Origin of the sequence: Xenophilus azovorans DSM 13620 (assembly GCF_000745855.1) — a bacterium.
GTDB lineage: Bacteria > Pseudomonadota > Gammaproteobacteria > Burkholderiales > Burkholderiaceae_C > Xenophilus > Xenophilus azovorans.
Genome location: NZ_JQKD01000012.1, coordinates 55,574 through 110,862 on the forward strand (window position 1 = coordinate 55,574; position 55,289 = coordinate 110,862).

Below are 55,289 nucleotides of genomic sequence, written 5' to 3' on the forward strand. Positions count from 1 at the left end.
AAGGGCGTCTTCACCACCTACCTCGACGACGACACCGGCGAAGGCGCCATCAACCGCTCGGGCATCTTCCAGGTGCTCAACCGCGGCAAGCGCTCGATCGTGATCGACATGTCGCGCCCCGAAGGGCAGGACCTGTTCCGCCGGCTCGTGGCCTGCAGCGACATCGTGCTGGAGAACTACACGCCGCGCGTGATGAAGGCATGGAAGCTCGGCTACGACGAGCTGCGCCGCATCCGGCCGTCGCTGGTCATGCTGTCGAACACCGGCTACGGCGGCACCGGCCCATGGTGCAACTTCCCGAGCCAGGGCACCACGCTCGAAGCCACCATGGGCATCGCCGCGTACACCGGCTACCGCGGCGACAAGCCCTGGAAGGCCGGCCAGTCCTACCCCGACTTCCTGGCCTGCTGGACGGGGCTGGGCGCGATCCTGGCCGCGCTGCACCATGTGCGCCGCACCGGCGAGGGCCAGCACATCGACCTGGGCATGTACCAGGTGGGTGCGGCGCTGATCCCCGAGCCGCTGCTGCAGGTGCAGCTCGACGGCAGCCAGCCCGGGCGCATCGGCAACGAGCACCCTGAGCACGTGCCGAGCAACGTCTATCCGGCGCGCGGCGAGGACCGCTGGGTGGCCCTGAGCGTGGAGAGCGATGCGCAGTGGCAGGCGCTCGCGGCGCTGATGGCGGCGGACGGCGCGCCGGTGGACGAGGGCCTGGCGGACGCAGCGGCCCGCCGCGCCGCGCGCGAGGCGGTGAACGCGGCGGTCGGGCGGTGGACGCGCGGGCAGGACGCGCACGCGCTCATGCGCCGGCTGCAGGCGCTGGGCATCGCCTGCGGCCCGGTGCTGAACAACCGCGACCTGCTGCTCGACCCCCACCTGGCCGCGCGCGGCTTCCACGAGCGGGTGCGCCATCCGGCGCCGATGGGGTGGCGCCCCCTCATGGGCCGGCCGTGGCGGCTCGCGCAGCGCGAACTGCGCATCCGCAAGCCTGCGCCGGCCTACGGCGAGGACAACCGATGGGTCCTGCGCGAACTGCTCGGCATGGACGCCGCCGAGGCCGAGGCGCTGATCGCCGCGCGCGTGGTCTGCGACACGCCGCACGGCAGCAAGCCGATCGACGCGATGGGGCTGGCGGCCCTGCAGCGCCAGAAGAGCGTCCACGAGGTGGATGTCGACTACCGGTGCCGGCTCGGCATCGCGCCCTGAAGAAGCGGCATCAGCCCCAGACTTCTTCCGGCACCGGCAACCCGCGCAGGTCCTCGGCCGTGAGCGGCCGGTCGGGTGCGGTGCCGCCGCTTTCCAGCATCAGGGCCAGCTGGCGCGTGTGCTGCGCGGCATGCCACACGGTGCGCTCCAGCATGTCGTGCATCTCCGGGTGCCCGTAGTAGGTGGGCACCTTGCGCTTCAGGTCGCGCTGCGGATCGGCGGCCCACCAGGCCAGCGCGCGCTCGCGCACCTTCAGCCCCCAGTGCGCGATCTCCTCGCCGCCCCAGTCCGCCGGCGGCTGGTCGTTGAAGTTCTCGACGTTCATGCCCCGGCCGTCCGCGGCGTCCAGGCCCATCTCCACCACGCGGAAGATGTGGAAGGCGAGCGCGCCCTGGGTGCGGTTGCGGTTGCGAAAGGTCTGCCTGAGCTGCGCCGGCGGGAACTGCCGCGTGATGCGCGCCGCCGTCGCGAGGATGGTGTCCAGCTTGGCGAACAGCTGCGACCCCGGCAGCGGGTCGGCCAGCCGCATCCGCAGGTCCAGGAAGCGCAGCACCTCGCCGAACGACTGGCACAGGGTGAAGCGCTGGCCGAGCGAGATCACCGGCAGGCCGCGCGCGCCCAGCGCCCTCAGCTCCGCCAGCGCCTCCGGGTTGTCCTCCGCGTTCACCGAGACGAATTCGATGCCCTGCCGGGTGAGGAATTCCTTGGTGCGCAGACACGAGGAACAGCCGGGCTTCCAGAACAGCTTGATGCGGGCGGGGGCGGGGGTGTTCATGTTCGATCCTTGGCGTTGGAAATGTGAGGGGCGTTGCGGCCTCAGCCGGCGGGCGGCTCGAAGGGGTAGGGCAGCGCAGGTCCGCCGCGCAGCGGCAGCGCCACCGTGGCGCTGCCCGGCGTCGATTCGACGCCGTGCTCGTTGACGATGCCGAGCTCCAGCGCCACCAGGCCGAAGGAGGCCGCCTCGCGCTTGTGCGCGACCCGGGCCCAGACCTCGAGCGTCTCGCCGACCTTGTTCATCGCGCGGAACTGGAAGCCCACCTTCCAGACCCAGCCGCCGCGGCCGGCCCAGTCCTTGAGGAGCTGCACCACGAACTGCTGCTTGAACGAGCCGTTGATCAGCAGGTCGGGCAGCTTGTCGTGCTCCACCGCGAACGGGCGGTCGTAGTGGATGCGGTGCCAGTTCTCCATGGCGGCCGACCAGCGCATCAGGTGCATCGTGGTCAGCGGCCCCTTGCGCAGCCGCGGCAGCTCCTCGCCGATCGCCACGTCCTCGTAGAAGCGCGTGCCGGTGGCCTTCACGGGGCCCTCCGGATCAGCGTGCGGCGGGCGCGCAGCAGCAGGTCGCCCGCGCCGGTGTGCAGCTCGGTCTCGATCACCACCAGGATCATCGTGCCCTTGCCGGTCTGCTTCTCGTGGATGTCGGCGTAGCGCTGCCGCACCGTGACCGTCTCGCCGAAGCGCGCATACCGGAAGAACTCGAACTCCGAGCCGCCGTTGAGCACCGGCAGATGCGCCAGGGGCCGGATCACGGGCAGCCCCTGGCCGGGCACCGCGCCGTCGAAGCCGGGGTCCGCCGCGTGCTCCTGGATCGGATCGGGCGTGCCGAAGGGCCGCCGCATCATGTGGTTGGGAAACAGCGGCGGCGCCACCGGGCCGCCGTAGCGGCCGCCGGCATCGGCGTCCGGCCCGTAGTCGGGGTCGTCGTCCATGATGGCCTGCGCGAAGCGCCGCACCGCGCCCTGCTCGACCGGATCGCAGGCGATCTCCACCTCGCTCCAGGGGCCGATATACGCTCTGACGTCGTCGGTGATCATCCCAAGCACCTTCCAATGCGGCATGCCGCCGCCTCAGGGTTCCGGTGGGTCCGCCCGGATTCAGTTAGCGCTATCATAAACGCAAGCGTGCGTGCATGCGCGCCGCCTGCTCCACAGCGAAGGACCCTCCCATGAACCAGACCGGCGCACCCGCCGCCTCTTCCTCGAACCGCGGCACGGCCGTCGTGACCGGCGGTGCGCGCGGCATCGGTGCGGCCGCGGCGCGCCGCTTCGCCGCCGAGGGCCGCGCCGTGGCCGTGCTCGACGTGAACCGCGCGCAGGGCGAGGCGCTGGCGGCCGCCCTGGAGGGCACGGGCGGCGCGCCGGCGCGCTTCTACGACTGCGACGTGGCCGATGCCGACGCAGTGGCGGCGGTGGCGCTGCGGGTGGAACGCGAGCTGGGACGCGCCGGCGTGCTCGTCACCTCCGCCGCGCTGATCCCCAACACCGAGTCGCTGATGGAGATGGACCTCGCCGCGCACGACCGCATGTGGCGCGTCAACTACCACGGCACCCTGCACGCCTGCCGCAGCTTCGGCCGGCAACTGGTCGCGGCGGGCGGCGGTGCGATCGTCACCGTGGGGTCGATCAACAGCCTGCTGCCGCTGCCGCTGCCGGCCTACAACCCCGGCAAGGTGGCGCTCGCGCGGCTCACGCAACTGCTGGCGGCGGAGCTCGGCCGGCACCGCGTGCGCGTGAACAGCGTGGCGCCCACCTACGTCATGACGCCCGAACTGCAGGCGCGCATCGACGCGGGCCAGCGCGACCTCGGCAAGATCATGTCGGTGCATGCGCTCGATACGCTCCCCACGCCCGCCGACGTGGCCGACGCGATCGCCTTCCTCTGCTCGCCGCAGGCGCGCACCATCACCGGCGTGCTGCTGCCGGTGGATGCGGGGTGGAGCGGGAGCGTGAGCTACATGACCTATGCGGGCGGGGTGCCGTGGGACCGGGAGGCGCCCGCGGGCGCCCCGTCGGCCTGAACCTGCCTTGTGACCCCACAGCAACCCACGCAGGGAAGCCCCATGAAGCGCCTCTTCCTCAAGTCCCTGGCCATGCTCGCGGCAACCGGCCTGGCCGCGCCGCTCGCGTTCGCGCAGGGCAGCTATCCCGAGCGCCCCATCCGCGTGATCGTCCCCTTCCCGCCCGGCGGTTCGGTGGACCCGATCATGCGCATCGTCGCGCCCAGGCTGGGCGAGCTGCTGGGGCAGCCCGTCGTGATCGACAACCGCGCGGGCGCCAATTCGGCCATCGGCGCCGGCATGGTCGCCAAGGCCGCACCGGACGGCTACACACTGCTGTTCACGGCCGGCAGCACGCACGTGATCGTTCCGCTGCAGGCGCCGCAGTCCTCCGACTTCCTCAAGGACTTCGCGCCGGTGGCGGGCGTCTCGCGCTCCAGCTATATCCTGGCCGTGCACAACTCGGTGCCCGCCCGCACGCTGCCCGAGTTCATCGCGTACGCGAAAGCCAATCCCGGCAAGCTGAACTACGCCAGTTCCGGCGTGGGCAACCTGAACCACCTCGCGGCCGAGCTGTTCAACCTGCGCGCCGGCACGAAGGTCGTGCACGTGCCGTACAAGGGCGGCGGCCCCGCGGTGCAGGACTTCCTGGCCGGCCGCGTGCAGATGATGATCACCAACGTGCCGACGCTCCAGCCGCACGTGGACGCCGGCGCGCTGCGCGCCCTGGCCTACACCACCGCACGCCCGGGCGGGCCGCAGGTTCCCACCTTCTCGCAGTACGGGCTCTCCGAACTGGAGTCCATCGAGCCGTACCTGGTCCTGCTCGCTCCGGCGCGCACGCCGGAGCCCGTGATCGCGAAGCTCACGGCGGCGATGCAGAAGCTGCTCGCGATGCCCGATGTCACCAAGGCCATCGACACCCAGTTGCAGTCTCCGTACTACCTGACACCGCAGCAGCTGGGCCGGCGGCTGCAGCAGGACAACGCGCGCGTCAAGGAAGTGATCGAGAAGGCGCACATCGTCCTCACGCCCTGAGGCCCCGCACCGCCATGAACATGTCCGACCCGACAACGACCCCGCCGAAGCGGCCGACGGCCGAGGAGACGGTCGTGCGCAACCTCATCGACCGCCATGCCCTGGAACGCGGCGACCAGGTCTTCGCGCTCTTCGAGGACGGCACGCGCTGGACCTTTTCCGGGCTGAAGACCCAGGTGGCCGCCGCCGCCGCCTTCCTTGCCGGCCAGGGCGTGGCGCAGGACGACATCGTCGCGGTATGGATGCCCAACGGCCCCGATGCGCTGCGCATGATGCTGGCCATCAACTACCTCGGTGCCGTCTGCGCACCGCTGGGCCTGGCCTCGCGCGGCGGCTTCCTCGAACACATCCTGAACAACAGCGAAGCCCGGCTGATGGTCGTCGACGCGCGCCTGGTGGGGCGGCTGGCCGAGGTCCAGGCCCGCTTCCTGCGCAAGCTGGTCGTTGCCGGGGCGGGCGGCGATCCGGCGCCGGCACCGGACGGCGTCGAGATCGTCGAGCACGCGCCGGACACCGGCGCACCCACCGCGCTGCCGCCGCTCACGCGGCCGATCCGGCCCTGGGACACCCAGTTCGTCCTCTACACCTCGGGCACGACCGGGCCCTCCAAGGGCGTGCTGACCTCCTACATGCAGCGGCATGCGCATGCCTTCTCGGCGCGGCACATTTCCGCGGCGGACCGCCGGCTGATCCATGCGCCGCTGTCGCACACGGGCGGCATCGGGAACATCTACGGAATGCTGGCCCGCGGGGGCTCCATCGCACTGGTCGAATCGTTCAAGACCGACCGCTTCTGGAGCGACGTGCGGCGCTTCGGCATCACGACGACGTCGCTGCTCGGCGTCACGCTGCCGTACCTGCTGCAACAGCCGGAGAGCGCACAGGATCGTTCGCATCCGTTGAAGACCATCCAGATCGCGCCGGTCGATGCGAGCGCCGCGGCCTTCTCCCGGCGCTTCGGTGTCGACGTGTACGGCGTCTACAACATGACGGAGATCTCCGCGCCGTTCCACGGCGAGCCGAATCCCGGGGTACGGGGCGTGTGCGGCAGACCGCGCCCGGGGGTCGAGGCGAGGATCGTCGACGAGAACGACCTTCCGCTCGAGGACGGCCAGGTCGGCGAGCTGGTCATCCGCTCGGCCGAGCCGTGGACGATGATGAACGGCTACCTCCGGGAGCCGCAGGCCACCGCCGACGTCTGGCGCAACGGCTGGTTCCACACCGGCGACGCCTTCCGCAGGACGGCACAGGGCGAATTCGTCTTCGTCGACCGGCTCAAGGACGCGGTCCGGCGGCGCGGCGAGAACATCTCGTCCTTCGAGGTCGAGAGCGAGATCGCGCGCCACCCGCAGGTGCGCGAGGTGGCCGTGGTCGCGGCAAAGAGCGAATTGTCGGAGGACGAGGTGCTCGCCGTCGTGTCGCCGGTGGCGGGCGGCTCGGTCGAGCCCGAAGCGCTGATCGAGTTCCTGCGCACCCACCTGCCGTACTTCATGATCCCCCGGTACATCCGCGTCATGCCGGCGCTCCCCCGGACCGCGACGCAGAAGATCGTCAAGCACCAGCTGCGCGCGGAGGGCGTGACGGCCGACACCTGGGACCGGGAAAAGGCAGGCGTCGTCGTGAAGCGCGACCGCCTGTGACGACCCGCCTTCCTGCCGAACGAGGACAACAACGATGCCATCTCCCAGCGGTCCGCTCCAGGGCCTGAAAGTCGTCGAATTCGCTGGGCTCGGGCCGGCACCGTTCTGCGGCATGCTGCTGTCCGATCTCGGCGCCGACGTGATCCGCATCGACCGCAAGGGCGCGCGTCCCTACCTGAAGACCTCCGTCACCTCGCGCGGGCGGCGGTCGGTGGCCGTGGACCTCAAGCACCCCCGCGCGGCCGACCTCTGCCTGCGCCTCATCGACCAGGCCGATGTCCTGATCGAGGGCTTCCGTCCCGGCGTGATGGAGCGGCTGGGCCTGGGTCCCGACGTCGTGCTCGCCCGCAGGCCGGCACTGGTCTACGGCCGGATGACCGGATGGGGACAGCAGGGGCCCAACGCGCACAAGGCCGGCCACGACATCAACTACATCGCGCTGTCGGGCGCCCTGCACGCCATCGGAACGGAGAAAGAGCCGGTGATCCCGATCAACCTGCTGGGCGATTTCGGCGGCGGTTCGCTCTACCTGGCCTTCGGCATCATGGCCGCACTGCACCACGCGCGGGCGACCGGCCAGGGGCAGGTGGTGGATTGCGCGATGGTCGACGGCGCGAGTTCGCTGATGGGCATGATCTACGGCTACCTCGACTCGGGCTACTGGAAGGACCGGCGCCAGGCCAACTCGATCGACGGCGGATCGCACTACTACAACGTCTACCAGTGCCATGACGGTGAGTGGATCGCGCTGGGCGCCTCCGAGCCGCAGTTCTACGCCAACCTGCTGCGCAAGCTGGGGCTCGACGGCCCGGACTTCCATCCGCAGCGCGACCGCACGAAGTGGCCGGCGCTGAAGAAGCGCTTCGCCGAGACGATCCGCCGCAAGACGCGGGCCGAATGGCTCGCGATCATGGAAGACAGCGACTGCTGCGTCACGCCGGTGCTGTCGCTGGCCGAGGCGCCGCGCCATCCGCACAACGTCGCGCGGTCGACCTTCGTGGAGATCGACGGCGTGGTGCAGCCGGGCCCGGCGCCACGCTTCTCGGCGACGCCGGGCGCGGTGCGCAACCCGCCCGTCGCCATCGGTGCCGACAACGTCTCGGGCCTGGTCGCCTGGGGATTCGATGCGCAGGATGTCGAGCGGCTCGTGCGCGAGGGAGCGGTCCAGGACTGCCGCGAGGCGGCGGCCGCCGGGTGAGCGCGGCCGCCGCCGCTATTCCATCGTGATGTTCGCGGCGCGGATGATGCGGCCGAACTTCTCGCGGTCGCTGCGCATCAGCGCCGTGAACTGCGCGGGGTCCTGATAGAAGGGCACCTGCCCCTGCGCGTCCAGGTGCGCCTTCACGTCGGGCATCGCGAGGATGCGTCCGATCTCGGCCGTCAGCTTGGCGACCACGGGCGCGGGCGTGCCGGCCGGCGCCAGGATGCCGGTCCACGACTTCATGTCGAACGAGGGCAGCCCCGCCTGTGCGAAGGTCGGCACCTCGGGCAGCGCCGCCAGAGGGGTGTCGCCGGTGTAGGCGAGCGCGCGCAGCTTGCCGGTCTTGACGTGGCCGATCACGGACACGGGCACCGAGAACATCGCCTGCACCTGCCCGCCCAGCAGGTCGTTGATGGCCGGGCCGCCGCCCTTGTAGGGCACGGCGGTCAGCTTCACGCCGGCCTCCATGTTGAACAGCTCGCCCGCGAGCTGGTTGGCGTTGCCGGCGCCCGAGATCGCATAGTTGATCCGGCCCGGCTGCGCCTTCGCCTGCGCGATCAGCTCCTGCAGCGTGCGCGCCGGCAGCGAGGGATGGGTCACGAGCAGGAACTCGCTGCGGTACAGCGTGGCGACCGGCGCGAAGTCCTTCTCGCTGTCGTAGGGCAGCTTCGGCATCAGCAGCGCGTTGATCACGTGCGTGCTGGCCGTCAGCAGCAGCGTGTAGCCGTCGGCCGGCGCCTTGGCCAGCGCCTGGGTGCCGATGACGGTGTTGCCCCCGGGCCGGTTGTCGACGACCACCGGCTGGCCCCAGGCCTCGTTGAGCTTCTGGGCGATCAGGCGTGCGACCGGGTCGGTGCTGCCGCCTGCCGGGAAGGGAATCAGCAGGCGGATGGGCCGGTCGGGGAAAGAGGAGGAGGGCGCTGCATCGCCGGCTGCCGGCGCCGCGCCCGCGCAAAGGCCGAGCAGCGCGACCGACGCGGCCTGCGCGAGGCCGCGCAGGACCCGGCGCCTCGGCGGCTGAGAAACAGGCTGCGTGTTCTGGCGGGTTGTCGTCTCTTTCTGGTCTTTCATGTGTCTCCGTTCACCGCACGGAGGTTGGCGCGGCGCTGAATCTGATAGCGGTAACATTCAAGTCTAGGTGCAGCGCCACGGGATTGTCAAGAAAGAGGAAGGGAAGACCTTTCCAGCGGCACGGCGCATGCCTCGATCCAAGGGAAAACCGGGATGGGAAAAGCCCTTCGGTCGTTTGACAAGCGCTGTTGGCGGTGCCTACAGTCCAAGCCTCCCCCCTCGTTTTTCTCAATCCGTCCGCTTCCGCGCATCCATAAATGTTATCGCTAACTAAACTCAAGGAATCCCAGAAGACGAGCGCCGCCGAGCAGCCGCTGCTCGTGGTCGACGTGCTGGCGCAGCGGCTCGCCGCGCGCGGCGTCAGGCGCATCTTCGGCGTGCCGGGCGGCGACTGCAGCCTGGACCTGATCGGCGCCTGTGCGAAGATCGGCATCGACTTCATCCTCGCGCGCACCGAATCGGCCGCGGGCATGATGGCCAGCATCACGGGCGAGCTCACGGGTGCGCCGGGCGTGCTGATGGTCACGCGCGGGCCGGGTCTGGCGCACGGCATGAATGGCGTGGCCTACGCGGCGCTCGACCGCGCGCCGCTGCTGGTGCTGGCCGACGGCTACGACAGCCCCCGCATGGACCACGTGGCGCACCAGCGCTACGACCAGCACGCGATGATCGCGCCGCTGTCCAAGGGCAGTTGTGGCCTGGCCGGCAGCGACCCGGGGCGCGACATCGATGCGCTGCTCGATCTCGCGAGCGCCGATCCGCCCGGGCCGGTGTACATCGAGATGCGCGGCGGGGAGATCCGGCGCGAGATCGGCGCGGAAGGCGGCCCCGGGCGCCCGGCCGCGCGCACCGGCACCACCGCGCCGGCGCCGCGCGCGGCGCTGCCCGAGCGCGCCAAGGCGCTGCTCGCGGGTGCCCGCCATCCGGTCATCGTCGCGGGGCTGCAGGCCTGCGATGCGGCGGCCTCGGCCGCGCTGCGCAAGCTGGCGGCGGGCTGGAACTGCCCGGTGCTCGAGAGCTACAAGGCCCTGGGCACGATGTCGGCGGACGATCCGCAGGCGGTGGGCTGCTACACCGGCGGCGCCTCCGACGCGGTCCTGCTGTCGCAGGCCGACCTGGTGGTGCTCTACGGTCTGGACGCGATCGAATTCCCGGCGCACAAGTGGCTGTTCGCCGGCCCGGTCGTGGAGTTCACCACGCACGACTTCCCGCGCAACATCGTGCAGCCCGAAGTCAGCATGACAGGCCCGCTCGCCGGCTTCGCCGAGGCCGCGCTCCCGGTGGTCGGGAAAAGCGCCTGGACGGCCGACGCGCTCGCCGCGGCGCGCGCCGAACTCAAGCGCCGCGCCCGCGCCGACCAGGGCGAGGGGCCGATCACGCCGCAGGCGGTGGTCGATGCCGTGTGCGCCGCGGCGCCGCCGCAGGCGCGCATCGCGCTCGATGCCGGGGCCCACATGCTGCCGGTGCTGCACGCCTGGCATGCGACCGAGCCGCGCCAGTCGCTGATCTCGCGCGGCCTGGCCACCATGGCCTTCGCGCTGCCGGCGGCCATCGGCTCGGCGCTGGCCGAACCGGACCGCCCCGTGATCGCCTTCACCGGGGACGGCGGCCTGATGATGTGCCCGGGCGAGCTCGGCACCGCGGTGCAGTACGGCTGCAGGCTGGTGGTGGTGGTGTTCAACGACGAGAGCCTGACGCTGATCGAGGTCAAGCAGCGCCAGCGCGGCTTCGAGCGGCGCGGGCTGGACTTCTCGCCCGCCGACTTCGCCAAGGTGGCCGAGGGCTTCGGCTGCCTCGGCCTGCGCGTGGAAAAGCCCGAGGAACTGGCGCCCGCGATGCGGCGCGCCTTCGCGCACGACGGCCCGGTGGTCATCGACGCCGTGGTCAACCCCCACGCCTACACCGCGCAGCTCGCCGCCCTGCGCGGCTGAGCGGACGCACGCAACCCAAGGAGACAAGCAATGGCATTGAAAGTGCGCCCCCTGGCGCCGGCGATCGGCGCGGAGATCGTGGACTTCGACCTGGCGACGGACCTGGACGACGACAGCTTCGCGCAGATCGAGTCGGTGTTCAACGACCGCGGGCTGCTGCTCTTTCGCAAGCAGCGGCTGAGCGAGCAGCAGCACATCGACGTCAGCCGCCGCTTCGGCCCGCTGCAGGACCACGTGCTCAAGCCCTATCTCATCCCCGGCTATCCGCAGATCCTGCGCATCACCAACCTGCTCGACAAGGACGGCCAGCCGATGGGCATCGGCGATGCGGGCCTGTTCTGGCATTCCGACACCTCGTACAGGAGGGACCCATGCCGCTGCTCGCTGCTCTACGCGATCGAGGTGCCGGCGCGCGACGGCGAGCGCAGCTACGGCGACACCCTGTTCGCCAGCCTCACCGAGGCCTACGACGCACTCGACGAAGGCACGCGCCGGCAGATCGACGGGCTGTCGGCCGAGCACTCCTACGGCAAGCACTACGCGCGCATGCAGGCGGCGGGCTCCAAGCGGCCCGACCTGACCGACGAACAGAAGCGCGAGGTGCCGAAGGTGATGCACCCGGTGGCCCGGCCGCATCCGATCACTAGGCGCAAGGCGCTGTACGTGAACGACGGCTACACCACGCACATCCAGGGCATGGCACCGGCCGAGAGCGACGCGCTGCTGGAGCGGCTGGTGGCGCAGACCATCCGCCCGGAGTTCAGCTACCGCCACCGCTGGAACGAGGGCGACCTGCTGATCTGGGACAACTCCTCCACGCAGCATCTGGCGATCGCCGACTACGCGCTGCCGCAGCGCCGCCTGATGCACCGCACCACGGTGCTGGCGGCCTGAGGCCATGGCGCACGATTTCGACTTCGGCGGCATGACGGCCGCCGTCACCGGCGCCGGCCGCGGCATGGGCCGCGAGATCGCGCTGGCGCTCGGCGCGCGCGGCGCGCGGGTGATCGCGGCCGACATCCGGCCCGAGGCCTGCGCGGACACGGCCGAGGCGATCGTTCGCGCGGGCGGCAGCGCGCGCGCGCAGGTGCTGGACATCGCCGACGTGCCGGCCCTGCGCGCCTTCTTCCGCGGCCTGGACGAGGCGCTCGACATCGTCGTGTGCGCCGCCGCCATCCTCAAGGTCAAGCCCTTCCTCGAACACGAGGAGGAAGACTGGGACGCACTGGCGCGGGTGAACCTGAAGGGCACCTTCTTCACCGTGCAGGAAGCGGCGCGCCACATGGCGCCGCGCCGCAAGGGCACGATCGTGACCTTCTCGTCGACCTCCGCCTTCGTGGCATCGCGCGTGCCCGAGATCGCCTACGACGTGACCAAGGGCGGCATCCGCCAGCTCACCGTGTCGGCCGCGGTGGAGCTCGCGCCGCTGGGCATCCGGGTCAACGGCCTGGCCCCGGGCACGATCCTGACCGACTTCAACCGCGCCACGCTGGACACGCCCGAGCGCCTGCAGGCTGCCGCCAACGGCCTGCCGCTCGGCCGCGTGGGCACGCCGGACGACGTGATCGGCGCCGCGCTCTACCTGTGTTCGCCGATGTCCTCGTACGTCACGGGGCAACTGCTCGTCGTGGATGGCGGGCGGCTGTGCCGCTCCGGCTAGGTCCGGCGGACCGAGCGGCCCCCGAATGAGAAGGAGACAAGCATGCAATCCCACGATCCCACCCTCACGCGCCGCGAGGCCCTCGCCTCGCTGGCGCTCGCGGCCGCCGGCGGCGGCCTGCTCGCCGCGGGCGGCCACGCCGCTGCCGCCGACGCGCCGTGGCCGACGCGGCCGATCCGCTGGGTGATTCCCTACGCGGCCGGCGGCACCTCGGACATCATCGTGCGCGCGGCCGCCGTGAAGCTCGGCGAGCGCCTGGGCCAGGCGGTGGTCGTCGAGAACAAGACCGGCGCCGGCGGCAACCTCGGCACCGACTTCGTCGCCAAGTCGCCGCCCGACGGCTACACCTGGGTGGTGGGCAACACCGGGCCGATGGCGGTCAACGTCAGCCTCTACGCCAGCATGCCCTTCGACCCGCAGAAGGACCTGGTGCCGATCACGCTGCTGGTGGCCTATCCCAACCTCGTCGTCGCGCATCCCGAGAAGGGGCCGAAGTCGATGCAGGAACTGCTCGCGCTGGCCCGGGCGCAGCCGATCGCCTATGCCGGCAACGGCGTCGGCACCTCGCTGCACCTGACGGGCCAGCTGCTCGCGCAGAGCGCCGGCATCCAGCTCACCCACGTCGCCTACCGCGGCGAGGCGCCTGGCCTGACCGACGTGATGGCCGGCGTGGTGCCGATCGGGATCACGCCGATCGCCTCCGGCCTGCCGCTGGTCAAGGGCGGCAAGCTGCGCGGGCTGGCGGTGACGGGCGCCGAGCGCTCGCCGCTGCTGCCCGAGGTGCCGACGGTCGCGGAATCGGGCGTGCCGGGCTTCGAGGCCACCGGCTGGGTCGGCATCCTGGTGCCGCGCGGCACGCCCCAGCCGGTTGTGGACCGTCTGGCCAGGGAGTTCGTCGCGGTGATGCAACTGCCCGACATCCAGCACATCGTGAAGAACGACATGGCCTCCTTCGTGCCCCCGCTCGGGCCGGACCACTTCGCGGGCTTCATCGAAAGCGAGACGCAGCGCTGGCGCAAGGTGGTGCGTTCCGCCAACCTCAAGGCCGAGTAGCCTGAAACGGAAGCGGCGGCCCGCGGGCCGCCGCCTTCCGGGCAGGGTCCTTCCTCAGAGCCCCATGCGCTCGCGGTAGTAGCTGTAGAAGCCGCGGATCAGCGTCTCGGTGATCATGGTGTCCATCGGCTGGTGGTCCACGCCGCCCATCGTCACGACCTGCACCGCATCGGGCGCACCCTCGACTGAGGGCTGCATCTTCGCGAGCACCTCGCTGTCGTCGATCGCCACGTAGCCGGCCGGCCCCATCAGGTTGGCCTGCTTGAGGCGGCGGCGGGTCATCGCCTCGTCGTCGTCCTCGAAGCCGTAGTGCGTCCAGGCCAGCTCGGACTGCGAGGCCGACTTCGGGATCAGGTGCCGCAGCGCCAGCGAGTTGCCGTGCTGCTGGAAGAAGATCGACGGCATGACCGAGAAGTTGATCATCGAGCTGTCGCCCATCTCGTCGACCGGCTTGACGACTTCCATGTCCTCCAGCCTGAAGTCGCTCTTGAGGTTGGCCAGCTCCTTCGTGACCTCGTTCTGCTGGCCCGCGGTGCTGGCCGAGTAGGTCGACGCCATGATGCCGTGGCGGCCGCCGAGCGTGGGCACGGCCTTGAAGGCCGTGTCGGTGCGCAGCAGGCCGAAGGTGAGGAAGAAGCTGTGCAGCAGCGTGGCGTGGTAGGGGTCGCGGCTGTTCTCGAGGTAGAGCTTCCAGTTGCTGGGCAGCAGTTGCCGGTTGTAGCCGAGCAGGCGCAGCTTCTTCCCGCCGCCCCCCGTGGCGCGGTTGACCAGGCCGAGGATCTCCTCGCCCAGGTAGTCCTCGAGCGGCGGCGTCTCCTCCGAGAAGGTGGCCCAGACCACGCCGTTGAAGGTGGCCACGCGCAGCCGGCGCAGCCCGTGCTCGCTCTTCTTGAAGTCGCGCGGCATGCCGCCCTTGCCCATGGCGCCGCGCAGGAAGGGCAGGCCCAGCAGGTTGCCTTCGAGGTCGTAGCTCCAGTGGTGGTAGGGGCAGGTGAAGTCCTTCACCGTGCCCTTGCTCTCCCAGCACAACTGCGAGCCGCGGTGTGCGCAGCGGTTCTCCAGCACGTTCACCGCGCCGTCCTCGCCGCGCACCATCACCACCGAGCGGGTGCCGACCCAGCTGCGCTTGTAGGCGCCGGGCTGCTCGATCTCGCATTCGAGGCCGACGAAGTTCCAATGCGGGCCCTCGAAGAAGACCTGCATCTCGCGCTGGAAGATCGCGGGGTCGGAATAGATCCATGCCGGGATGCGCGTCCCGGCCGGCTCGGGCCAGCGCCGCAGCGCGAGCATGGAGACGGGGGCTTGCGCGGCCTGGGCGCAGGACGGGGCTTCGAGGGTGGTGCTGTCCGAAGAGGTCATGCTCGGGATCTCACAGGGGATAGACGAGGGAAGTGCGCACGCGGTAGTTGTCGAACACGCACACGCGCTCGCGCAGCAGCAGGCGGCCGTCCTGGCGCACCAGGCGATCGAGGTAGCGGCCCACCATGAAAAGGTGCGGCTCGCGGTCGGAGAGCGACTCGAAGACGGCGAAGCTGGCCTGGGCCTCGACGCTGCCGTCCTCATGCAGCGCATTGACGCGCACGCCGCTGACCATGCGCCGCACGGTGCGCGGCTCGAACACCGCGGTCTCGCGGATGGCCGCCGCCCGGTCGCGCAGCGAGCCCTGGCCCTGGCAGGCGATGGTGGACAGCGGCAGCTTCGCCTGGAAGTTCTCCAGCGACACCACCCGGTAGAGGCAGTCGTCGGTGAAGAAGGCGGTCCAGCGCGCGAAGTCGAGCTCGTCGAGCGACGCGGCGTAGTCGTCGTTGAGGTCGCGCAGCTCGGCGCGCAGGGCGGCATGGGCCGCCGTCGGGGGGTGTGTCATGTCCATGCGTCTCGTCTCTTCGGGATTCAGCCGCGCAGGGAGCGCAGCTGGGCGTCGTAGGTCTCGGGATCGACCACCACGTCGAGCACGCAGGGGCGCTCGCAGGCCAGCGCCTTCTCGATGGCCGGGGCGAGCTCGGCGGCCTCGGTCACGCGCCAGCCCTCGCAGCCGAAGCCGCGCGCCACCTGCGCGAAGTCGCTGGCCGAGTAGTCCATGCCCTGGCGCTCGAAGCCGCGCTGCTTCTGCTTGACGCCGATCATCGCGATGGCCGAGTCGTTGAACACCAGCACCACCAGCCTGCAGCCGGCCTGGGCGGCGGTGGCGAGCTCGCCGGCGCACATCATCAGGCCGCCGTCGCCGGTGAAGGCCACCACCGGACGCTGCGGATCCGCCAGTGCGGCGCCGATGGCCGAGGGCAGGGCGTAGGCCATGGTGGCCAGGCCGCGCGAGATCAGCACGTCGCCCGGGTTGCGCGCCTCCAGGAAGGCCAGGACCGGCAGCATGTGGGCGCCGGCGTCCACGCTGGCGCGCGCCTCGCGGGGCAGCAGGCTGCAGGCGGTGCGGGCCAGCAGCGTGGGCGTGATCGCGCCGTCCTTCAGCGTGGTGGCGCGCTCGCGCATGTGGGCCTTCAGGGCCGCCAGCTCCTGCGGCTGCCAGGCGCTGCGCGGCAGGTCCCGCGCCAGTTCGCCGGCCGAATGCGCGAGGTCGCCGATCAACGCCACCGCGGGGATCCAGTGGTTGCGCGGGAAGGGGCTGGCGCTCAGCTCGACCACGGCGGCGGGATAGCGCCAGGGCTTGGGCAGCAGCTCGATCGGGTCGGTGCCGAAGGTGAGGATCAGGTCGGCCGCGTTGAAGGTCTCGGCCTCGGCCCCGCCGGCCATGAAGTGGCCCATCGAGAGCGCGTCGGCATCGGCGATCGCGCCCTTGCCCATGTAGGTGGTGAACACCGGACAGTGCCAGCGCGCGGCGAGCGCGCGCAGCGCCTCCGCCGCGCCCGGCTCGCGCGTCTGCAGCCCGGCGACGATCACCGGCCGCCGGGCCGTCGCCAGCAGCCGGTGCGCCGCCTCGATTGAGGGCACGGGCGCATGGGGCAACGGCACGGGCGCGGCCGGCGAGACCGGCACCGACAGTGCGGGCACCTGGTTGCGCAGGCCCTGGCCCGTGACCTCGAGGTAGACCGGGCCGGCGGGCCGGGCGACCGCGAGGTCGAGCAGGGGCCCCAGCGCCGGCAGCGCGGCCGGCGCGTCGATGCGCAGCGAGCCCTTCACCACCGGCTCCAGCACGCGCTGCTGGTCGAAACGCTGGTGGCTCACGAAGGCCTGCTCGTTCTCGTAGCCATCGCTGATGACCACGATGCCGCAGCGGTCGAGCATGGCGCAGGCCACGCCGTTCACGCCGTTCGCGAGCCCCGGGCCGCGCGTGGTCAGCACCACGCCGAGCCGGCCCGTGACCTGGTAGGCCGCGGCCGCCATCATCGCCGCCGCGTTCTCGCTGCGCGCGAGCACGAAGCGGATGCCCACCGCTTCCGCGGCCGCGATGACGTCCAGGCTGCAGTCGCCGCCCGGAACACCGTAGATGTGGGTGACGCCGCGTGCCTTGAACTGCGCAGCGAGCGCGGCGGCGCCGCCGAGCGTGGCGCCGGCGGACGCGCCGGACGGGGAGGGGCTGGTCATCGTGAGGAATCCTTCGGGGTGGTGAACGCGTTGCGGGCCGCTGCCGTGCCGGCGCGGCGCCTCGCGAGTGCATGCATGTCTCGGGAATATGGTATCGATACCATTCGGATTTACAAGCCACCGATGCGGCCGGTTGACGCGCACATCAGTGGTCAATAACATCGAATCTATGGTAACGCTAACACATAAGCAAGGTGGCGACAAGACATTCGTGGTCGTCGGTGGCGGTCATGCCGCGGGCAGGGCCATCGAGGCGCTGCGCGAGAGCGGCTTCGGCGGGCGCATCGTTCTCATCGGCGAGGAGCCCTCTCCGCCCTACGAGCGGCCGCCGTTGTCGAAGGACCTGCTCTCGGGCAAGGCCGCGCTCGACAGCCTCTGGGTGCGGCCGCAGGACTGGTATGCGCAGCAGGGCATCGAGCTGCTGCTGGGGCAGCGCGCCGACGCCATCGACAGGAAGGCCGCGCGCGTGCTGCTGGCCGACGGCCGCTCGGTCGCCTACGACCGGCTGCTGCTGACCACCGGCGCGCGAGCGCGTCCGCTGACGGTGGAAGGCGCGGACCTGCCCGGCGTGCACGCGGTGCGGACCATCGCGGACGCGCTGGCGCTGCGCGAGCGGCTGTGGCCCGGGGCGCGGCTGCTGGTGGTCGGCGCGGGCTTCATCGGGCTGGAGGTGGCGGCCGTGGCGCGCGAGCGCGGCTGCGAGGTGACGGTGATCGAGGCCGCGGCGCATCCGCTGGGCCGCGTGGCGCCGGCCTCGGTCGGAACGATGTTCGCCGAACTGCACCGCTCCTTCGGCGCGATGCTGCGCATGGATACGGTGCTCACCCGCATCGCGCGCGGCCCCGATGGCCGGGGCCTGGTCGCCTTCACGGCCGACGGCTTCGAATGGCAGGGCGATGCGGTGGTGGCAGGCATCGGCTCGGTGCCGAACACCGAACTGGCGGCTGCGGCCGGGCTGGCGGTGGACAACGGCGTCCGTACGGACGAATACGGCCGCACCAGCGACCCGGCCATCTACGCGGCCGGCGACGTCACCTCCCACTTCAACCCGCTGCTGGGCCGGCACCTGCGGCTGGAGACCTGGCAGAACGCCCAGAACCAGGCGATCGCCGTCGCCCGGGCGATGGCCGGCGGCGACCAGCCCCATGCCGAGGTACCGTGGTTCTGGACCGACCAGCACGGCATCAACTTCCAGTCGGCGGGCGCGCCGCTGGGCTGGGACGAGGTGCTGTGGCGCGGCGACCCGGGCGCGCGGCCGTCAATGGTGTTCTATCGGCAGGACGGCATCGTGGTGGGTGGCGCCACCATCAACCAGGGGCGCCTGATGCGCCATCTTAAGCAGCTGATCGCCCGCCGCGCACGCGTGGACGGCGCGCTGCTGCAGGACCCGTCCTCGCCGCTGGACAGGATCGCGAACTCAGCGCCGTGAAGGCGGCGCGGACGCTTCCCCGGCGCGGCGCTGCTCCGGCGGGCGCTCGCTGGCCTGCGGCTCGCCCTGGGGAGCCACCCCCTCCCACGACTGCGCCTCCGCCGCGAGCCCGGCCCGGGCGAGCCGCACGCAGCGCGCCAGGAAGCGCAACAGCCGCCGGCGCGCATCCATCCGCAGCCTTTCAGTCCGCCGCGCTGCACACCGTCAGCACGGCGCGCTGGCGCGGCCACAGCTCGAACTCGTCCTGGTCCGCCGTGCTCGCGCGCGGCACGTAGGCCTTGAAGTGCGCCAGCGAGGCCCAGCGTTCCACCATCACGAAGGTCACGCAGCCGGGATTGCCCGCGAGATGGAAGCTGTTGAGGCCGGCAGGCAGTTCGGCGTGCGCATCCACGCGCGTGAGCGTCTTGCCGATGAAGCCTTCCGCCGTCACCGCCGGCTGGCGGGCAACCCAGGCCTCGTACTCGGAGGCGCGTTCCGGCTTGACGAAGCGGCGGATCAACACGATGCATTCGGTCATTTCGATGTCTTCCTCCATCAGGTGGGAAAGGAAAATGATACCGCTATCAGTTCCATGTGTCTGCTGCCGGGCCCGGCGCACTGCGGTCGATCGAAGGCAGAATCGCCCCGCGCCCGCGTCGGCCACGGAGGAAGGCAGCGCGCACGACATCAACACGACGAGGATTGGCGTGGGAAGGAAGAAGACGGAACCCGGGTTGTCGATGAAGCTGGTCGGCAGCCTGGCAGGCGTGTCCGCGATGACGGTCTCGCGGGCGCTCCGGGACCCGGGGGCCGTGTCCGATGCGGTGCTCGAACGCATCCGGGCGGTGATCGACGAGTTGGGCTACGTGCCCAACCGCGTCGCCGGCAGCCTGTCTTCCAACAAGACGACCCAGGTCGCGCTGGTGGTGCCCAGCCTGCGCACGGCCATCCACGCGGAGATGATCCAGGGCATCTCGGATGCGCTGCGGCAGCACCACTTCCAGCTCATGATCTCCGACTGCGGCAACTCGATGGCGCTGGAGGAAGCGCAGATCCGTGGCTATGTCGCGCAGCGCGTGTGCGGCATCATCCTGCACAACACCCGCCACAGCGAGGCGGCGCTGCGCATCCTGGCCGGGGCGGGCATCGCCTGCGTGGAGACCGGCGACCTCACCCGCCAGCCGGTCGATTCGGTGGTGAGCTATTCCAACGCCGCTGCCGGCGCGGCGATGGCGGCGCACTTCGTGGAGGCCGGCTACACGCGCATCGCCTTCGCCAGCCTGCCGGTGAAGAACCGGGAACGCATCCGGGCACTGCGCCAGGGCTTCGTCACGGGGTTGCGCAAGGCAGGCATCGTGGTCCCGCCGGCGCTGCGGCTGGAGGTCGAGCCCGGCATGCAGGGCGGCGCCCGCGCGCTGTCGACCATCCTCGAGACCGCGCCGCGGACGCAGGCCGTGCTCTTTGCGGGTGACGTGCTCGCCGCCGGCGCGGTCTTCGAATGCCAGCGCCGGGGCATTCCGATCCCCGCCGGGATCGCGATCGCGAACTCGGACGACGGCGAACTCATCCAGAACATGGTGCCCGGCGTCACCGCGATCCAGTACCCGCGCTACGACATCGGCGTGCGCGCCGCGAGGATCGTGATCGAGCGCGCGCTCGGACGGCAGAGCGGGCCGGTGGTGCAGGACGTGGGCTTCTCGGTGGTGCGCCGCGGCAGCACCTGAGCAGGGTCTTCCGGGCCTCGGTGCTTGACCTTGTGCGCCGGCCCGAACTAGACTATGTGACCGGTAACATAAAGGCAGCAGAGCACTTCGATGCCGTGCCTGCCCACGACAAGGAGACGCCCCGTGATCCGCCTGTTCTGCGGTTTCGCCACCCTGGTGGCCCTCGCGCTGCCTGCCGTGCCCGCGGCCGGGCAGGACTATCCGGCCAAGCCGATCAAGATCGTCGTCGCCAGCGCGGCCGGCGGCGCCTCGGACATCCTGTCGCGCCTGGTGGCCGAGAAGATGCAGCAGGCGCTGGGCCAGCCGGTGGTGGTCGAGCCCCGTCCCGGCGCCAACGGCAACATCGCGGCAGAGTACGTGGCCGCCGCGCCGCCCGACGGCTACACGCTGATGATGGGCACGATCGGCGCGCTGGCGATCAACGCCTCGCTCTACAGGAACGTGCACTACGACCCGCTCAAGGACTTCGTGGCCGTGGCACGGCTGGTGTCGTTCTCCAACCTGCTGGTGGTCAAGGCGGCACTGCCGGTGAACGACGTGAAGGAGCTGATCGCCTATGCCAAGGCGCATCCCGGCAAGCTCAGTTTCGGTTCCCCCGGAGCAGGCGGCTCGCCGCACATGGCGATGGTGCAGTTCGCGCAGATGGCGGACATCGACCTGGTCCATGCGCCGTACAAGGGCGCGGCGCCGGCCCTGAACGACCTGATGGGCGGCTACATCGACCTGGCCTTCAGCGATCCGCTGCTGACGCAGCCGCATCTCGAGGGCAAGCGCATCCGCGCGCTGGCGGTGAGCGGCAGCAAGCGCCTGCCCTCGCTGCCCGACGTGCCGACGGTGGCCGAGGCCGGCGTGCCCGGCTACGCGGTGAGCGGATGGCTCGGCATCGCGGCGCCCGCGCGCACGCCGCCGGCGATCGTGAACAAGCTCAATGCCACGCTCAACGAGATCATGAAGCAGCCCGACATGGTCGCCAAGATGCGCGAGCAGGGCGCCGAGATCATCACCACCACGCCGGAGGAGTTCGGCCGCTTCGTGGCTTCCGAGCACGCGCGCTGGAAGCAGGTGATCGCGCGCGGGAAGCTCGTCGCCGATTGAGGCCACGGCGGCCGGACGGCGTCGCGGCGCGTGCCGGCATGATCAGTGCAATGCATTTTTTTGAAGGAGCAGCCATGGCAGATGGCATCGAGGTCATCGCGCAGGGCCTGCAGTTTCCGGAAGGACCCGTCGCCCTGCGCGACGGTTCGGTCCTGGTCGTGGAGATCCGTGGCCGCACGATCCGGCGCGTGGCGCCGGACCGCACGGTGACGCTGGTGGCCGACTGCGGCGGTGGACCCAACGGCGCGGCCATCGGCCCCGACGGTGCGCTGTACGTGTGCAACAACGGGGGCGCCAGCTACCGGCCCGGGCAGGTGCTGTCCGCCGGCCCGGCGGCCGACTACACCGGCGGCTCGATCCAGCGCGTGGACCTGGCCACCGGCCGGGTGGCGACGCTGTACGACAGCCACGAGGGCACGCGGCTGTCGGCGCCGAACGACCTCGTCTTCGATCGCGAGGGCGGCTTCTACTTCACCGACATGGGAAAGAAGCACCCCACGCACCGGATGCACGGCGCGCTGTACTACGCGCGGCCCGATGGCTCCGAGATCCGCCAGCTCGCCTACCACCTGCAGCAGCCCAACGGGGTGGCGCTGTCGCCCGATGGCCGCACCGTCTACGTCGCCGAGACCGACACCGCGCGGCTGTGGGCCTTCGACGTCGCCGGGCCCGGCGAGATCCGCAGGCAGTCCGGCCCGGCGCCGCACGGCGGCCGCCTGGTCTGCGGGCTGGCGGGCTACCAGGGCTTCGACAGCATGGCGGTGGATGCGCGCGGCAACATCTGCGTGGCCACGCTGACGACGGGACACATCACCGTCATCGCGCCCGGTGGCGAGGTGCTGCGGCAGGTGAAGGTGCCCGACACGCATGTCACCAACATCTGCTTCGGCGGGCCCGACCTGCGCACCGCCTACATGACCTTCGCGGGGCGCGGCGAGTTGGCATCCATGCCGTGGCCGGAGGGCGGGCTGGCGCTCAACTTCAATGCGTGAAGGTGACGAGGCGTCGCGATCCGCGCCGCTCAGTTGTTCAGCAGCAGGGATGTGATCAGCCCGGTGGCCACGGCCACCAGCGCGAAGTCGGTGCCGACCTGCACCCACTGCTGGCCGCGGGGCGGCGGCGCCAGGTGGCGGGCGCGCCAGTCCGTCACGACATGCTGGCGCTGGCGCCATTCGGACGGCAGCCGCTGGCCCCGGTGGAGGCGGTGCTGCGGACCGGCGCCCCGCGCCATGCCGGGGGCGTACCGGTCGTGCGTCTGCCACGAGGGACCGTGCTGGCGCATCGGCTGGTGCTGTTGCGGGCCGTGCCCGAACCGCTGGCCCGGACCGGGGAAGGGCTGCGCGCTGGCGATCGAGGCCAGGCCCAGGGAGGCGGCCAGTGCGACGGTGGTGAGCTTCGAGAACTTCATGCGCTTTCTCCTTTGAAAGGTCAGTGGAGTCAGCGTAGTGGTCGTGTCCTGCACGGCTTGTGCATGCGAACCATCGCAGCGGCAAAGACTGTGTAAACCCCCGGGAGGATTTCACGCGCGGCGTGGTCCGGTCATGCCATGTAGCCGCAGCCACACGTTTCCGGTGGTGCCGGACCGGACGGCTTGTGCTGTGCATCGAACCGACGCAAAGAAAAAAGCCTGCTACCGAATCGATAGCAGGCTTTCCTTTGTAGACTTGGTGGGCCCTGAGTGACTCGAACACTCGACCTACGGATTAAGAGTCCGCTGCTCTACCAACTGAGCTAAGAGCCCCCGCCCTGTGCCGTTTGCGATGCAAGGCGGCGTTTTCAGGCAAGACAATGATTATATGTCAGATTCGGACCGTGGTGCCAGCGCCCCCGGCCGCATCGGATGAAGTCGACGCCAACGAAGGAGCCCCTCATGCCCGACACCCCCGCAGCGGCAGCACCGCAGATCGTCATCACCGGCGCCGCCGGCGCGCTCGGGCGCGCGGTGACGCAGCACTTCCTCGATCAGGGCGCGCGCGTGGCCTTGCTGGACCGCGATGCGGCGCACTTGCACCACGCCTTCCCCGGGCTGGAGAACTCGCCCCACCTGCTGCTGCCGGCCGATGTCTCATCGGCCGGCTCGGTCGCGGAGGCGGCCGCCCAGATCCTCAGGACCTTCGGCACGGTCGACGTCGTCGTCCACATCGCCGGCGGCTTCGAGATGGGCGAGCCGGTGCACGCGCTGGACCGCGCCGCGTGGGACAGGATGATGGACCTCAACGCCTGGTCCTTCGTCGCCGTCACGCAGGCCTTCGCGCCGGCGATGATCGAGCGCGGCGCAGGTGCCTTCGTGGCGGTGAGCGCGAAGTCCGCCAGCCGGGGTGTCGCGCACATGGCCGCCTATTGCGCTTCCAAGAGCGCGCTGCAGCGGCTGGTGGAAAGCGCGGCGGCGGAACTGGCCCCGCACGGCATCCGCGTCAACAGCATCGCGCCCAGCGTGCTCGACACGCCGGCCAACCGCCAGGCGATGCCCGATGCGAACCCGGCGGAATGGGTGTCCACCACGGTGGCCGCGCAGACCATCGCCTTCCTGGCCGGCGGCGGCGCGCAGGCGCTGCACGGGCAGCACCTGGTGCTGGACTGACACAAGAAAAAAGCCCCGCTGCCGAAGCAGCGGGGCTGATGCGATGGGTTGTGGTGGAGAGGAGGAGGATCGAACTCCCGACCTCCGCATTGCGAACGCGGCGCTCTCCCAGCTGAGCTACCCCCCCACAACGAGCCACGTATTTTACAACGAACGGCGGCCGCGTGGCGCCCGGGCCCAGGCGCTCACATCAGCAGGTGCTCGCCGGCGTTGTCGCCGCCCAGGATGACGTAGTTCACCTTGCGGATGTCCATCAGGCGCTTGCCGCCAGCGTAGCTGATGGAGCTCTGCACGTCCTGTTCCATCTCCACCAGGGTGTCGGCCAGCCGGCCCTTGATGGGCTCCAGGATGCGCTTGCCCTCGACGTGGCGGTATTCGCCCTTGTTGAAGTCGCTGGCCGAGCCGTAGTACTCCTTGAACAGCTGGCCGTCGACCTCCACGGTCTTGCCCGGCGACTCCTCGTGGCCTGCGAACAGCGAGCCGATCATCACCATCGTGGCGCCGAAGCGGATGCTCTTGGCGATGTCGCCGTGGTCGCGGATGCCGCCGTCGGCAATGATGGGCTTGGTCGCCACCCGCGCGCACCACTTGAGCGCCGAGAGCTGCCAGCCGCCGGTGCCGAAGCCGGTCTTGAGCTTGGTGATGCACACCTTGCCGGGCCCGATGCCGACCTTGGTGGCGTCGGCGCCCCAGTTCTCCAGGTCGATCACCGCCTCGGGCGTGCCCACGTTGCCGGCGATGACGAAGGTCTGCGGCAGCTTCTGCTTGAGGTACGCGATCATGTTCTTCACGCTGTCGGCGTGGCCGTGCGCGATGTCGATGGTCACGTATTCGGGGGCCAGGCCCTCGGCCACCAGCTGGTCCACCGTCCGGTAGTCGGCCGGCTTGACGCCCAGCGAGATGGAGGCGAACACGCCGGCCTCCTTCATGCGCCGCGTGAAGGCGACGTTGTCCAGGTCGAAGCGGTGCATCACGTAGAAGTAGCCGTTCTTCGCCAGCCACAGGCAGATGGACTCGTCCACCACGGTCTTCATGTTGGCCGGCACCACCGGCAGGCGGAAGCTGCGTCCGCCCAGCTCCACGCTGGCGTCGCATTCGGAGCGGCTTTCCACGCGGCACTTGCGCGGCAGCAGCAGGACGTTGTCGTAGTCGAAGATTTCCATGGCCAGGCTCTCCTTTGAGCGCAATGACGTCGTTGAACGGTTCGGAGGGATGAGCGCTTGGCTTGGCCGGCCTTGGTGCCGCGCGGGAGGAGGGCGGCAACAAAAAACCGGGCGCAAGAAAACTTGGGCCCGGTGATTGATTCTAGCGAGGCGTGTGCGCCGGCGGATTCTGCCGGTGGATATGGCCGCCATATGGGAAGGGCCATGGCCGGTTCGTGGAAGACGCGCCCGGGGCGACGGGATTTGATCCAGGTCATGCCGCCTCCCCGCGCCGCCGTCCAGAATGCCTGCATCGGGCGGCCCGGCCGTGCCGGGCGCCGCCCGCCCGCAGCCCTGCTGCACATCCCCAAGGAAAGTACCTTCATGAAGCACTATTTCGTTGCCGCCCTCCTGGCCGTCGGTTCCGTGGCCGTCCATGCCGCCGACTGCGCCATCACCGTCGAGAGCAATGACGCCATGCAGTTCGACAAGAAGGAGATCGTCGCGCCCAAGAGCTGCAAGACCTTCAACGTGCAGCTCAAGCATGTCGGCAAGCTGCCCAAGGCCGCGATGGGCCACAACTGGGTGCTGACGAAGACGGCCGACGTGCAGGCCGTGGCCAACGACGGCATCCCTGCCGGCCTGAACGCGCAGTACCTCAAGGCCGGCGACGCGCGGGTGATCGCGCACACCAAGGTGATCGGCGGCGGCGAGACCGATTCGGTCGCCGTGGACATGTCCAAGCTCAAGGCCGGCGAGTCCTACACCTTCTTCTGCTCCTTCCCGGGCCATTCCGGCATCATGAAGGGCACCTTCAAAATCGGAAGCTGAGGAACTCCCCCAGTCTCCGCGGACTTCGTTCCGCTGCGCCAACCCCCTCAAGGGGGCACACGCCACGGCCCGGCAAAGCCGGTTCCGTGCGTGTTCCCGCGTGGCCTGCTCCGCGGCCTTCTGATCGCCACCATCGTCGTTGATGCCGTGAGCTGACGTGGGTGCGCGGCACCGGCGTTCCTACAATGCGGGCATGTCTCTTCCGGGCTTCGACGCCGGGCCCAGCGCGGCCGCTTCCTCCGCTTCTTCCTCTCCCCTGCTCGCCAACCTCAACGAGGAGCAACTGGCCGCGGTGACGCTGCCCGCGGGCAACGCGCTCATCCTCGCCGGCGCCGGCTCGGGCAAGACGCGGGTGCTGACCACGCGCATCGCCTGGCTGCTGTCCACCGGGCAGGTGTCGCCGGGCGGGGTGATGGCCGTCACCTTCACCAACAAGGCCGCCAAGGAGATGATGACGCGCCTGACGGCGATGCTGCCCGTCAACGTGCGCGGCATGTGGATCGGCACCTTCCACGGCCTGTGCAACCGCTTCCTGCGCGCGCACTGGAAGCTGGCCGGCCTGCCGCAGAGCTTCCAGATCCTCGACACGCAGGACCAGCTCTCGGCCATCAAGCGGCTGATGAAGCAGTTCAACGTCGACGACGAGCGCTTCCCGGCCAAGCAGACGCAGTGGTTCATCGCCGGCGCCAAGGAGGAGGGCCAGCGCCCGCGCGACATCCAGCCGCGCGGCGAGGAGGAGCGCAAGAAGGTCGAGCTCTACCAGCTCTACGAGGAGCAGTGCCAGCGCGAGGGCGTGGTGGACTTCGGCGAGCTGATGCTGCGCAGCTACGAGCTGCTGCGCGACAACGACCCCGTGCGAGAGCACTACCAGCGGCGCTTCCGCCACATCCTGATCGACGAGTTCCAGGACACCAACCGGCTGCAGTACGCGTGGATCAAGATGCTCTCGGGCAGCAACGACGAGCAGGGCCGCTTCCACCCCGGCGCCGGCAGCGTGCTGGCGGTGGGCGACGACGACCAGAGCATCTACGCCTTCCGCGGCGCGCGCGTGGGCAACATGAGCGACTTCGTGCGCGAGTTCGACGTCGCGCACCAGATCAAGCTGGAGCGCAACTACCGCAGCTTCAGCAACATCCTCGACTCGGCCAACGCGCTGATCAGCCACAACCGCCACCGCCTGGGCAAGAACCTGCGCACCGACCAGGGCCCCGGCGAGCCGGTGCGCGTGTACGAGGCGCCGAGCGACTTCGCCGAGGCGCAGTGGATGGTGGAGGAGATCCGCCAGCTGGTGCGCGACGACGTGCCTCGCAGCGAGATCGCCGTGCTCTACCGCAGCAACGCGCAGAGCCGGGTGATGGAGACGGCGCTGTTCAATGCCGCCGTGCCCTACCGCGTCTACGGCGGCCTGCGCTTCTTCGAGCGGGCCGAGATCAAGCATGCGCTGGCCTACCTGCGCCTGCTGGAGAACCCGGGCGACGACACCAGCTTCATGCGGGTGGTGAATTTTCCGCCGCGCGGCATCGGCGCGCGCAGCGTGGAGCAGTTGCAGGATGCGGCGCGCGCCAGGGGCCTCGCGCTGTACACGGCGGTGGAGGGCCTGAGCGGGCGCGCGGGCGCCAACCTGGCGGCCTTCGTCGCGAAGATCGATGTGCTGCGCGAGCAGACGCAGGGCCTGTCGCTCAAGGAGATCATCGAGCAGGTGCTGGATTCGAGCGGCCTGGTCGAGCACTACCGCGCCGACCGCGAGGGCGCCGACCGGCTGGAGAACCTGGAGGAACTGGTCAACGCGGCCGAGAGCTTCGTCACGCAGGAGGGCTTCGGCCGCGACGCGGTGGCGCTGCCGGTGGACGAACTGCGCCAGAGCCCGGCCAGCCAGGGCATCGACCCCTCGCGACCGCTGACGGACGAGGCCCTGGTCCCCGATGCCGAGACCGGCGAGACGCTCAGTCCGCTGGCGGCCTTCCTCACGCACGCGGCGCTCGAGTCCGGCGACAACCAGGCGCAGGCCGGGCAGGACGCGGTGCAGCTGATGACCGTGCACGCCGCCAAGGGCCTGGAGTTCGACGTCGTCTTCATCAGCGGCCTGGAAGAGGGCCTGTTCCCCCACGAGAACGCGATGAGCGACTTCGACGGGCTGGAGGAGGAGCGCCGCCTGATGTATGTCGCCATCACCCGCGCGCGCAAGCGGCTGTACCTGAGCCATTCGCAGACGCGGCTGCTGCACGGCCAGACGCGCTACAACGTCAAGAGCCGCTTCTTCGACGAACTGCCGGAGGAGGCGCTGAAGTGGCTGACGCCGCGCAACGCGGGCTTCGGCCAGTTCGGCGCCGGCCCGGGTTCGATGGGCAGCCGGGCGTCGCGCGCCGGCTTCGACGGCGGCTACTTTTCCGGCGGCGCCGCGGCGGCGCCGGTGCCCCGGCAGGCGCAGACGCCGCAGGGCCTGCGCGTGGGCCAGCAGGTGTTCCACACCAAGTTCGGCGAGGGCACGCTGCTGGCGCTGGAAGGCAGCGGCGACGACGCGCGCGCCAAGGTCCGCTTCAACCGGCACGGCGAGAAGTGGCTGGCGCTCAGCGTCGCCAAGCTCACGCCGGTGTGAAGCTCGTCAATCCGCCTGGAAGCAGTCGCGGAAGCTGAACCAGGTGGAGCCGAGGAACATGGCGGTCAGGACGAAGGAGCCGCCGACCATCACCGCCAGGCCCAGTCCGCCGGCCACGGCCATCGCCAGGCCGCCGACCAGCGACAGCACGATGCTGGCCGCCAGCACCACGCCGAACCAGACGATGCCGTAGACCGCCATCGCGCCGAAGTTGCGCAGGCAGGTCACGAGGCTGAAGAACAGGCTCTTGACCGGCGGCACCGCATGCCAGTGCACCAGGGCCGGCGCGTGCCAGAAGGCGAGCGCCAGCGGCAGGTACAGCACCATGCGCAGCAGCAGCGCGCCCTGGAAGCCGGCGCTCTGGATCACCTCCGGCCGGGGCGCGCCCTGGTCGTCGAAGGCCGAGGCGAAGGGGTCGCCGGTGATGGCCGTGGCCAGCAGGCCGACCAGCAGCACGCCCACCGCATACAGCGCGCCCAGCATGGCCAGCGGCCGGATGCGGTCGCGCACGGCGCGCAGCGCAGCCATGAACAGCACGGCCGAGACGGGCCGGCCGTCGGGCGCGAGGCGCCCGGGCGGCAAGCGGCTGGCCTGCTCGGCCGCGACCATCATCGCCAGGGTGCTGGCCGGCGCCAGTGCCACCGCCAGCGCGCCGCCCACCAGCGGCACGCGCGAGAGCAGCGCGATGGCCGACATGAACAGCATGAACAGCGAGAAGAAGGCCATCGGCTGCCGGCGGAAGGCCGACAGCCCCTCGCGCACCCATCGGGCGCCCGTTCCCGGTGCGACGACGAGCAGCCTCATGCGGCGAGCGCGGGCTGCGGGGCGACCCACGTGGTCGCGGGCGCCTGCGGCGTGCACGCGCGCCGGCGCAGCACGCGCTCGAAGTGCGCGGGATCGTGCGCCTTGAGCATGCTGGCCTCGCGCGGCAGGTGGAAGTCCCACAGCCGCGAGATCCAGAAGCGCAGCGCGCCGGCGCGCAGCATGGCGGGCAGCAGCGTGCGCTCGGCGGCGGTCAGCGGGCGCACCGACTGGTAGGCGTCCAGCAGCGCGGCACCGCGCGCGGCGTCGGGCGTGCCGGTGGGCAGGTCGATCGCCCAGTCGTTCAGGCACACGGCGATGTCGAACAGCCAGGTGTCGGTGCCGGCGAAGTAGAAGTCGAACACGCCGGTCAGGCGAGGGGGCTCGCCGGGCGCGCCCTCGCTGAACATCGCGTTGTCGCGGAACAGGTCGGCATGCACCGGCCCGCGCGGCAGAGCGGCATAGGCGGAAGAGGCGGCCACGTGGTTCTGGTAGGCCAGCTCGCCCGCCAGCAGGGCGGCCTGATGTTCGTCCAGGTGGGGCATGACCACCGGAGCGGTTTCGTTCCACCAGGCCAGGCCGCGCAGGTTGGGCTGGATGCGCGGGAAGTCGCGCGCTGCCAGGTGCATGCGCGCCAGCAGGGCGCCGAGCTCGCGGCAGTGGTGCTCGCCCGGCGCCAGCTCGCTGTGGCCGGCCAGCCGGCGGACCACGGCGGCGGGCTTGCCGGCCACGGTGTGCAACAGGGCGCAGGGGGCGTTGGCCGTCACTTCCAGCGGATGCGCGTCGGCGGCGGGGGCCGCCTGGGTCGGGTCGGCCGCGGGCTCGGGCACCGGCAGGCCGCGCTCGGCCAGGTGCTTCATCAGGCACAGGTAGTAGGGCAGTTGGTCGGCATGCAGGCGCTCGAACAGCGTCAGCACCCATTCGCCCTGGTCGGTGCTGGCGAAGTAGTTGGTGTTCTCGATGCCGCCCTCGATGCCGCGCAGCGACTGCAGCTCGCCCAGGCCCAGCCGGCGCATGAGGGCGCCGGCCTCTTCGGCGCCGACTTCGGTGAAGACCGCCACGGTGCGGCCGTCAGAACTTCAGCACGTTCCAGACCCGCGGGCCCTTGTCGCCGCCGCCGGTGGCGGCGCTGCCCTGGCGCGACGGGTCGGCCGGCATGACCTCGTAGGAGGGCATGTTGTTCTTCGGCTGCACGGTGATGTTCTGGGTGACGCCGCCGTAGCGAAGCTCCTCCACGCGGGCGCCCTTGTCCTCGACCGTGATGTGCTCGATCTTCTGGTTGCGGCGCCCGTCCAGCGGCTCGCCCTGCGCCGGCTGCGCCTCGGCGGGGGCCGGCGCGGGCTGGGCATGGAGCAGGGCCGGGGCCAGGGCGCAACCCGCCGCCAGCAGCGCGGCGTGCAGGGGGGCGAAGAGGTGCGTGCGGGTCATGCCCGGCATTGTAGGTGGGGGCCTGCGCGCGCGCTGTCGGCCGCTGCCGCCTCCCGGGCGCCGAATGGGCCTTCGCGCCGGGCGGGCACAATGGTTTTTTCCGCGCCGCTGCAAGGGTCGCCGTGTCCCCCGGCGGCCTGCGTGCGCCAAGGTGTAGTTCCAATGACCGACAAGAAGACGCTGTTGCTCGTCGACGGCTCCAGCTACCTGTACCGTGCCTTCCACGCCATGCCCGACCTGCGGGCGGTGCCGGGCGACCCCAAGAGCCCGGCCACCGGCGCCATCCGGGGCATGATCAACATGATGCAGGCGCTGCGCCGCGAGGTGCGGGCGGACTACGTGGCCTGCATCTTCGACGCACCCGGCAAGACCTTCCGTGACGACTGGTACCCCGAGTACAAGGCGCACCGCTCGCCCATGCCCGACGACCTGCGCACGCAGATCGAGCCGATCCACCACGTGGTCAAGCTGCTCGGCTGGCCGGTCCTCAGCGTGCCCGACGTGGAGGCCGACGACGTGATCGGCACGCTGGCGCGCACGGCGGCCGGGCAGGGCGTCGAGGTGATCGTCTCCAGCGGCGACAAGGACCTGTCGCAACTGGTGGACGAGCACATCACCATCATCGACACCATGAACGGCAAGCGCCGCGACGTGGCCGGCGTGACGGCGGAGTTCGGCGTGCCGCCGGCGCTGATGATCGACTACCAGACGCTGGTGGGCGACGCGGTGGACAACGTGCCCGGCGTGGACAAGGTGGGGCCCAAGACGGCCGCCAAGTGGCTGCTCCAGTACGGCTCGCTCGACGCGCTGATGACGGCGGCCGGCGAGGTGAAGGGCGCGGCCGGCGAGAGCCTGCGGCGCGCGCTGCCGCAGCTGCCGCTGTCGCGCCGGCTGGTCACCATCCGCACCGACTGCGACCTGGACGGCCACGTGCCCGGCCTGCCCGCGCTGGAGGCGTTGGCCATCCGCGAGCAGGACAGCGATGCGCTCAAGGCCTTCTACGAGCAGTACGGCTTCAAGAGCCTGGTCAAGACGCTGGAGGCGCACGCCGTGCAGCCCGAGCGGCTGGAGGAGGCGGATGTCCCGGAAGGCGGCACCGGGCTGCTCGACGGCTTCGAGGCCGCGGCGGCCGAGCGCGCCTCCAACCTTGTCTACGAGACTGTGCTGACCTGGGAGCAGTTCGATGCCTGGCTGGCGAAGATCGAGGCGGCCGAACTGACGGCCCTGGACACCGAGACCACCTCACTGGACGAGATGCGCGCCGAGATCGTGGGCATCAGCTTCAGCGTCAAGCCCGCCGAGGCGGCCTACATCCCGCTCATGCACGACTACCCCGGCGCGCCCGAACAACTGCCGCGCGAGGAGGTGCTGGCGCGCCTGAAGCCGTGGCTGGAGAACCCCGAGCGCCGCAAGCTCGGCCAGCACATCAAGTACGACCGCCACGTCTTCGCCAACCACGGCATCGAGGTGCAGGGCTACGTGCACGACACCATGCTGCAGAGCTACGTGCTGGAAGTGCACAAGCCCCACGGCCTGGCCAGCCTGGCCGAGCGCCACCGCGGCCGCACCGGCATCGACTACGAGGACCTGTGCGGCAAGGGCGCGCACCAGATCCCCTTCAGCCAGGTGGCGATCGAGAAGGCGGCCGAATACTCCTGCGAGGACAGCGACCAGACGCTGGACGTGCACCTGGCGCTGTGGCCGAGGCTGCAGGCCGACGAACGGCTGCGCTTCGTCTACGAGCTGGAGATCGCCAGCAGCGAGACGCTCTACCGCATGGAGCGCAACGGCGTGCTGATCGACGCGGCCACGCTGTCGGCGCAGAGCCACGAGCTGGGCCAGCGCATCATGGCGCTGGAGCAGGAGGCCTACACCATCGCCGGCCAGCCCTTCAACCTGGGCAGCCCCAAGCAGATCGGCGAGATCTTCTTCGAGAAGCTGGGCCTGCCCGTCGTCAAGAAGACCGCCAAGGGCGCGCCCAGCACCGACGAGGAGGTGCTGGAGAAGCTGGCCGAGGACTACCCGCTGCCGGCCAAGATCCTGCAGCACCGGGGCCTGTCGAAGCTCAAGGGCACCTACACCGACAAGCTGGCGCAGATGGCGCTGCCGCGCACCGGCCGCGTGCACACCCACTACGCCCAGGCGGTGGCGGTGACGGGGCGCCTGTCGAGCAACGACCCGAACCTGCAGAACATCCCGGTGCGCACGGCCGAGGGCCGCCGCATCCGCGAGGCCTTCATCGCCGCGCCGGGCCACGTGATCGCCAGCGCCGACTACTCGCAGATCGAGCTGCGCATCATGGCCCACATCAGCGGCGACGAGGCGCTGCTGGCCGCCTTCCACGACGGCATGGACGTGCACCGCGCCACCGCCGCCGAGGTCTTCGGCGTGGCGCCCGACCAGGTCAGCAGCGAGCAGCGCCGCTACGCCAAGGTGATCAACTTCGGCCTGATCTACGGCATGAGCAGCTACGGCCTGGCGCGCAACCTGGGCATCGACAACACGGCCGCCAAGACCTACATCGAGCGCTATTTCGCGCGCTTCGCCGGCGTGAAGCACTACATGGACGAGACGCGCGCCAGCGCCAAGGAGCGCGGCTACGTGGAGACCGTGTTCGGCCGGCGCCTGTACCTGCCCGAGATCAACTCGCCCAACGGCCCGCGTCGCGGCGCCGCCGAGCGCGCCGCCATCAACGCGCCCATGCAGGGCACGGCCGCCGATCTGATCAAGCTGAGCATGAACAAGGTGCAGTCGGTGCTCGACGCGGAGGGCCGTGCGACGAAGATGATCATGCAGGTGCACGACGAACTGGTGTTCGAGGTGCCCGAGGCCGAGGTCGAGTGGGTGCGTGCCGAGGTGCCGCGCCTGATGGCCGGCGTGGCGCAGCTCAAGGTGCCGCTGGTGGCCGAGATCGGCACCGGGCCGAACTGGGAGAAGGCGCACTGAGTCCGGCACACGCCATCGCCGCGGGGGTGGCCCTGCTCGGGCTGGCGGTGGCGCTGGCCGCTGCGCAATCGTACGCAGCCGGGGCGGGCCCTTTGGCGAAGATGCCTCCCACAGGCGTGCAGACCTGTCTGGCCCTCGATGCGAACAAGGACGACTGGCCGACGCCGCAGCCCTGCAACGGCACCGGCCCCCTGCGCCTGCTCCCCAAGCAGGACGGCATGCTGGGCGCGGGCCTGCCTGCCTACGAGGCCGTGGCCGGCCGCCCCTTGACCGAATGCGTGCGTGACCGCGTGTCCGGCCTGGTCTGGGAGGGCAAGCCCGACAGCGGCCAACTGCAGCGGATGGCGACGACGGCCGGGCCGCAGGGCACGGGCAAGCTGCTCGACAGCTATGGGCCGCACAACGCGCCCCGGCCGGGCAGCCGGGCCAACACCGACGCCTATTCCTACCACGGCGACGGCCGGCCCGGCGACGCCATGGCCTATGTGACGCAGGTCAACGCCATGCGGCTGTGCGGCTACACCGATTGGCGGCTGCCCACCACGGCCGAACTGTTCGGCATCGCCGACGTGAACACGCTGATGGACACCGACGAGGCGTCCCGGAGGCTGGCGGCCAGGCGACCGTCCATCGACGAGCGATGGTTTCCCAACACGGTGGCGGGGCACTACCTGACATCCGAGCCGATGGACCAGACGAGGATGTGGTGCGTCGATTTCAGGAAGGCCTTTGTGTACGGCTGCAATCGCCGGATGCGCAGCCACACGCAGCCGCTGTTCGTGCGCCTGGTGCGCGGCCCCGAGGCGCCCGAAACCGGCCGCTGGCGCGAGGCAGCCGACGAGCGCGGCGTGCCCGGCGGCGTGGTGGAGGACCGCCTGACCGGCCTGGTGTGGCGCCGCTGCGAGGAGCCTCAGACGTGGAATGGCAGACGCTGCACCGGGTCCGCCAGGCGCTACGGCTACGTGCAGGCCGTGCGGCACGCCGGTGGCCAGCCGGGCTGGCGCCTGCCCACCGTCAAGGAAATGAACAGCCTGGTGGAGCGCTGGTTCGAGAAGCTGGACATCCCCCCTGCGGACTTTCCCGCGACGGGCGCCGAGCCGCTGCGCCGGGGCTTCTGGTCCTCCACGGTCTGCACCGCCAGCCCGGAGACCGACACCGCGCGCGCCGCCATCAGCGCCTGGGCGCTGGGCGATGAAGGCAACCTCTACTGCGAGGCGCGCGTCATGGGGCTCGGCGTGCGGCTCGTGCGCGAGTGAGGACGCCGCCGGCGCGGCGCGCGGCATGCCCGTGCCGCGCCAGTGGCTTCGCCGGCGCGTTCGCCGCGGCGCCCCTAGACTGCGCCTTCCTCCCCCTCAACTCCGAAGGAAGGCCTTTCTCATGCTCGACGACGACCTGAAACGCGACTTCGACTCCCTGCGCCCGGGCGAGAGCACCGAGTCCGGTGCCACGCGGCGCACCGCCCTGAAGGCGGCGCTGGGCGTGGGCTACGCGGCCGCCACCCTGCCGATCGCCGCGCAGACCGCCATCCAGACCTCGGACGAGGGCCTGAAGGCCGGCCCGGTGAAGTACCCGGTGGCCGGCTTCGAGGTGCCGGCCTACGCCGCCGCGCCGGCCGGCAGGACGGGGCTGCCGGTGGTGCTGGTGATCCAGGAGATCTTCGGCGTGCATGCGTACGTCGCCGACACCTGCCGCCGCTTCGCCAAGCAGGGCTACCTGGCCATCGCGCCGGAGCTGTACGCGCGGCAGGGCGACCCGAAGGGCTACACCGAGGTGCCGAAGCTCATGGCCGAGGTCGTCTCCAAGGTGCCCGACGCACAGGTGATGGCCGACCTCGACGGCGCCCTGGCCTGGGCCCGCGCCAACGGCGGCAACACCGACAAGGCCGGCATCACCGGCTTCTGCTGGGGCGGGCGCATCGTGTGGCTGTACGCCGCCACCGGCAAGGTCAAGGCCGGCGTGGCGTGGTACGGGCGCCTGGTCGGCCAGGCCAGCGAGCTGACGCCGAAGCACCCGATCGACGTCGCGGCCGGCCTGCAGGCCCCGGTGCTGGGCCTGTACGGCGGCAAGGACCAGGGCATCCCCCTTGACACGGTCGATAAGATGAAAGCGGCATTGGCCACCGGCACCCCGGCAGCCAGGGCTTCGCAGTTCGTCGTGTACCCGGATGCGGGCCACGCCTTCCATGCCGACTACCGGCCCAGCTACGTCCAGGCGGCGGCCGAGGACGGCTGGCAGCGGGCGCTGGCCTGGTTCAAGGCGCACGGCGTGGCGTAGCGGCCGGCCGTTCTTCGCCGGCTGCAGGCGCGGGCCGTCCTTCGGGGCGGCCCTTTGTTTTTCTCGAGGAGCGGCGGGCAGCGGCGCCCGACCGGATGGCAGTCATGACCTTGATGGCAGTTCTTGCCGCGACGCTGATCGCGGGCATCGGCAGTGTGTGGGTGGCGGCGGCGCTGTTGCGCCTGGGCGTGCGCGGCAGCACCGGCGGCGGCGCGCACGGGCCGCAGTACCTGCTCAGCCTGGCGGCCGGCGCGCTGCTGGCGACGGCCTTCATGCACCTGCTGCCCGAGGCCTTCGAGAGCCGCGTCGAGCCCGGCGTGCTGTTCGCCGTGCTGCTGGGCGGGCTGGTGCTGTTCTTCCTGCTCGACAAGGCCGAGCTGTGGCACCACGGGCACGAGCATCACCACGGCGGCGAGGCGCCGGCGCACGACCACGACGGGCACGACCACCACGGCCACGGCGCGCACGCGCACGCCGCCCCCCGCGCGACGGGCGGCTGGACCGTGCTCACCGGCGACAGCGTCCACTGCTTCGGCGACGGCGTACTGATCGCCTCCGCCTTCATCGCCGACCTGCGCCTGGGCGTGCTGGCGGCGCTGGCGGTGCTGGCGCACGAGGTGCCGCACCACATCGGCGATCTGGTGGTGCTGCGCCAGAACGCGCCCGACCTGCGGGCCGCGCTGCTCAAGGTCTCGCTGGCCGGCACCATGACGGCGCTGGGTGGGCTGGTGGGCTGGTGGCTGGTCGAGCAGTTCGCGCCCTGGCTGCCCTACTTCCTGGTGCTGGCCGGCAGCAGCTTCGTCTACGTCGCGCTGGCCGACCTGATCCCCCAGCTGCAGCGCCGCCTGACGGCGGGCCAGACGGCGGCCCAGATCGGCTGGCTGCTGGCGGGCATCGTGCTGGTCACCGCCGTCAGCCGGCTGGCGCACGGCGAGGGCCACGAGCACGGCCATGACCACGGCCACGCCGAGCAGGTGCGCGACGAACACGACGGCCACAAGCACTGACGGCCGCGGCGCGCAAGCAATGGCCCCACCCGGTGCATGCCCGGAGGGTGGCGCCGCGGCGCCCGCAGGTTCAACATCGGGGCCATGCCGCCAGCGGCCGCCAGGAGAGGGCCGCCGGCGGAGCCACCCGAGAAGAAGGAGCGCTCGCCATGCCTGCCACCGATCCCTCCCGCCCTGCCCACATCCGTGCCGAGGAGCCGGACGATGCGGCGATCGACGACGACCTGGACGATGACGAGGCTGCCGCCGAGGAGGAGGACGACCTGCCCGACGACGACCTCACCGACACCGGCCTGGACCTGAGCGAGGCCAGCGACCTCGACGCCGACAACGTGCTGGCCGACGAGGAAAGCGCCCGGGTGGTGCAGGCGCCGGATTGAGCGCCCTGCCGCGGGGCCGGCTATTCCAGCGTGAAGCCGACCTTGATCGTCACCTGCCAGTGGGCCACCTTGCCGTCCTGCACGTGGCCGCGCGTCTCGATCACCTCGAACCACTGGATGTTGCGCACCGACTCGCTGGCCTTGGCGATGGCGCGCTGCACCGCGTCGTCGCTGCTGGTGGGGGAGGAGCCGGTCAGTTCGATGCTCTTGTAGACATGGGCGCTCATGGTGTGTCTCCTGGTTGGGAGCTGCCATCCTACGCATCCGCGCCGCGCCCCGCCGCCTTGCCGTCGCGCGCGGTGGGGGCAAATCCGGGAAGCCGCGATGTCTGACGCCGCTTCGCTAAGCACCCGCTGCTGCATCGTCGGCGGCGGCCCGGCCGGCCTGATGCTGGCCCTGCTGCTCGTGCGCGCCGGCGTGCCGGTCACGGTGCTGGAGAAGCACGGCGACTTCCTGCGCGACTTCCGCGGCGACACGGTGCACCCTTCCACCCTGCGCGTGATGGACGACCTGGGGCTGCTGGACGCCTTCCTCGCGCGCCCGCACGACGAGGTGCGGCAACTGGAGGCGGTGGTGTTCGGCCGGCGCGTGCCGGTGGCGGACTTCACGCGCCTGCGCGGCCTGCCGCGCGACTTCATCGCGCTGGTGCCGCAGTGGGACTTCCTCGACTTCCTGCGCGACGAGGCCGAGCGCCTCCCGCACTTCCGCCTGCTGCTGAACACCGAGGGCCTGGGCCTGGTGGAGCGCGGCGGCCGCGTGGCCGGCGTCACCGCGCGCGGGCCGCAGGGGCCGCTGACTGTCGAGGCCGACCTCGTGGTGGCCTGCGACGGCCGCCGCTCGGTGCTGCGCGAGGCTGCCGGCATGACGGTGCGTGCGCTGGGTGCACCCATCGACGTGCTGTGGATGCGCCTGCCCAAGGCGCCGGGCGAAGGCAACCAGACCGGCGGCTTCGTCAGCCCGGGCCACTTCATGGCCACCATCGACCGCCACGACTACTGGCAGTGCGCCTACCTGATCGCCAAGGGCGGCTTCGAGGCGGTGCGCGAGCGCGGGCTGGAGGCTTTCCGTGCCGAGGTGGCCGCCGCCGCGCCGCCGCTGGCCGACCGCGTGCAGCACATCGCCGGCTGGGACGACGTGAAGCTGCTGTCCGTCGCGGTGGACCGCCTGGAGCGCTGGTGGAAACCCGGCCTGCTGTGCATCGGCGACGCGGCGCACGCGATGTCGCCGATCGGCGGCGTGGGCATCAACCTGGCCGTGCAGGACGCGGTGGCGGCGGCGAACCTCCTGCGCGCCGCACTGGCCGCGCCTGCGGTGCAGCCGGCGCGGCTCGACCCGCTGCTGGCGCAGGTGCAGCGCCGCCGCCTGCTGCCGGCGCGCGCCACGCAGGCGGTGCAGGTGGCGATCCAGCGGCGCGTGCTGGCCCCGGTGCTGCAGGGCGCCCCGCCGCCCGAGCGGCTGCCCCTGCCGCTGCGGCTGCTGCAGCGCTGGCCGGCGCTGCGCGCGCTGCCGGCCTATGCGGTCGGCGTCGGGCTGCGCCCCGAGCGGGCGCGCGGCTACTTGCCGCCGTCGGTGTAGCGGGTCACGCTGTCGGCGGCCATGCTGTAGCCGCTGGTGCCCATCATCGAGTCGTTGCGCTGCGTCGCCAGCCGGCCCGTGACCCAGACCGTGTCCATCGCGCGGAACTTCGCGGGCGTGCGCGGCCGCACGTGCAGGATCTGGTTGGCCGGCGGCGGCGGCGTGTGGATGCAGGCGCCGAAGTAGGGCACCAGCAGGAACTCGGTGACGCCGCCGCCCTTGGCCTCCTCCAGCGGCACGATGAAGCCCGGCAGCTTCACCAACTGCCCGTTCATCTCGGGATTGACGGGCGCGTTGTTCGATACCTCCTGCATTTTCATCAACAGCTCGCTGGCGCGCGGGTCGGCGTCGTCCAGTTTCGAGAGATCGATGTCCTTGAATGCCTGGGACGGGTCCCAGTCCTTCGGCACCAGTTCCTCCCAGGTGATCTGGCGCGCCTGGCCCGATGCCGCCTTGGCCTGAGCGCCCTTGCCGCCCAGCGGGTTGGCGGCGGTGGTGGCCTCGGGCGCAGGGCCGGCGGCCAGGGCGGCGGTGGTGACGAAGGCGGCGAGCAGGGCGAGGGGATGGCGGTATTTCATTTCAATGATCCATGGCGCAGTGCGTCGCCGGTCGCGTGTGAATCGCAGGCATTCCAGAGGCCGCGGAGCAGGCCATGCGTGGACATCCGCGGAACTGGCTTCGCCGGGCCGCAGGATGTGCCCCCTTGAGGGGGTTGGCGCAGCGGAACGAAGTCCGCGGAGACTGGGGGTGCTTCATAGTCTTGGGGAGAGGCCGTCGGCCAGCGAGAGGCGGTAGGCGCGCACGCCGGGCAGCAGGCTGGCCAGCCAGCCGGCGGCGAGCAGGGCGGCCAGCAGCAGGCCCTCGTTCAGTGTAGGAGCGGCCAGGCGCAGCGCCAGGCCGTAGTGCGTCTGCAGCCAGGGCCCCAGCGCGGCGATGCCCAGCGCCGCCAGCAGCGTGCCCAGGGCCACGCCCAGCACGGTGACGATGGCGCCTTCGAGCGCCAGCAGCGCCAGCACGTGGCGCGCGCCCGCGCCCACCGCGCGCAGCACCGCCAGCTCGCGGCGGCGCTCGTTCAGCCCCGCCATCACCACCGACACCAGCCCGGCCAGGCTGACGATGCCGACCAGGCCCGACAGCGCCAGCAGCGCCTTCTCGCCCACGCCGATCACCTGCCACAGCTCGTCCAGCGCGACGCCGGGGAGGATCGCCATCAGCGGCTCTTCCGGGTAGGCCTGCACCCAGCGCTGCACGGCGAACACGGCGGCGCGGTTCTTCAGGCCCACCAGCGCGGCCGTCACGTTCTTGGGGCGCAGGTCGAACTTGCGCACCTGCTCGGCCGGGATCTTCAGGCCCGGCATCGGCGCGCCGCCCGCCCATTCGAGGTGGATGGCCTCCATCGCCTCCAGGCCGATGTGCACCGTGCGGTCGATCGGCGTGCCGGTGCGCTTGAGGATGCCGACCACGGTGAAGGGCTTGTCGGCATGCTCGGGCGTGAGTTCGCCGGTGCCGTGCGCCAGGGTGATCTTCCGGCCGACGTGGTAGCCGAGCTGCTCGGCCACGTCGGCGCCGATGACGGCGTCGAACAGGCCGGAGAAGGGCTGCCCCTCGTCCAGCAACTGCTCCCCGCGCCGCACGTGCGCGAAGTAGGCGGGCGTGGTCGCCACCACCGCAAAACCGCGGTGCGAGTCGCCCAGCGACAGCGGCACCACCCAGGCCACGCCCGGGTGCTGCTCCAGTGCCTGCACGCTCCTCCAGCCGATGTTGTTGGTCGCGCTGCCGATGTGGAACACCGAGTACAGCAGCAGCTGCGTGCTGCCGGTGCGCGCGCCGACGATCAGGTCGGTGCCCGAGACGGCCGAGGCGAAGTTCTCGCGCAGCTCGGTGCGGATGCGCTCCACGCCCAGCAGCAGCAGCGTGGCCAGCGCAATGGAGAAGACAGTGAGGGCGAGGGTGAAGCGCCGGTTCCAGGCGCTCTTCCAGGCGATGGAGAGCAGGGCGGTCATGCGGGCTGTGCGTGGGCAGCGGCCCGGTTGATCTCGGGCAGCAGCACGTGCCGGCCGAAACGTTCGGCGATGCGCCGGTCGTGGCTCACGAAGACCAGGGCGCTGCCGTGCGATGCGCAGGCCGCCAGCAGCACGTCGAGGAAGGCTTCGCGCCGGTCCTCGTCCAGCGCCGAGGTCGGCTCGTCGGCGATCACCACCTCGGGCCGGCCGACCAGCGCGCGCGCGGCGGCCACGCGCTGCTGCTGGCCCACCGAGAGCTGCAGCGCGCTGCGTCCCCACAGCTGCGCGCCGATGCCCATGCCGGCGAGCAGTTGCTCGGCCTGCGCGCGCGAGCCCTGCGCACGCCGCCGCGCCGAGAAGCGGCAGGGCAGCAGCACGTTGTCCATCACGCTCAGGTAGGGCAGCAGGTTGAACTGCTGGAAGATGTAGCCCACGTGCGCCACGCGGCGCCGGTCGCGGGCGCTGCCGCCCAGCGCGGCCCAGTCCTGGCCCAGCAGGCTGACCCGGCCGCTGCTCGCCACCAGCACGCCGGCCAGCAGCGACAGCAGCGTGCTCTTGCCGCAGCCGCTGGGCCCGTGCAGGAACACCGCCTCGCCGGCGCGCACCTCGAACTGCGCGATGTCGATGCAGGGCGCCGCAGCGCCCGGCCAGGTGAAGCGCAGTTCGTGTGCCTGCAGGACCGCGATGGACCCGGCCGGGCTCACTTGCCCCACTCGATGCGGGCGGCCGGGCGTTTGAGGCTGCGCTTGAACTGGCCGTCGGGCGCCGCGATCTCGGCGTCGATCTGGCGCAGGTTCGGGAAAGCCTCGAACAGCTCGGTGTCGACGGCCCTGACCTTGGCGGTGTTGGCGCAGTTGAAGGCGAAGCTGGCCTGCAGTTCGGCGTGGCCGTCCTTCGGCGCCTCGCCCTGGCCCAGGCCGATCACCGGCGCGTCGAGCTGCACCGGGCCGAGCTTGCAGCCGGCGGCGGCATCGAGCTTGAACAGGTGGTCGGCGGCGCGCAGGCGGGCGGCCATCTGCTCCACCAGGTTCTTCTCGACGTCGGTGCGCGGCGCGCGCTCGAAGCCCAGCAGGCTGTCCAGCGGCGCCTCCATGCCGATGGTGACGGCCGGGCCGTCGACCGCGACGGTCAGTTCGGCCTTGCCGTGCACGTGGGCGTGCTGGGTGCGGGCCTGGGCATGCGCTGTGGTCCATGCCGGCGCCATCAGGGCGCCGAGGGCCAGCAGCGAGGGAAGAAGAAGGGTGCGGCGTAGGAAGGTGCGTGTCATGCGTCGATGGCTCTCAGGGCTCGGCCCCCTGGCGGGTCGGCAGCCCGGGCGTGTTGCTCCATTCGCTCCAACTGCCTGCGTACAGGCCGGTGCTGCCCAGGCCGGCGATGCGCATGGCCAGGACGTTGGGCACCGCGCTCACGCCGCTGCCGCAGTGGTGCACCACCGTGGCGGGGTCGCGGCCGCCCAGCAGCGCCTCGAACTCGGCACGCAGTTGCGCGGCGGGCTTGAAGCGGCCGTCAGGCGCGAGGTTGTCGGAGAAGGGGCGGTTCAGCGCCCCGGGGATGTGACCGGCGATCGGATCCAGAGGTTCCACTTCGCCGCGGTAACGGGGTGCAGCGCGGGCATCGATCAGTGTCTGCGCCGGGTCGTCCAGGCGGGCGGCGACGGTGCGCGTGTCCACCAGCGCCACGCGCGGCGGGCCGGGCTCGAAGTGGGACTGGAAGTGCGCCGGCTCGTCGCCGGAGGCCACCGGCCGGCCCGCGGCCTGCCAGGCCTGGAGGCCGCCGTCGAGCACGGCCGCGGCCTCGTGGCCCATCCACTGCAGCATCCACCACAGGCGGCCGCAGTAGTTGGCGCCGTTGCGGTCGTACACGACGGCCTGCATGTCGCCGGCGAAGCCGACGGAGGACAGCCAGGCCGCGAACTTCTCGCGGCTGGGCAGCGGATGGCGGCCGCCGGACGCCGGACGATCGGCCTCGTGCGCCACGATCACCCGGCCGTCGGGGCCGGGCGCGCCGTGCTTGGCGCTCAGGTCGGCGTCGAGGTGGGCGTAGACGGCGCCGGGGATGTGCGCCTCGCGGTACTGTGCGGCGCCCGTCTCGGGCTTCATCAGGTCGAAGCTGCAGTCGAACACCATCAGCTTCGCCTTGGCGTCCATCAGGGCCTGGAGTTCGTCGGCGGTGATGAGGGTGCTGTAGGTCGTCATGGCGCGCGCAAGGAAAGGCAAGCGGCCATTGTGCGGGCACTCGGCGCCCCGTGCACGCGGCCGGTGCCTCAGTGCTCCTCGGCCGGTGCCTTCGGCACCGCCCGCTGGCGCAGCACGGTGGCGGCCACGCCGCTGCCGATGATCAGCGCGATGCCGGCCCAGCCGGCCGCGTCGATGCGGTCGCCGAACAGCAGCACGCTGTACAGCGCCGCGAACACGATGCCCGAATACTGGAGGTTGGCCACCACCAGCGTGGCGGCGGGCGTGCGGGCGCTGGCGTACGCGTACGTCAGGCACAGCTGGCCCAGGGCCGCCAGCACGCCCACCGGCACCAGCCACGCCGCGTGCCGCCACGACCAGGCCGACACGCCGGTGAACAGCATCCACAGCACGCCGGCCACCATGGAGCCGACGGCGAAGTAGAAGACGGTGCGCGTCTCGGGCTCGCCGATGCGCGACAGCGCCATCACCTGCATGTAGGCGAAGGCGGCGCCAATGCCCGACAGCAGGCCCACCATGCCGGCGAAGGCGTCGGTGCCCTGGGTGGTCGGCTTGAGCAGCAGGATCACGCCCGCGAAGCCGGCCACCACGGTCAGCGTCAGCGCGCCCTGCATGGGCGGCAGCGGCATGCGCCCGTTGCGGCCGGGCACCGGCGCCCAGGCCAGCAGCGCGCCGCCGACCAGGAAGGCGGCGATCCAGATGCTGCTCATGTAGTTGAGCGTCATGGCGGTGGCCAGCGGGATGTGCGCGATGGCGTAGAACCACGAGCCCATCGAGGCGGTGCCGATCACGCTGCGCCAGGCATGCATGCCGGGGTAGCGGGTGGCCAGCGGCACGCCCTGGCGCCGCGCCAGCACCGCGATGAGGCGATGCCGATGACGCCGCGCCAGAACACGATCTCGGCGCTGGTGAAGTGCGCCGAGGCGTACTTGACGCACACGCCCATGCTGGCGAACAGCAGGGCCGACAGCACCATCCACAGCCCTTGCATGCCCGCTCCCCCGGTCAACGACCCGTGAATTGAAAAGGGCGCCCCCGGCCGGAGGCGCCCCGCAGCGCAGGTGAACCCGCGCCGTTCACCGGCGGCCCGGCGTGGTCAGCCGCTGCAGCGCGCCCGGCACCGCGGCCAGGCGCTGGCGGTACCACTCGTGGAAGTGCTGCATGCCGTCCTCCATCGGGCTCTGGTAGGGGCCGACCTCGCTGTCGCCGCGCGCCATCAGGGCCTTGCGGCCGGCGTCCATGCGCTCGGCGATCTCGTCGTCCTCGATGCAGGTCTCCATGTAGGCGGCCTGCTGCGCCTCGACGAACTCGCGCTCGAACAGGGCGATCTCCTCCGGGTAGTAGAACTCGACCATGTTCATGGTCTTGCCCGGGCCCATCGGATGCAGCGTGGAGACGGTGAGGACGTGCGGATACCACTCCACCATGATGTGCGGGTAGTACGTCAGCCAGATGGCGCCGTACTCGGGCGGCTGGCCCTCGCGGTACTTCAGCAGCTGCTCGTGCCAGCGCTGGTACACCGGGCTGCCGGCGCGGCCCAGGCGGTTGGCCACGCCCACCGTCTGCACCGAGTACTCGGGCTTGAACTCCCAGCGCAGGTCGTCGCAGGTGACGAAGTTGCCCAGGCCGGGGTGGAAGGGGCCGACGTGGTAGTCCTCCAGGTAGACCTCGATGAAGGTCTTCCAGTTGTAGTTGCACTCGTGCATCTCCACCCGGTCGAGGTGGAAGCCGGTGAAGTCCAGCGCGGCGCGCGGGCCCATGTTCGCCAGGTCGGCGGCGATGTCGCGGCCGTTGTCCTCGAACAGCAGGCCGTTCCACTCGCGCAGGGGCCAGGTCTTGAGGTTCAGGCACGGGTCCTGCGCGAAGTGCGGCGCGCCCAGCAGCGTGCCGGTGGGCTGCGCGCCGGCGGCGTTGTAGGTCCAGCGGTGCAGCGGGCACACGATGTGGCCGCTGGCGCGCGCATCGAGCTGGCCGCGCCCGCGCAGGATCACGGCCTGGCGGTGGCGGCAGACGTTGGACACCAGCTCCACGCCGCGCGGCGTATGGACGAGCGCGCGGCCCTCGCCCTCCTGGGGCAGGGCGTGGTAGCTGCCGGGTTCGGGCACCGCGAGGCGGTGGCCCACGTAGCGGGGGCCGTTGGCGAAGAAGGTCTCCATCTCGAGGGCGTACAGGGCCTCGTCGAAATACGCGGAAACCGGAAGTTGGCTCGAAGCCTGCTGCAGTCGAAGACTTAAATCAGACATGGGTGACCTGACCAAGCTCCCCACAGGGAGGTGTAAAACCGAGAACCCCCGCCTCTTTCCTGCGACTGAGCCGCCCGGCGGATTGCAGGGCCAACGTCTCCGCGGAAAAAGTTGCGCCGGCCACCAAGGAAACGATGACCGGCGCGGGAATGAGCAGGGATTGTACCCCGGAGATATCTGCGCGCCGGGGTGCGGCCTTCTAGAATCACCGGTTTCTTTCCGGTCTTTGCATGCCCAAGGCGCCTTCCTCTCCCGCCGGCTCCGACGCCGCGCCCCTGCCTGCCACCTACGAGGCGGGCGTGCAGGAACTCGAACAATTGGTCGCCGCACTCGAATCGGGCCAGCTGCCGCTGGACCAACTGCTGGTCAGCTACCAGCGCGGCGCGGCGCTGCTGGCCTTCTGCCGCGACAGGCTGCAGGCCGTGGAGGATCAGATCAAGGTGCTGGACGCCGGCAGCCTGAAGGCGTGGTCGGGCCAATGACGGCGACGACGGCTGCGCAGGCCCCGCGCTGGAGTGCGGGCGAACTCTCCGACTGGATGACGCCGCAGCTCGACAGGGTCGAGGCGGCCCTGGCGCGCTGGGTGGGCGCCGATGCGCCGGCCCACCTGGGCGAGGCCATGCGCTACGCGGTGCTCGACGGCGGCAAGCGCCTGCGCCCGCTGCTGGTGGTGGCCGCCAGCCAGGCGGTGGCGCCGCTGGCCGGCGCGCCGACGCCGGCCGTCGAGGAGGCCGCGCTGCGCGCCGCCTGCGCCGTCGAACTGATCCACGCTTATTCGCTGGTGCACGACGACCTGCCGTGCATGGACAACGACGTGCTGCGCCGCGGCAAGCCCACGGTGCACGTGAAGTTCGGCGAGGCCGACGCGCTGCTGGCCGGCGACGCGCTGCAGGCACTGGCCTTCGAGTTGCTGGTGCCCGACGGCGAGCGCGTGCCCGACGCCGTGCAGGCGCGGCTGGTGCGCCTGCTGGCCCGCGCCGCCGGTGGGCAGGGCATGGCCGGCGGCCAGGCGATCGACCTGGCCAGCGTCGGCCGGCGCCTGACCGAGGCCGAGCTGCGCGAGATGCACCGCCTCAAGACCGGCGCGCTGCTGCAGGGCAGCGTCGAGATGGGCGCCGCCTGCGCCGGCGAGCTGCCGGCCGAGGTGCTGGCCGGCCTGCGCGACTACGGCGCTGCCCTCGGCCTGGCCTTCCAGGTGGTGGACGACATCCTCGACGTGGTCGCCGATTCCGCGACCCTGGGCAAGACGGCCGGCAAGGATGCCGCCGCCGACAAGCCCACCTACGTCTCGCTGCTCGGCCTGGACGGCGCGCGCGCCAATGCCGCCCGGCTGCTGGACGAGGCCCTGGCCGCCCTCGCGCGCACGCGGCTGTCCGACACCGCCGCGCTGCGCGCGCTGGCCCACATGGTGGTCGACCGCGACCGATAACGGCCGAAGCGCCGCCCCCACGCATCCATGGCTCCCCTTCTTCCCACGATCACCGACCCCGCCGACCTGCGCCGACTGGACCGCGAGCAGCTCAAGCAACTCGCCGACGAGGTGCGCACCTGCGTGCTCGACAACGTCTCGCGCACCGGCGGGCACCTCAGCTCCAACCTCGGCACGGTGGAGCTCACGGTTGCGCTGCACTACGTCTTCGACACGCCGCAGGACCGGCTGGTGTGGGACGTGGGCCACCAGACCTACCCGCACAAGATCCTCACCGGCCGGCGCGAGCGCATGCCCACGCTGCGCCAGCAGGGCGGCATCTCGGGCTTCCCGCAGCGTGCCGAGAGCCCCTACGACACCTTCGGCACCGCCCATTCGTCGACCAGCATCTCGGCGGCGCTGGGCATGGCGCTGGCCGCGCGGCAGAAGGGCGAGGACCGCCACGCCGTGGCGATCATCGGCGACGGCGCGATGACTGCCGGCATGGCCTTCGAGGCGCTGAACAACGCGGGCGTCTACGACGACATCAACTTCCTGGTCATCCTGAACGACAACGACATGTCGATCAGCCCGCCGGTGGGCGCGCTCAACCGCTACCTGGCGCAGCTCATGAGCGGCCAGTTCTACGCGGCCGCCAAGCACGTCGGCAAGAGCGTGCTGCGGGCGGCGCCGCCGCTGTTCGAGTTCGCCAAGCGCTTCGAGCAGCAGGCCAAGGGCATGGTGGTGCCGGCCACGCTGTTCGAGAAGTTCGGCTTCAACTACATCGGGCCGATCGACGGGCACGACCTCGACTCGCTGATCCCGACGCTGGAGAACATCAAGCAGCTCAAGGGTCCGCAGTTCCTGCACGTGGTGACGAAAAAGGGCCAGGGCTACAAGCTGGCCGAGGCCGACCCGGTGGCCTATCACGGGCCGGGCAAGTTCGATCCCTCCGTCGGCCTGGTCAAGCCGGCCGCGGCGCCGAAGAAGACCTTCACCCAGGTCTTCGGCCAGTGGCTGTGCGACATGGCGGCCGAGGACGGCCGGCTGGTCGGCATCACGCCGGCGATGCGCGAGGGCTCGGGCCTGGTGGAGTTCGAGCAGCGCTTTCCCGGCCGCTACTACGACGTGGGCATCGCCGAGCAGCACGCCGTCACCTTCGCCGCCGGGCTGGCCTGCGAGGGGCTCAAGCCGGTGGTGGCGATCTACTCCACCTTCCTGCAGCGCGGCTACGACCAGCTCATCCACGACGTGGCGATCCAGAACCTGCCGGTGGTCTTCGCGCTGGACCGCGCCGGCCTGGTGGGCGCGGACGGCGCCACGCACGCCGGCGCCTACGACATCGCCTACCTGCGCTGCGTGCCCAACATCAGCATCGCCTGCCCGGCCGACGAGGCCGAGTGCCGGCAACTGCTGAGCTCGGCCTATGCGCAGAGCCACCCGGTGGCGGTGCGCTATCCGCGCGGCGCCGGCGTCGGCAAGGAGCCGCCGCTCACGCTCGATGCGCTGCCCTTCGGCAAGGGCGAGCTGCGCCGCCAGGGCCGGCAGTCAGGCAGACGTGTGGCCATCCTCGCCTTCGGCACGCTGCTGTACCCGGCGCTGGAGGCGGCCGAGGCGCTGGACGCCACGGTGGCCAACATGCGCTGGGCCAAGCCGCTGGACCTGGAACTGCTCAAGCAGATCGCCTCCACGCACGAGGCGCTGGTCACGGTCGAGGAGGGCGCGGTGATGGGCGGCGCCGGCAGCGCGGTGGCCGAGGCGCTGCAGGCCGCCGGCATCGCCATGCCGCTGCTGCAACTGGGCCTGCCCGACCGCTTCATCGAACATGGCGACCCGGCCCGGCTGCTGGCCGGCGTGGGCCTGGATGCGCAGGGCATCCGGGCGGCCATCGAAACGCGTTTTCCCGAAGACAAGGCGTGACGCCGTGCGCATTGCCGTGCGTGCGTCCACCGTGCGCAGGGAAAACCCGCAAGGGGCACTTGTAAGGCGTTTTTACAATTGTTCCGCTCAGAGAACGCGGCCACGAGCCGCGTTCGTGTTTTTCATTCCTAACGGAGTTGCTCTCAGATGGATCGTCGTTCCCTTATCAAGAATGCCGGCATCGCCGGCGTGCTGGCTGCCGGTGCCGCGCCGGCCGTGCACGCGCAGGCCGCGGTGCGCTGGCGCCTGGCTTCCAGCTTTCCCCGTTCGCTCGACACCATCTTCGGCAGCGCCGAAAAACTGTCGCAGACCGTCAAGGCGCTGTCCGGCGGCAAGTTCGAGATCTCCGTCCACCCCGCGGGCGAGCTGATGCCCGCCTTCGGCGTGGTCGACGCGCTGCAGGGCGACAACATCGAGATGGCCCAGACGGCCGCCTACTACTTCACCGGCAAGGACCCGGTCTTCGCCTTCAGCTGCGCCGTGCCCTTCGGCCTGACCGCCCGCCAGAACACCGCCTGGAAGCTCTACGGCAACGGCGGCAAGCTGATGGACGAGTTCTTCGCCCAGTACAACTTCAAGACCGCCAGCGCCGGCAACACCGGCACGCAGATGGGCGGCTGGTACCGCAAGGAGATCAAGACCGTCAACGATCTCAAGGGCCTGAAGATGCGCATGGGCGGCGGCGTGTTCGGCGAAGGCATGGCCAAGCTGGGCGTGGTCTCGCAGAACCTGCCGGCCGGCGACGTCTACCAGGCGCTGGAGAAGGGCACCCTGGATGCGGCCGAGTTCGTCGGCCCCCACGACGACCAGAAGCTCGGCTTCAACAAGGTCGCGCCCTTCTACTACTACCCCGGCTGGTGGGAAGGCGGCGCCGACCTGGAGTTCTTCATCAACGTCAAGAAGTACAACGCGCTGTCGGCCGAGAACAAGGCCATCCTCGACGCCGCCATGGCCGTCGCGGCGACCGACATGACCGCCAAGTACGACACCTACAACCCCATCGCGCTGAAGAAGCTGGTGGCCGAGAAGACCCAGCTCAAGGCCTTCCCGAAGGCGGTGATCGATGCCGGCTTCAAGGCCTGCATGGAGGTGTTCGCCGAGCACGAGGCCAAGTCGCCGGTGTTCAAGAAGATCCACCAGGACATGCGCGCCTTCCAGCGCGACCAGATCCTGTGGAACCGCTTCTCGGAGTTCCCGTTCAACCAGTACATGAACGGCGTGAAGATCTGACGGCCGCTGCGTCGACCGGACAAGAAAGACCCCTCGGTCAACCGCTTCGCGCTTGCCCGATCCCCCGAGGGGATGCTTTTTGTCTTGGGGCGGCCCGGCGACAAAAAAAGAAGAAGGCCCGCTGGCGACAGCGGGCCTTTTTGCTGGCGCGGGCGTGTGGCGCGGTCAGGCCGTACGGCTCGTGCGCCGGTACACGGCGCCCCAGGCCAGCCCCAGCACGGCCGCCGCCAGCGAGCCCGCCAGCACGCCCAGCTTGGCCGCGCCCAGGAGGCGCTCGTCGGCGAAGGCGAGCATGGCGATGAAGATGGACATCGTGAAGCCGATGCCTGCCAGCAGGCCGATCAGGCAGATGCCGCCCCAGGACACGCCTGGCGGCAGCCGGCACCAGCCCAGCCGCACCACGAGCCAGCTCGTGCCGATCACGCCCAGCGGCTTGCCGAGCACCAGCGCCAGCGCGATGCCGCCCATGATCCACTGCGGGCCGCCGGCGGACAGGTCGATGCCGTCCACGCTGACGCCGGCATTGGCCAGGGCGAACAGGGGCATGACCCCGTAGGCGACCCAGGGGTGCAGCGCCGCCTGCACCCGAACCACGGGCGGCAGCAGTTCCCGCTGACCCAGCCGCAACTGCCTGAGCGCTCCTGCGGGGCGGTGCGCGCCGGCCTCGGCGCGGCCGTCGTGCACGCGCAGCTGCTCCGCCGCGTGCGCCACCAGGTCCACCGGATGCTCGCGCGTGCGCAGCGGCACCACCGGGGTCATCATGCCGAGCACGACGCCGGCGAGCGTCGGATGCGCGCCGGTCATCAGCAGGCCGGTCCAGACGATGGCGCCGGGCAGCACATAGGCCCAGGCCGAGCCGATGCCGATCCGCTGGAACCCGAGCACGGCCAGGAGGCCCAGCCCGGCGACGATGAAGCCGTGGTAGTCGAGCCCGCCGGAATAGAACAGCGCGATGATCAGCACGGCGATGATGTCGTCGATGATCGCCAGCGCCAGCAGGAAGACACGCACGTTGGAGGGGATCGAGCGGCCCAGCAGCGCCAGCACGCCCACGGCGAACGCGATGTCGGTGGCCGTCGGCACCGCCCAGCCGTGCCGGCCTGCCGCATCGCTGTTCAGCCCCAGGTAGATCAGCGCAGGCACGGCGACGCCGCCCAGCGCGGCCACGATCGGCAGGCTCGCCTGCTTCACATTGCTCAGCGCCCCTTCTTGGATCTCCCGCCGGATCTCCAGGCCGACGACCAGGAAGAAGACGGTCATCAACGCATCGTTGATCCAGAAGTGCAGCGGCTGGGACCAGGTGACGCCGCCGATGCCGGCCGACACCGGCAGGTGCCACAGCGCGTGGTAGGCGTGGGCGAATGGGGAGTTGGCCCAGATCAGCGCGGCGGCCGCCGCGATCAGCAGCGCGCTGCCGCTGGCGGCTTCGATGTGCAGGAAGCGCTCGAGGGTGGCGAAGGCGCGTTCGGCCAGGAACTGGGCGCGCGGAAGATCCTTCCGGAGGGTGGGATGGTGCATGGTCGTGGCAACTCCGCGTGGCGGCCCGACCAGCGCATGAACCTGTCCCGCCGCGGCATGCGGCTGACACCCTCGGCGATTCTACGCAGCGGCGGCGGCCCGACGGGGATCGGCCGCCGCGCCGCTCAGGGTTTCGACGCAGGCTGCTGCTGCAGCGCGTCCTGCATGGCCTTCATCGGATCGTCGTCCTGCGCCGCCGGCGCTTCCGGCGTGGCGGCGGCGCCCGGCTCCTGGGGCGCCGCTTCCGGCGACGGCTGCTCCTGCGGCGCCGGCTCCTCGTCCGAGCCGTAGCCGGCATCGCTGCCGTAGCCGCCGCCTTCCTCCGGCGCCAGCTGCTCGCGCATCTGCTCGCCGACGGCCTTCAGGTCGTAGTTCTGCGCCTTGTCCAGGTTGCCCGTGACCAGGCCGGGGAAGGCGATCATCACGCCGACCATGAAGAGCTGGATCAGCACGAAGGGGATGGCGCCCTTGTAGATCTGCATCGTGGTCACCGGCTGCATGATCTTCTGCGTCACGCGGTCCAGGTAGGGCTTGTCGGGCGCCACGGAGCGCAGGAAGAACAGCGCGAAGCCGAAGGGCGGGTGCATGAACGAGGTCTGCATGTTCATCGCCAGCAGCACGCCGAACCAGATCAGGTCGATGCCCAGCTTGTCCGCCACCGGCGCCAGCAGAGGCACGACGATGAAGGACAGCTCGAAGTAGTCGAGGAAGAACGCCAGGAAGAACACCAGCACGTTCACGAACACCAGGAAGCCGACCTGCCCGCCCGGCAGGCTGGACAGCAGGTGCTCCACCCAGATCGGGCCGTCCGCCGCCTGGAACACCAGGCTGAAGATGGTGGCGCCGATCAGGATGAACATCACGAAGCTGCCCAGCTTGGTGGTGGTGGCCAGGGCCTGCGTGAGCAGCTTCATGCTCAGCCGCCCGCGCGACCAGGCCATGACCAGCGCGCCCACGGCCCCCATGGCGCCGCCCTCGGTGGGCGTGGCCACGCCCAGGAAGATGGTGCCCAGCACCAGGAAGATCAGCAGCAGCGGCGGGATCAGCACGAAGGTCACGCGCTCGGCCAGGCGCGAGAGCAGCCCCAGCCTGGCGTACTTGTTGACCAGCGCGATCAGCAGCGCCACGGCCGTGCCGCCGCACATGGCGACCACGACCTTCTCGTCGGTGGCGACGAACTTGACCTCCTCGCCCAGCCACCAGGTGTGCACCGCCTCCATGTGGCGCGCCAGCAGCACCGAGACGATGAAGGAGATCGTCATCAGCACCCCCAGCGAGCGGTAGCCGCCGCTGCCGTCGGCCTGGCGGTAGACGCGCGCCTCGGGCGGCAGTGCCGGCACAGCGGCCGGCCTGAAGATGGCCAGCACGGCGACGTAGGCCACGTAGCAGCCGACCAGCAGGAAGGCCGGCGCGAAGGCGCCCTTGTACATGTCGCCCACGCTGCGGCCGAGCTGGTCGGCCATGATGATCAGCACCAGCGAGGGCGGGATGATCTGCGCCAGCGTGCCCGAGGCGGCGATCACGCCGCTGGAGAAGCGCCTGTCGTAGCCGTAGCGCAGCATGATGGGCAGCGAGATCAGGCCCATCGAGATGACCGATGCGGCGACCACGCCGGTCGTCGCGGCCAGCAGCGCGCCGACGAAGATCACGGCCAGCGCCAGGCCGCCGCGCAGCGGGCCGAAGACCTGGCCGACCGTGTCGAGCAAGTCCTCGGCCATGCCGCTGCGCTCAAGGATCAGGCCCATCAGGGTGAAGAAGGGCACGGCCAGCAGCGTGTCGTTGGACATGATGCCGATCAGGCGCTGCGGCAGCCAGGCCAGCACCGAGGAGGGGAACACGCCCAGCTCGATGCCGATGAGGCCGAAGGTCAGGCCGGCGGCGCCCAGGCTGAAGGCCACCGGGAAGCCCAGCAGCAGGAAGAGGACCAGCCCCGCGAACATGATCGGGGCGAAGTTGGCGGTGATGAATTCCATCGCGATCTCTCCGGGGCTCAGTGAGGCACGGCCCCGGTCTTCTTTTCCTCTTCGCGCTGGCGCAGGATCTCCGCCAGTTCCTCCTCGGCCGATTTCTCGCCCGCCTTGACGGTGGGGTCGGGGCCGTCGCCGGTCAGGAAGGCGATGCGCTTGATCAGCTCGGACCAGCCCTGGACCATCAGCAGCACGAAGCCGATCGGCAGCGCCAGCCACACCGGCCAGCGGATCAGGCCGCCGGGGTTGCCGGACATCTCGCCCGTCTCGAACTTCTGCACCAGCATCGGGATGCCGTAGTACAGGACCAGCAGGCACACCGGCGTCAGGAAGAGGGCGAAGCCCACGATGTCGATCCAGATCTGCGCCTTCTTGGGCAGCCGGCTGTTGACGACGTCGATGCGCACGTGCTCGCGGTGCAGCAGCGTGAAGCCGGCGGCCACCAGGAACGACCAGGCGAACAGGTACCACTGCACTTCGAGGAAGGCGTTCGAGCTGGTGTTGAACACCTTCCGGACGACGGCGTTGATGGCGCTGATGGCGGTGGATGCCAGGATCAGCCAGATCACGTATTTGCCCACCTGGGCGTTGAGCCAGTCGATGGCCCGCGAAAGCTTGAGCAAGCCTTGCATGTCGTCTCTACCCCATTTTGAGTTGGATGCCCGTAAACACGACTGCACCCGACGCACCGGCCTCGTGAGCCGGCGGGTCGGGTGCAGCGGGCGGCGAATTCTAAATGTGCGGCCATGTCCTGCCCGTTGGGGACGACCCTCGCCGACCATAATCGCCCGATGCCCGACCCCCAGCGCCCGGCTGCCAGCCCGCACGGCACGGCGTCGATCGACGCCCCCGGCATGCGCCATGCCGGCCGCGAACTGCTGTCGCTGGCGCTGATCGACGCACGCAACCACACGCTGCACCTGCTGTCGCTGTTCGAGCAGGCGCTGCACTCGCCCGAACTGGACCTGCCGGCGCCGGTGCCGCCCGGCCTGCCTTCGCCGCGCTGGCTGGCCGGCCACATCGGCTGGTTCGCCGAGGCCTGGATCGCGCGCAACACGCAGCGCGCCCTGGGCGTGGCCTGTCCGGCGCGGCCGATGCGGCTGGCGGCCGTCGACCCCGGCGCCGACGCCACCTGGGACCCGCAGGTGTGCCCCCCGTCCGAGCGCGCCGGCCCCGGCGTGCCCGGCATGGCGACCACCCGCGCCTACCTGCTGGAGACGCTGGAGGGCACGCTGGAGCTGCTGGACCGCGCGGCCGAAACCGACGCGGGCCTCTACTTCTACCGCCTGGCCCTGTTCCACGAGGACTGGCGCGGCGAGCAACTGGTGCAGATGGCGCAGGCGCTGGGCCTGCCGATCGGCGCCGGGCTGCCGCCGCCCGGCGCGCCGCGTGCGCCGCTGGCCGTGCCGGCCACGCGCTGGACGCTGGGCGCCGGCGAGGCGGCGGGCTTCCACCTGGCGCAGGAGACGGGCGCGCTGGCGCTGGACGTGCCCGAGTTCGAGATCGACGCCCAGCCCGTGACCTGGCAGCAGTTCTGCGAGTTCGTGGACGACGGCGGCTACGACCGGCCCGAATGGTGGTCGCCCGAGGGCTGGGCCTGGGTGCAGGCGAGCGGGCGGCGCGCCCCGCGCCACGTGGAGCAGATCGGCCTGGGCCACGGCGCCGGCGCCGGCGGCTCGGTGCTGCTGCGGCGCTTCGGCGAGACCGTGCGCGCGGCGGGGCCGCATGCGGCCATGCACGTGAGCTGGTGGGAGGCCGATGCCTGGGCGCGCTGGGCCGGACGGCGCCTGGCCACCGAGGTGGAGTGGGAGATCGCCGCCTGCAGCGCCGCGCGCCGCGGCTTCCGCTGGGGCGAGGTGCAGGAGTGGACCGCCGGCACGCTGCGGCCCTGGCCGGGCCAGCAG

51 protein-coding genes, 2 tRNA genes and 1 pseudogene (2 of these 54 running past the window's edge) are annotated in these 55,289 nt (G+C 70.9%); 28 read left to right on the forward strand and 26 right to left on the reverse strand.

From position 1 onward, the window contains the following. Positions 1-1,206 carry the 3' end of a CaiB/BaiF CoA transferase family protein gene (locus Q392_RS08990; RefSeq protein WP_038205068.1) on the forward strand. The gene continues 1,344 nt to the left of window position 1, outside the view, so 1,206 of the gene's 2,550 nt are visible here — the last part of the coding sequence; its start codon lies beyond the left edge, outside the window; its stop codon occupies positions 1,204-1,206. Positions 1,207-1,216: 10 nt separating this feature from the next. On the opposite strand, the gene Q392_RS08995 is transcribed toward Q392_RS08990, so the two are convergent. The 3 genes from Q392_RS08995 to Q392_RS09005 are packed head-to-tail and all read right to left on the reverse strand — an operon-like array spanning position 1,217 to position 3,020. Next, positions 1,217-1,981 (reverse strand): glutaredoxin domain-containing protein, encoded by a 765-nt coding sequence (locus Q392_RS08995; protein WP_038205071.1) that lies wholly within the window; start codon positions 1,979-1,981, stop codon positions 1,217-1,219. 41 nt (positions 1,982-2,022) lie between these two features. Next, the gene (locus Q392_RS09000; protein ID WP_038205074.1) at positions 2,023-2,505 is read right to left on the reverse strand and encodes a hotdog family protein; all 483 of its coding nucleotides are present in this window, start codon (positions 2,503-2,505) and stop codon (positions 2,023-2,025) included. Continuing rightward, complete coding sequence (locus Q392_RS09005) at positions 2,502-3,020, reverse strand: FAS1-like dehydratase domain-containing protein (RefSeq protein WP_038205077.1); 519 nt, start codon at positions 3,018-3,020, stop codon at positions 2,502-2,504. The genes Q392_RS09000 and Q392_RS09005 overlap by 4 nt, the downstream gene beginning before the upstream one ends. Before the next feature lie 131 nt (positions 3,021-3,151). Here Q392_RS09005 and Q392_RS09010 point away from each other — a divergent pair, with 131 nt between their 5' ends. The 4 genes from Q392_RS09010 to Q392_RS09025 are packed head-to-tail and all read left to right on the forward strand — an operon-like array spanning position 3,152 to position 7,858. Beyond that, the gene (locus Q392_RS09010) at positions 3,152-4,003 is read left to right on the forward strand and encodes an SDR family NAD(P)-dependent oxidoreductase (protein WP_051953130.1); all 852 of its coding nucleotides are present in this window, start codon (positions 3,152-3,154) and stop codon (positions 4,001-4,003) included. Between the two features lie 42 nt (positions 4,004-4,045). Further along, a complete protein-coding gene (locus tag Q392_RS09015; protein ID WP_038205080.1) occupies positions 4,046-5,020 on the forward strand; it encodes a Bug family tripartite tricarboxylate transporter substrate binding protein in 975 nt (324 codons plus the stop codon). Between the two features lie 14 nt (positions 5,021-5,034). Then, the gene (locus Q392_RS09020) at positions 5,035-6,660 is read left to right on the forward strand and encodes an AMP-binding protein (RefSeq protein WP_084216953.1); all 1,626 of its coding nucleotides are present in this window, start codon (positions 5,035-5,037) and stop codon (positions 6,658-6,660) included. A 34-nt stretch (positions 6,661-6,694) separates the two neighbouring features. After that, positions 6,695-7,858 carry a CaiB/BaiF CoA transferase family protein gene (locus tag Q392_RS09025; RefSeq protein WP_038205082.1) on the forward strand — a complete coding sequence of 388 codons (1,164 nt, stop codon included), beginning with the start codon at positions 6,695-6,697 and terminating at the stop codon, positions 7,856-7,858. A 15-nt stretch (positions 7,859-7,873) separates the two neighbouring features. Here Q392_RS09025 and Q392_RS09030 read toward each other — a convergent pair whose 3' ends face one another. Then, positions 7,874-8,932 carry a tripartite tricarboxylate transporter substrate binding protein gene (locus tag Q392_RS09030; protein ID WP_051953132.1) on the reverse strand — a complete coding sequence of 353 codons (1,059 nt, stop codon included), beginning with the start codon at positions 8,930-8,932 and terminating at the stop codon, positions 7,874-7,876. A gap of 257 nt (positions 8,933-9,189) precedes the next feature. On the opposite strand from Q392_RS09030, the gene Q392_RS09035 reads away from it, so the two are divergent. From Q392_RS09035 to Q392_RS09050, 4 genes are read left to right on the forward strand one after another with little or no spacing between them, the layout of a single operon-like run. Then, positions 9,190-10,863, forward strand: coding sequence for a thiamine pyrophosphate-binding protein (locus Q392_RS09035; RefSeq protein ID WP_084216954.1), 1,674 nt, complete (start codon positions 9,190-9,192; stop codon positions 10,861-10,863). A 30-nt stretch (positions 10,864-10,893) separates the two neighbouring features. Then, a complete protein-coding gene (locus tag Q392_RS09040) occupies positions 10,894-11,757 on the forward strand; it encodes a TauD/TfdA dioxygenase family protein (protein WP_051953134.1) in 864 nt (287 codons plus the stop codon). Positions 11,758-11,761: 4 nt separating this feature from the next. Continuing rightward, complete coding sequence (locus Q392_RS09045; protein ID WP_038205088.1) at positions 11,762-12,523, forward strand: SDR family NAD(P)-dependent oxidoreductase; 762 nt, start codon at positions 11,762-11,764, stop codon at positions 12,521-12,523. A gap of 42 nt (positions 12,524-12,565) precedes the next feature. Continuing rightward, positions 12,566-13,576: a Bug family tripartite tricarboxylate transporter substrate binding protein gene (locus tag Q392_RS09050; protein ID WP_038205091.1), complete on the forward strand. Its 1,011-nt coding sequence runs from the start codon at positions 12,566-12,568 to the stop codon at positions 13,574-13,576. Between the two features lie 54 nt (positions 13,577-13,630). Here Q392_RS09050 and Q392_RS09055 read toward each other — a convergent pair whose 3' ends face one another. Genes Q392_RS09055 through Q392_RS09065 form a run of 3 tightly spaced genes read right to left on the reverse strand, consistent with a single transcriptional unit; the run spans position 13,631 to position 17,113 of the window. Further along, positions 13,631-14,935: an aromatic ring-hydroxylating oxygenase subunit alpha gene (locus Q392_RS09055; protein WP_038205094.1), complete on the reverse strand. Its 1,305-nt coding sequence runs from the start codon at positions 14,933-14,935 to the stop codon at positions 13,631-13,633. Positions 14,936-14,945: 10 nt separating this feature from the next. Beyond that, positions 14,946-15,440, reverse strand: coding sequence for an aromatic-ring-hydroxylating dioxygenase subunit beta (locus Q392_RS09060; RefSeq protein WP_038205440.1), 495 nt, complete (start codon positions 15,438-15,440; stop codon positions 14,946-14,948). A gap of 26 nt (positions 15,441-15,466) precedes the next feature. Next, positions 15,467-17,113 (reverse strand): thiamine pyrophosphate-binding protein, encoded by a 1,647-nt coding sequence (locus Q392_RS09065; protein WP_038205097.1) that lies wholly within the window; start codon positions 17,111-17,113, stop codon positions 15,467-15,469. 211 nt (positions 17,114-17,324) lie between these two features. Between Q392_RS09065 and Q392_RS09070 the strand changes: the two genes are divergently transcribed. After that, the gene (locus Q392_RS09070) at positions 17,325-18,542 is read left to right on the forward strand and encodes an NAD(P)/FAD-dependent oxidoreductase (RefSeq protein WP_038205099.1); all 1,218 of its coding nucleotides are present in this window, start codon (positions 17,325-17,327) and stop codon (positions 18,540-18,542) included. Between the two features lie 181 nt (positions 18,543-18,723). Here Q392_RS09070 and Q392_RS09080 read toward each other — a convergent pair whose 3' ends face one another. Then, positions 18,724-19,059: an antibiotic biosynthesis monooxygenase family protein gene (locus Q392_RS09080; RefSeq protein WP_169748291.1), complete on the reverse strand. Its 336-nt coding sequence runs from the start codon at positions 19,057-19,059 to the stop codon at positions 18,724-18,726. A gap of 169 nt (positions 19,060-19,228) precedes the next feature. Between Q392_RS09080 and Q392_RS09085 the strand changes: the two genes are divergently transcribed. The 3 genes from Q392_RS09085 to Q392_RS09095 all read left to right on the forward strand — a co-directional run bounded on the left by Q392_RS09085 (position 19,229) and on the right by Q392_RS09095 (position 22,332). Beyond that, positions 19,229-20,245, forward strand: coding sequence for a LacI family DNA-binding transcriptional regulator (locus Q392_RS09085; RefSeq protein ID WP_038205120.1), 1,017 nt, complete (start codon positions 19,229-19,231; stop codon positions 20,243-20,245). A gap of 123 nt (positions 20,246-20,368) precedes the next feature. Further along, the gene (locus Q392_RS09090) at positions 20,369-21,340 is read left to right on the forward strand and encodes a Bug family tripartite tricarboxylate transporter substrate binding protein (RefSeq protein WP_051953140.1); all 972 of its coding nucleotides are present in this window, start codon (positions 20,369-20,371) and stop codon (positions 21,338-21,340) included. 74 nt (positions 21,341-21,414) lie between these two features. Beyond that, the gene (locus tag Q392_RS09095) at positions 21,415-22,332 is read left to right on the forward strand and encodes an SMP-30/gluconolactonase/LRE family protein (protein WP_038205123.1); all 918 of its coding nucleotides are present in this window, start codon (positions 21,415-21,417) and stop codon (positions 22,330-22,332) included. Between the two features lie 29 nt (positions 22,333-22,361). On the opposite strand, the gene Q392_RS09100 is transcribed toward Q392_RS09095, so the two are convergent. Both Q392_RS09100 and Q392_RS09105 read right to left on the reverse strand, forming a co-directional pair. After that, entirely contained in the window at positions 22,362-22,748 is a 387-nt protein-coding gene (locus tag Q392_RS09100) for an RcnB family protein (protein WP_038205126.1), read from the reverse strand. A gap of 257 nt (positions 22,749-23,005) precedes the next feature. Beyond that, positions 23,006-23,081: transfer RNA gene (locus tag Q392_RS09105), tRNA-Lys, on the reverse strand. 129 nt (positions 23,082-23,210) lie between these two features. Between Q392_RS09105 and Q392_RS09110 the strand changes: the two genes are divergently transcribed. After that, positions 23,211-23,921, forward strand: a complete 711-nt coding sequence (locus tag Q392_RS09110) for an SDR family NAD(P)-dependent oxidoreductase (protein WP_038205131.1) — start codon at positions 23,211-23,213, stop codon at positions 23,919-23,921. Between the two features lie 51 nt (positions 23,922-23,972). On the opposite strand, the gene Q392_RS09115 is transcribed toward Q392_RS09110, so the two are convergent. Further along, positions 23,973-24,048: transfer RNA gene (locus Q392_RS09115), tRNA-Ala, on the reverse strand. Positions 24,049-24,106: 58 nt separating this feature from the next. After that, positions 24,107-25,084, reverse strand: a complete 978-nt coding sequence (locus Q392_RS09120) for a GMP reductase (protein WP_038205134.1) — start codon at positions 25,082-25,084, stop codon at positions 24,107-24,109. 363 nt (positions 25,085-25,447) lie between these two features. Here Q392_RS09120 and azu point away from each other — a divergent pair, with 363 nt between their 5' ends. Then, on the forward strand, positions 25,448-25,894 hold the full coding sequence (azu, locus tag Q392_RS09125) for an azurin (RefSeq protein WP_038205459.1): 447 nt from the start codon (positions 25,448-25,450) through the stop codon (positions 25,892-25,894). Between the two features lie 193 nt (positions 25,895-26,087). Next, the gene (locus tag Q392_RS09130; protein WP_038205137.1) at positions 26,088-28,490 is read left to right on the forward strand and encodes a UvrD-helicase domain-containing protein; all 2,403 of its coding nucleotides are present in this window, start codon (positions 26,088-26,090) and stop codon (positions 28,488-28,490) included. Between the two features lie 6 nt (positions 28,491-28,496). On the opposite strand, the gene Q392_RS09135 is transcribed toward Q392_RS09130, so the two are convergent. Genes Q392_RS09135 through Q392_RS09145 form a run of 3 tightly spaced genes read right to left on the reverse strand, consistent with a single transcriptional unit; the run spans position 28,497 to position 30,719 of the window. Beyond that, positions 28,497-29,294: a BPSS1780 family membrane protein gene (locus Q392_RS09135; RefSeq protein WP_038205140.1), complete on the reverse strand. Its 798-nt coding sequence runs from the start codon at positions 29,292-29,294 to the stop codon at positions 28,497-28,499. Continuing rightward, a complete protein-coding gene (locus Q392_RS09140) occupies positions 29,291-30,352 on the reverse strand; it encodes a homoserine kinase (RefSeq protein WP_038205143.1) in 1,062 nt (353 codons plus the stop codon). The genes Q392_RS09135 and Q392_RS09140 overlap by 4 nt, the downstream gene beginning before the upstream one ends. A gap of 10 nt (positions 30,353-30,362) precedes the next feature. Next, on the reverse strand, positions 30,363-30,719 hold the full coding sequence (locus Q392_RS09145; RefSeq protein WP_157007849.1) for a hypothetical protein: 357 nt from the start codon (positions 30,717-30,719) through the stop codon (positions 30,363-30,365). 162 nt (positions 30,720-30,881) lie between these two features. Here Q392_RS09145 and polA point away from each other — a divergent pair, with 162 nt between their 5' ends. The 5 genes from polA to Q392_RS09170 all read left to right on the forward strand — a co-directional run bounded on the left by polA (position 30,882) and on the right by Q392_RS09170 (position 37,326). Next, entirely contained in the window at positions 30,882-33,665 is a 2,784-nt protein-coding gene (polA, locus tag Q392_RS09150) for a DNA polymerase I (RefSeq protein ID WP_038205146.1), read from the forward strand. A 116-nt stretch (positions 33,666-33,781) separates the two neighbouring features. Next, positions 33,782-34,921 carry an Lcl C-terminal domain-containing protein gene (locus Q392_RS31260; RefSeq protein WP_169748292.1) on the forward strand — a complete coding sequence of 380 codons (1,140 nt, stop codon included), beginning with the start codon at positions 33,782-33,784 and terminating at the stop codon, positions 34,919-34,921. A gap of 121 nt (positions 34,922-35,042) precedes the next feature. Continuing rightward, positions 35,043-35,939 (forward strand): dienelactone hydrolase family protein, encoded by an 897-nt coding sequence (locus Q392_RS09160; RefSeq protein ID WP_038205149.1) that lies wholly within the window; start codon positions 35,043-35,045, stop codon positions 35,937-35,939. 104 nt (positions 35,940-36,043) lie between these two features. After that, entirely contained in the window at positions 36,044-36,946 is a 903-nt protein-coding gene (locus Q392_RS09165; RefSeq protein ID WP_038205151.1) for a ZIP family metal transporter, read from the forward strand. Positions 36,947-37,095: 149 nt separating this feature from the next. Continuing rightward, entirely contained in the window at positions 37,096-37,326 is a 231-nt protein-coding gene (locus Q392_RS09170) for a hypothetical protein (protein ID WP_051953145.1), read from the forward strand. Between the two features lie 20 nt (positions 37,327-37,346). Here the strand turns inward: Q392_RS09170 and Q392_RS09175 are convergent, their stop codons facing one another. Further along, positions 37,347-37,553, reverse strand: a complete 207-nt coding sequence (locus Q392_RS09175; protein ID WP_038205155.1) for a dodecin — start codon at positions 37,551-37,553, stop codon at positions 37,347-37,349. Positions 37,554-37,650: 97 nt separating this feature from the next. Between Q392_RS09175 and Q392_RS09180 the strand changes: the two genes are divergently transcribed. Continuing rightward, complete coding sequence (locus Q392_RS09180; protein ID WP_038205172.1) at positions 37,651-38,901, forward strand: FAD-dependent oxidoreductase; 1,251 nt, start codon at positions 37,651-37,653, stop codon at positions 38,899-38,901. On the opposite strand, the gene Q392_RS09185 is transcribed toward Q392_RS09180, so the two are convergent. From Q392_RS09185 to Q392_RS09210, 6 genes and pseudogenes are all read right to left on the reverse strand, one after another. Continuing rightward, positions 38,880-39,479, reverse strand: a complete 600-nt coding sequence (locus tag Q392_RS09185; RefSeq protein ID WP_051953147.1) for a DUF3299 domain-containing protein — start codon at positions 39,477-39,479, stop codon at positions 38,880-38,882. The genes Q392_RS09180 and Q392_RS09185 overlap by 22 nt on opposite strands. 174 nt (positions 39,480-39,653) lie before the next feature. Then, entirely contained in the window at positions 39,654-40,904 is a 1,251-nt protein-coding gene (locus Q392_RS09190; protein ID WP_038205175.1) for an ABC transporter permease, read from the reverse strand. After that, positions 40,901-41,608 carry an ABC transporter ATP-binding protein gene (locus tag Q392_RS32700; protein WP_051953149.1) on the reverse strand — a complete coding sequence of 236 codons (708 nt, stop codon included), beginning with the start codon at positions 41,606-41,608 and terminating at the stop codon, positions 40,901-40,903. Before Q392_RS32700 ends, Q392_RS09190 begins: the two co-directional genes overlap by 4 nt. Beyond that, entirely contained in the window at positions 41,605-42,171 is a 567-nt protein-coding gene (locus tag Q392_RS32705; RefSeq protein ID WP_038205180.1) for a DUF2796 domain-containing protein, read from the reverse strand. The genes Q392_RS32700 and Q392_RS32705 overlap by 4 nt, the downstream gene beginning before the upstream one ends. Before the next feature lie 13 nt (positions 42,172-42,184). Beyond that, on the reverse strand, positions 42,185-43,099 hold the full coding sequence (locus Q392_RS09205) for a sulfurtransferase (RefSeq protein WP_038205183.1): 915 nt from the start codon (positions 43,097-43,099) through the stop codon (positions 42,185-42,187). A gap of 68 nt (positions 43,100-43,167) precedes the next feature. Further along, positions 43,168-44,039, reverse strand: a pseudogene (locus Q392_RS09210) (DMT family transporter). On the opposite strand from Q392_RS09210, the gene Q392_RS33860 reads away from it, so the two are divergent. Beyond that, the gene (locus Q392_RS33860) at positions 43,975-44,118 is read left to right on the forward strand and encodes a hypothetical protein (protein WP_245610680.1); all 144 of its coding nucleotides are present in this window, start codon (positions 43,975-43,977) and stop codon (positions 44,116-44,118) included. The pseudogene Q392_RS09210 and the gene Q392_RS33860 sit on opposite strands and share 65 nt — an antisense overlap. Positions 44,119-44,175: 57 nt before the next feature. Here Q392_RS33860 and Q392_RS09215 read toward each other — a convergent pair whose 3' ends face one another. Next, entirely contained in the window at positions 44,176-45,342 is a 1,167-nt protein-coding gene (locus Q392_RS09215) for an aromatic ring-hydroxylating oxygenase subunit alpha (RefSeq protein WP_038205185.1), read from the reverse strand. Positions 45,343-45,572: 230 nt separating this feature from the next. On the opposite strand from Q392_RS09215, the gene xseB reads away from it, so the two are divergent. The 4 genes from xseB (at position 45,573) to dctP (ending at position 49,900) form a co-directional block, all read left to right on the forward strand. After that, positions 45,573-45,824 carry an exodeoxyribonuclease VII small subunit gene (gene xseB / locus Q392_RS09220; RefSeq protein WP_038205188.1) on the forward strand — a complete coding sequence of 84 codons (252 nt, stop codon included), beginning with the start codon at positions 45,573-45,575 and terminating at the stop codon, positions 45,822-45,824. Beyond that, positions 45,821-46,771, forward strand: a complete 951-nt coding sequence (locus tag Q392_RS09225; protein ID WP_038205191.1) for a polyprenyl synthetase family protein — start codon at positions 45,821-45,823, stop codon at positions 46,769-46,771. The genes xseB and Q392_RS09225 overlap by 4 nt, the downstream gene beginning before the upstream one ends. 27 nt (positions 46,772-46,798) lie before the next feature. Then, positions 46,799-48,670, forward strand: a complete 1,872-nt coding sequence (gene dxs, locus Q392_RS09230; protein WP_038205205.1) for a 1-deoxy-D-xylulose-5-phosphate synthase — start codon at positions 46,799-46,801, stop codon at positions 48,668-48,670. A gap of 147 nt (positions 48,671-48,817) precedes the next feature. Further along, positions 48,818-49,900 (forward strand): TRAP transporter substrate-binding protein DctP, encoded by a 1,083-nt coding sequence (gene dctP / locus Q392_RS09235; RefSeq protein ID WP_038205208.1) that lies wholly within the window; start codon positions 48,818-48,820, stop codon positions 49,898-49,900. A 165-nt stretch (positions 49,901-50,065) separates the two neighbouring features. Here the strand turns inward: dctP and nhaA are convergent, their stop codons facing one another. From nhaA to Q392_RS09250, 3 genes are all read right to left on the reverse strand, one after another. Continuing rightward, a complete protein-coding gene (gene nhaA / locus Q392_RS09240) occupies positions 50,066-51,418 on the reverse strand; it encodes a Na+/H+ antiporter NhaA (protein WP_038205212.1) in 1,353 nt (450 codons plus the stop codon). A 125-nt stretch (positions 51,419-51,543) separates the two neighbouring features. Continuing rightward, positions 51,544-53,391 (reverse strand): TRAP transporter large permease, encoded by a 1,848-nt coding sequence (locus tag Q392_RS09245; protein WP_038205215.1) that lies wholly within the window; start codon positions 53,389-53,391, stop codon positions 51,544-51,546. Positions 53,392-53,408: 17 nt separating this feature from the next. Continuing rightward, entirely contained in the window at positions 53,409-54,017 is a 609-nt protein-coding gene (locus Q392_RS09250) for a TRAP transporter small permease subunit (RefSeq protein WP_038205218.1), read from the reverse strand. 159 nt (positions 54,018-54,176) lie between these two features. Between Q392_RS09250 and Q392_RS09255 the strand changes: the two genes are divergently transcribed. Continuing rightward, positions 54,177-55,289, forward strand: the 5' portion of a protein-coding gene (locus Q392_RS09255; RefSeq protein WP_038205221.1) for an SUMF1/EgtB/PvdO family nonheme iron enzyme. The gene runs 177 nt beyond the window's last position; the window shows 1,113 of its 1,290 coding nt (coding positions 1-1,113); it begins with the start codon at positions 54,177-54,179; its stop codon lies off the right edge, out of view.

Excerpts from the sequence above, each read along its gene's own strand:
- dxs (WP_038205205.1), top strand. The coding sequence starts at position 46,799 with ATGGCTCCCCTTCTTCCCACGATCACCGACCCCGCCGACCTGCGCCGA.
- polA (WP_038205146.1), top strand. The coding sequence starts at position 30,882 with ATGACCGACAAGAAGACGCTGTTGCTCGTCGACGGCTCCAGCTACCTG.
- Q392_RS09135 (WP_038205140.1), bottom strand. The coding sequence starts at position 29,294 with ATGAGGCTGCTCGTCGTCGCACCGGGAACGGGCGCCCGATGGGTGCGC.
- Q392_RS09180 (WP_038205172.1), top strand. The coding sequence starts at position 37,651 with ATGTCTGACGCCGCTTCGCTAAGCACCCGCTGCTGCATCGTCGGCGGC.
- azu (WP_038205459.1), top strand. The coding sequence starts at position 25,448 with ATGAAGCACTATTTCGTTGCCGCCCTCCTGGCCGTCGGTTCCGTGGCC.
- Q392_RS09165 (WP_038205151.1), top strand. The coding sequence starts at position 36,044 with ATGACCTTGATGGCAGTTCTTGCCGCGACGCTGATCGCGGGCATCGGC.
- Q392_RS09100 (WP_038205126.1), bottom strand. The coding sequence starts at position 22,748 with ATGAAGTTCTCGAAGCTCACCACCGTCGCACTGGCCGCCTCCCTGGGC.
- Q392_RS09015 (WP_038205080.1), top strand. The coding sequence starts at position 4,046 with ATGAAGCGCCTCTTCCTCAAGTCCCTGGCCATGCTCGCGGCAACCGGC.
- Q392_RS09185 (WP_051953147.1), bottom strand. The coding sequence starts at position 39,479 with ATGAAATACCGCCATCCCCTCGCCCTGCTCGCCGCCTTCGTCACCACC.
- Q392_RS09025 (WP_038205082.1), top strand. The coding sequence starts at position 6,695 with ATGCCATCTCCCAGCGGTCCGCTCCAGGGCCTGAAAGTCGTCGAATTC.
- Q392_RS09225 (WP_038205191.1), top strand. The coding sequence starts at position 45,821 with ATGACGGCGACGACGGCTGCGCAGGCCCCGCGCTGGAGTGCGGGCGAA.
- Q392_RS33860 (WP_245610680.1), top strand. The coding sequence starts at position 43,975 with ATGACGCCGCGCCAGAACACGATCTCGGCGCTGGTGAAGTGCGCCGAG.
- Q392_RS09190 (WP_038205175.1), bottom strand. The coding sequence starts at position 40,904 with ATGACCGCCCTGCTCTCCATCGCCTGGAAGAGCGCCTGGAACCGGCGC.
- Q392_RS09050 (WP_038205091.1), top strand. The coding sequence starts at position 12,566 with ATGCAATCCCACGATCCCACCCTCACGCGCCGCGAGGCCCTCGCCTCG.
- Q392_RS09145 (WP_157007849.1), bottom strand. The coding sequence starts at position 30,719 with ATGACCCGCACGCACCTCTTCGCCCCCCTGCACGCCGCGCTGCTGGCG.
- Q392_RS09245 (WP_038205215.1), bottom strand. The coding sequence starts at position 53,391 with ATGGAATTCATCACCGCCAACTTCGCCCCGATCATGTTCGCGGGGCTG.
- Q392_RS09005 (WP_038205077.1), bottom strand. The coding sequence starts at position 3,020 with ATGATCACCGACGACGTCAGAGCGTATATCGGCCCCTGGAGCGAGGTG.
- Q392_RS09040 (WP_051953134.1), top strand. The coding sequence starts at position 10,894 with ATGGCATTGAAAGTGCGCCCCCTGGCGCCGGCGATCGGCGCGGAGATC.
- Q392_RS09130 (WP_038205137.1), top strand. The coding sequence starts at position 26,088 with ATGTCTCTTCCGGGCTTCGACGCCGGGCCCAGCGCGGCCGCTTCCTCC.
- Q392_RS09175 (WP_038205155.1), bottom strand. The coding sequence starts at position 37,553 with ATGAGCGCCCATGTCTACAAGAGCATCGAACTGACCGGCTCCTCCCCC.
- Q392_RS09080 (WP_169748291.1), bottom strand. The coding sequence starts at position 19,059 with ATGACCGAATGCATCGTGTTGATCCGCCGCTTCGTCAAGCCGGAACGC.
- Q392_RS09065 (WP_038205097.1), bottom strand. The coding sequence starts at position 17,113 with ATGACCAGCCCCTCCCCGTCCGGCGCGTCCGCCGGCGCCACGCTCGGC.
- Q392_RS09120 (WP_038205134.1), bottom strand. The coding sequence starts at position 25,084 with ATGGAAATCTTCGACTACGACAACGTCCTGCTGCTGCCGCGCAAGTGC.
- Q392_RS09170 (WP_051953145.1), top strand. The coding sequence starts at position 37,096 with ATGCCTGCCACCGATCCCTCCCGCCCTGCCCACATCCGTGCCGAGGAG.
- Q392_RS09215 (WP_038205185.1), bottom strand. The coding sequence starts at position 45,342 with ATGTCTGATTTAAGTCTTCGACTGCAGCAGGCTTCGAGCCAACTTCCG.
- Q392_RS09060 (WP_038205440.1), bottom strand. The coding sequence starts at position 15,440 with ATGACACACCCCCCGACGGCGGCCCATGCCGCCCTGCGCGCCGAGCTG.
- Q392_RS09160 (WP_038205149.1), top strand. The coding sequence starts at position 35,043 with ATGCTCGACGACGACCTGAAACGCGACTTCGACTCCCTGCGCCCGGGC.
- Q392_RS08995 (WP_038205071.1), bottom strand. The coding sequence starts at position 1,981 with ATGAACACCCCCGCCCCCGCCCGCATCAAGCTGTTCTGGAAGCCCGGC.
- Q392_RS09110 (WP_038205131.1), top strand. The coding sequence starts at position 23,211 with ATGCCCGACACCCCCGCAGCGGCAGCACCGCAGATCGTCATCACCGGC.
- Q392_RS09035 (WP_084216954.1), top strand. The coding sequence starts at position 9,190 with ATGTTATCGCTAACTAAACTCAAGGAATCCCAGAAGACGAGCGCCGCC.
- Q392_RS09045 (WP_038205088.1), top strand. The coding sequence starts at position 11,762 with ATGGCGCACGATTTCGACTTCGGCGGCATGACGGCCGCCGTCACCGGC.
- Q392_RS09010 (WP_051953130.1), top strand. The coding sequence starts at position 3,152 with ATGAACCAGACCGGCGCACCCGCCGCCTCTTCCTCGAACCGCGGCACG.
- Q392_RS09030 (WP_051953132.1), bottom strand. The coding sequence starts at position 8,932 with ATGAAAGACCAGAAAGAGACGACAACCCGCCAGAACACGCAGCCTGTT.
- xseB (WP_038205188.1), top strand. The coding sequence starts at position 45,573 with ATGCCCAAGGCGCCTTCCTCTCCCGCCGGCTCCGACGCCGCGCCCCTG.
- dctP (WP_038205208.1), top strand. The coding sequence starts at position 48,818 with ATGGATCGTCGTTCCCTTATCAAGAATGCCGGCATCGCCGGCGTGCTG.
- Q392_RS32705 (WP_038205180.1), bottom strand. The coding sequence starts at position 42,171 with ATGACACGCACCTTCCTACGCCGCACCCTTCTTCTTCCCTCGCTGCTG.
- Q392_RS09205 (WP_038205183.1), bottom strand. The coding sequence starts at position 43,099 with ATGACGACCTACAGCACCCTCATCACCGCCGACGAACTCCAGGCCCTG.
- nhaA (WP_038205212.1), bottom strand. The coding sequence starts at position 51,418 with ATGCACCATCCCACCCTCCGGAAGGATCTTCCGCGCGCCCAGTTCCTG.
- Q392_RS09055 (WP_038205094.1), bottom strand. The coding sequence starts at position 14,935 with ATGACCTCTTCGGACAGCACCACCCTCGAAGCCCCGTCCTGCGCCCAG.
- Q392_RS09020 (WP_084216953.1), top strand. The coding sequence starts at position 5,035 with ATGAACATGTCCGACCCGACAACGACCCCGCCGAAGCGGCCGACGGCC.
- Q392_RS09250 (WP_038205218.1), bottom strand. The coding sequence starts at position 54,017 with ATGCAAGGCTTGCTCAAGCTTTCGCGGGCCATCGACTGGCTCAACGCC.
- Q392_RS09095 (WP_038205123.1), top strand. The coding sequence starts at position 21,415 with ATGGCAGATGGCATCGAGGTCATCGCGCAGGGCCTGCAGTTTCCGGAA.